Raw genomic sequence first — 57671 nt, 5'->3', positions numbered from 1 at the left:
GAGGAATTAAGAAAAGTGCAATGACCAATGATGCCGATAATGCCATTGTTTTGGTAAATGCCAGAGGACGGAATAATTTACCCTCGGCACCCACCATTGTGAATACAGGGATAAAACTGATGATTGTTGTTAATACTGCAGTGAGAATGGCACCTGATACCTCGGCAGTTGCGTTGTAAATAATTTCATTAGTGGTGTATTCAATACCACTTTCTCGAAAACGTAATTTTTCATCCTCTAAATGCCGAATCATATTTTCAGCAAGTATGACGCCGACATCGACCATGGTACCGATTGCAATTGCTATACCTGATAGTGCTACAATATTTGCATCAACATTAAAGAGTTTCATTGTAATGAAAACCATAAGGATAGCAACAGGTAACAAGCCTGAAATAAGAATGGAGGCACGCAGGTTGAATACCATTACAATTATGACCAATATGGTAATAAGAATTTCAAGTGTAAGTGCTTCTTTTAATGTATATAATGTTTCTTGAATTAGTTCGGTTCGGTCGTAAAAAGGAACGATTGTCACTTGTGATGTACGACCATCTGATAAAACTTTTGAAGGAAGACCAGATGAAATTTCTGCAATTTGATTTTTGACATTATTGATAACTTCTAATGGGTTAGCACCATATCGAGCAACCACAACACCGCCGACAACTTCAGCACCTTCCTTATCTAAAATGCCACGTCTAGTTTGAGGGCCTAAATGAACATTAGCGATGTCTTTAATTCGTATCGAAGTGAAGTTTTCTGAAGTAACTACGGCATCTTCAAGGTCTGCAATTGACTTTACGTAACCCAAACCACGAACTAAATATTCAGCCTGGTTCATCTCTAAGGTTTGCACACCTATGTCTTGATTACTTTCTTTAACTGCTTTCACAATGGCGCTCAAGCCAATATTATATTGACGCATTTTTTCTGGGTCAACATCTATCTGATATTCTTGAACATAACCACCTATAGAAGCCACTTCTGCAACACCGCCTGCTGAAGCCAATCCATATTTTACATGGTAATCTTGAATACTTCTGAGTTCTTGTAGGTCCCAACCACCAGTGACATTACCATCTTTGTCACGCCCTTCTAAGGTGTACCAATAAATTTGTCCTAATCCTGTAGCATCGGGTCCTAAGGCCGGGTTCACATCTTCAGGTAAAAGGCCGCTAGGTAACGAGTTTAATTTTTCAAGAATACGACTACGAGTCCAATAAAATTCGAGATCTTCTTCAAAAATGATATAGATACTCGAGAATCCAAACATTGAAGAACTGCGAATAGTCTTCACGCCAGGTATGCCTAAGAGTGATGTGGTTAGAGGATAGGTGATTTGGTCTTCAATGTCTTGTGGAGACCGACCTTGCCATTTTGTAAAAACGATTTGTTGGTTTTCTCCAATATCAGGAATGGCATCTACAGCTACAGGATCAGAAGGAAGAATACCAGTATCCCAATTAAAAGGGGCATTTACAATTCCCCAACCCACAAATAGTGCAAGTAAAAGAACCGCAACCAATTTATTATCTATAAAGAACTTGATGCTTTTATTTAGCATATGAATGATTATTAGATAGTTATGTAAATGGTGTTTTGATGGTTCTGCTAAAAAAGAAAACAACAAAACGTGCCCAAAACGGAAGTACGTAGGGCTTTAATGTCCGATGCTCGTCGGAGAGGTCTAATAAATCAAATTAAGAATGTCTGGTGCAGCACTTGCACATTCTGTTTGAGAAAGGGTGGCGCGTAATCTATAAAAGGAACTTCATTAGATTCGGTTCCTTCAAAAAGATTGATAAATGAAAATGTAAATGAAGCGATAAAGACTTGCTGCTCTAATGTAAAATGGTCAAAGGGCGCTTTTAAAACTTCATTTCCTTCTTTAATCAATTGCTTATCTGTACAACACGATTTTCCAGAAACTGTTGAAGTCTCACAACTGGCAATTACTTGTGTTTTTTCCATGCCACAAGATTTTGCTTGATGAACAAAAGAAAAATCAACCAATGTATCTCCACAATAATGCATATCTACCGCGAACGACATCGTAGTCATAAGAACTACGGCCGCCATAAAAACTGCCATTGATTTGTGGATGAATTGTTTCATACAATGCAAAATTAGCAATTAATTTTACAAACTACTGCTTTTTTGATTTAACAAATACCTCATTAGGATTAATAATCGTAGCCAAATCAACTTATTTATAATGTTAGTTAATAAAATGGTGTTACAAAAGGAACTAATTAGGAGTCACTATTTTACAAGACTGATAATATATTTTATTTTAACTCGAATTTTAAAAATCTTTATAGTTATTCTTTCTCTGCTTTATTAAAGCTCAATTTCTAAAGATATTAGGCTTTATAACTTTTAGGAAACATAGTTTTTTGGAATAGAGGTAACCTAAAAATTTCTGAATGAAATTGTTTAAATGTGATTTGTTTTTCGCTTACTGGTTGTGGGCTTGCAATGGAAAATCAATTTATTTCATAATAAACTACACTTCTAAAAGTCTGATTTAGCTTTTCAACGAGATTTACCTTGTGTCTATTGGGAGAAGCAAATCGATGAATTCTATATTTTCTGATTCGTTATTTCTACTCTTATTAACTTATATTTATAATACAAAGGATAATGGTCGACTTATATTTGTTCTCTTTTTTTAGTGATTATTTATAATGACCTACCGCGACATTGACTATGATAAAAGCCAAGATTCATGATAAGGAAAAAGAAAGACTTGCTCTTCTTAAATCATATTCCATTTTAGACACATTAGCTGAAAAGGATTATGATAACCTTACTAAACTTGCTTCTGAAATTTGTCAAACACCTATCTCGTTAATCACACTTCTTGATGATAAAAGGCAATGGTTTAAATCGCGCCATGGCTTAGATATTTATGAAACGCCTATAGAACATTCATTTTGTGCACATGCGATAACTGGTGATGAAGAAATTTTCACCATGAATGATGCTCGTGATGATACTCGTTTTAATTACAATCCTTTAGTAACGGGTGACCCCAATATTGTTTTTTATGCAGGTATACCCTTAAAAGATTCTAGTGGACTACCACTAGGTACCTTGTGCGTAATTGATAATAAACCTCGTACGTTAACAGATAGTCAAAAAGAATCTTTGAATATTTTATCTGAACAGGTAATAAACTTATTGGAGCTTAGAAAAAATAAGTTAGAATTAGAACGTGCGCATAGAAAACTAAAGAAATTTTCTAAAAAACTTGAAAAAAAGGTATTACAACGAACCAACCAACTTGAAATTAAAACTATAAAGTTAGAGTTAATCAATAATGACCTTGCCTCATTTAATCATATTTGTAGTCATGACCTGCAAGAGCCTTTACGAAAAATACAAATGTTTATTTCTCAGGTTAGCGATAGTGAGTTCAAAAATTTATCAGCAGATGGTAAGCACAAATTAGAACGAATAGACTTGTCGGCCTCGCGTATGCGAAATTTAATACAAGATCTGTTGACATACGGGTCTACAGAAAATGTGGAGAACAGATTGATGAATGTCTCTTTAAGAAAGCTGGTAGATGATGTGAAAGTTGTGTTGAGCGAAGAGCTAAAAGAAAATAATACGGTGCTGAAAGTTCTAAGTGATTGCGAGATTACGGTAAGGCCGATTCAGTTTAAACAGTTATTATTTAACTTATTTACCAATGCTATTAAATTCACCAAGAAGAAAGATTTCCCAACTATAGAAGTAAGCGCAGAAATTATTGAAGGTGTAGCATACCCTAATCTTAATTTATCTGATGAGGTTAAATATGCGCGTATTTTTGTAGCTGATAATGGAATTGGTTTTGAGCAGAAATATGCCACCAAGGTTTTTGAAATTTTTCAACGTTTACATAGCGATGAAGAATATCAAGGTACAGGAATAGGGCTTGCCATTGTAAAAAGAATTATTACCACCCATAATGGAGAAATAAGAGTAAAAAGTTCTCTTGGTAACGGTGCCATTTTTGAAATTTTTATTCCTTTGGCAAATTAGGGAGGTTAATCTTTTTAATTTGTCAACGAATTAAAATAATCTCTCACTTCTGTAATTCGTTGTTGTTTAGTATTAGTATTCAACCAACTAGCTTCAAAAGCATTGATGGCCAATTGCATCAACTGTTCTTTGTTTAAGTTAAGGGCTTTTGCTGTCTCAAAATAATTTTCATTCATATAGCCACCGAAATATGCAGGGTCATCTGAATGTATAGTTGCAATAATTCCTTTTTTCAGCATTTTAGCAACAGGATGTTCTTCCATTTTTTGAATAACTTTTAGTGCTACATTGCTTGTAGGGCAAAGGGTTAATGCTATTTTCTCCTCGACTAATCTTTGAACCAATGCTTCATCATCTAAACATCGATTACCGTGGTCTATTCGTATCACTTTTAATACATCTAGAGCTTCCCATATATATTCTACTGGACCTTCTTCCCCGGCATGGGCAACTAAATTATAACCGTGTTCGGCAGATGCTTTAAATACATTTATGAACTTACTGGGCGGATTACCCATTTCTGAGGAGTCTAAACCGACGCCGTCAATTAAATGCTTGAATGGGAGGGAAGCTTCTAAGGTTTTAAATGCGGCTTCTTCGCTTAAATGCCGCAAATATGACATAATAAGTTTATAGGAAATGTTCAATTCCTTTTTGGCTTTTTCTAAGGCCTTGTGAATTCCTTTAAAGACAACTTCAAATGCAATGCCTCTATCAGTATGTGTTTGTGGGTCAAAAAATACTTCTACATGAACTACATTCTGACTATGTACTTTGGTAAGATATGCCCAAGTTAAGTCGAAAAAATCTTCTTCGTGAATCAATACTTGCGCACCTGCATAGTAGATATCTAAAAACTCTTGAAGATTATTGAATTGGTAGGCTTTCTTTAACGATTCAATAGAATCATATGCTAAAGCAATAGTATTTCTTTCCGCTATTTTGAACATGAGTTCTGGTTCAAAACTTCCTTCAATATGTAAGTGAAGTTCAGCTTTCGGAATGCCTTGAATAATTTTATGTAGTTCAGATGATTCCATTTTGTAATGTTTAGAAAAAAGGTTGCTTTTACAAATTACATTGGACACCCAAATATCCTAGTGTAATATGGGCGATTTAAAATTAATATATCAATAGAAGATTTAATCAATTCTTACAAAACATACTTATTAAATATATCTTCTAATTCTTTTTTAGGTTCAAAGCTAAGTCCAGAACGAGTGGTAGAGCTTTGTATAATTGTACTTCTACAGGCTGTTAGCCATCCGAAGCGGTCAGGTAAATCTAGTTTTCCTATTGGTCCGCCAGAAGCATTACCATCGCAAATTAATTTCCATGCCTTCAAGTAATCACTAATGATATCTTCCTCAATTTCTGGAGCAAAGGCTTTTAATTTATCCGGGTCAAGATGATACTTTATATCAAGAAATTTAATCCGTTTACAAAATAGAATGACGCCTACATTAAAGAATTCTTCACGTTCTACCTTTGGAACCAATCTAATTATGGCATACTTGAATGTGTATCTATCTTGCATCTTCAGCTTCTTTAACTAATATATCAATCATAGATAATTTAGTAGTTATAAATTGAATATAGGCTGCTCTTTTTTCATCTACATTCAAAATATCCGTTTCACTCATAAGCCAGTCTTCCGGAATTTTTGAGACAATCTCAATAATCTTTCCTGGGGTAATTAAATTTTGAATTTCTTTTGCTGCCTCGGGTAAAGCAGTCGCTTGTTGCAAAAGCACATGGTCTTTTATAAATGGGAATGTTCTTGAAAGGTGATTCTCCCAAGTTTCCCAGTTATGGTGAAAATAGAAACTAGCTCCGTTATCAATCACCCACAGTTCATTATGCCAATACAGTAAATTAGCATTCTTGGCTGTCCGGTCAATATTACTGATAAGACTATCTAATATTACTATTTTTGATGCTATTAGTGCATCTATTTTTGAAATTAAAGGGTCGAATGTAATAGCGCCAGATAAAAAGTGTAATCCTAAATTTAAACCGACACTAAACTTAAGCAAGTCTTGAATTTCTTCATCGGGTTCTGTATTACGAAACGAATCATCTAGATTCATAAAAACCAATTCAGGAACTTTTAAACCAATGGTACGAGCCAATTCTCCACCAATAAATTCAGCGATGAGCGATTTTTTTCCTTGGCCAGATCCTCTAAATTTTAATACATATAAAAAGTCATCGTCAGCTTTTACTATGGCAGGCATAGAACCTCCTTCTCGTAAGGGTTGTAAATATTGAACAACATCTACTGTTCTAATATCAATTGTATTCATATATGCTAAAATAGAGTTTGTAAAGCTAAAGGTATTTTGCCAAATTTAAAGTGACCTAAGTTCTCAGCTATTTATAAGTATATGAAGACAAGAAAAAATAGACAGTTATTTTTTCGTAGTAGTCAATTTTCAACCTTCACTTTTATCCTATCCTTTATCTTTTGGTAAAGGTGAAAGCATAATATGTGCTCTGTGTGTACCTGCATTCATAAGCCAAGGATGATTTGGTGCCGTAGGGGCTTCGGGTATACCAATAGTTTCTGATGTGGCCCAAGGAATATATGTTACATAACGCAATTGTGCGCCATCAACAGCTGCAGTTTCTGGGTCGTACATGGTATTAGGGCCGTAATAGATATGTAATGTAGAACCGGGAGTTATTTTAAGTTTTCCAGATTTCATTTCTTCTTCACGAATGGCAAAGATTTCTTCAGCGGATTTCCCCTCTGCTCTTAATGCTCTTCCTCTTGCCATAAAAGGTTCAAGGTTTTTGTGATAGCATGCAGCATTAAAGCCATCTTTGGTTGGATCATCTGCAAGCACAATAAATTCATTATCCCCTTCTTTCAACGTCACAAATACACCTGCCATATTATAGCCAATTACTTTAGATGTAAGCCTACTTTTTTCGGGAGCAGCCATTAAAGCGGTGGCAACTAAATCTTCATCGGTTTCAATCGGTTTCAAATTTTTATTGATGTCTTTTGACGTACTTTCTGTAGTTGCCTCTGTTGATGAAGCTTCTTGTGTTGTAGTTTTTGTTTTGTCTGATGAATTACAAGAAATCAGAAAAGCGGTAAAAATGAATACTGTAAGAATATGTTTCATGGTTTGTAAATTTTTAGGTGTCTCTGTTAAGATAAGAAATATAGGAGTGTAAAATGTTTTTTTATTCCTCCTGGTATTAAGCAAAATCTATTTTCTTTAGGACATCTGGTAAAATCTAAACCCAAAAACTACTTTAATTGTGTATTCATGTTAATATAGAAAATAACTTTTTATGTTCATCTACCCTTCGACTTTTCCATAATATTTTTTCTTCAACCAAAAGGAAACTCGAACCAACAGTATTAATGCTGGTACTTCAACTAACGGACCAATAACTCCTGCAAAGGCCTGTCCTGAATTTAATCCGAAAACTGCAATGGCAACTGCAATGGCTAATTCGAAATTATTACCTGCGGCTGTAAAAGCTACTGATGCGGTTTTGTCGTATGCTGCTCCAGTTGCTTTTGTTAAGAAAAAGCCAATGACGAACATTAACGTAAAGTAGATAAGTAAAGGCACCGCAATTAGTAGTACGTCCATAGGTATTTGAACTATTAATTCCCCTTTTAGCGAAAACATTATTACAATAGTAAATAAAAGCGCAATCAATGTTATTGGTGAAATCGTAGGTATAAATTTATTGCTATACCAATCTTCTCCTTTTAGTTTAACTAAAACTAGTCTACTCAATATTCCCATCAAGAACGGAATACCTAAATAGATGGCGACACTTTCTGCGATAGTGCCAATAGAGATATCTACAATAGCACCTTCAAATCCAAAATAAGGTGGAAGCACGGTTATAAAAAGCCATGCGTAAAAACTATAGGCAAAGACTTGAAATATACTGTTTAAGGCTACCAAGCCTGCTCCATATTCACTATTGCCTTCGGCGAGGTCGTTCCATACCAAGACCATTGCAATACATCGTGCTAGGCCAATTAAAATTAGACCAACCATATATTCAGGATAATCACGTAAAAATGTAATTGCCAAAATGAACATTAAAACGGGACCGATTATCCAATTTAGAATCAGGGAAATAGAAAGGGTTTTTGTGTTTCTGAAAACTTTTGGTAGAAGTGAATAATTGACTTTTGCCAAAGGTGGATACATCATTAAAATTAAGCCAATGGCAATAGGTATGTTCGTAGTGCCGCTACTGAATGTATTAATGATGTCGGGGAATGTTGGTATGAAATAGCCAAGCGCAACACCGAATGCCATGGCTACAAATATCCATAATGTTAGATTCTTATCAAGAAAACTTAATTTTTTTGATGTCATTTTTATGAGTTTATTTGAGAGAAAACGTAAAATAATTCAGTTGCGATTTGTAGACTTCTTTCTTTATATTTTTCGGCTTGTTGCGGTGTGTTGTCAAAAGCTTTAGGGTCTTTAAAAGTTATCGGAATCCTTATTTCTGCACCTGGTACAAATGGGCACGCATCATTTGCCGAATCGCAAGTCATAATCGCTGCAAACTCAGATCTTGGATTAAAGTCATCATCTAATTTTTTTGAAAACCCTATTACTGGATGCTCGTTATCAGCATATTTAATACTGTATACAGGATTCTCATTTTTTGAAATAGTTTTTATCTGAAAGCCTGAATTCCTTAGCGTTTCTGCTGCCATGGGAAAAAGTGAGGTAGCTTCGGTACCTCCAGAATAGCAAAAGACATTTTTAATATCGAAATAATGAGCCATAGTTTGAGACCAAACTTGCGATAAATGACTTCTTCGTGAATTATGAGTACAGATAAAATTGATGCGTATTTCTTGATTTGTTGCAGCCTTTGATTGTATGAAATCAATTAACGGTTTTAAAATTTTTCTTCGTTCATTAGTGACATTATCAATGTTCAACGAGCCGATTATATTTTCAATTTCTGTAAATAATGTCATTTTGGTTGTGGCCATATTAAGTATTGTATTAGTGTGATTTATAGGATGAATTTTTAACAACAATTTTCATTCGTAGCTATATCTTGGTTAAGAAATGCTAACATAGTTTCTTTCATTTTTGTCCAATTTTCGGTGTGTATACAGTAGCAAACACTCGTACCTTCTACGTTGCCTTTAATTAAACCTAAATGTCTTAATTCTTTTAAATGTTGTGATATGGTGGGTTGTGCTAATCCGATTTCGTTGACTAAATCTCCGCAAACACATGCATTTATCTTAAATAAATACTGCAAAATCGATACTCTAGCTGGGTGCCCAAATACTTTTGCAAAAAGTGCAATTTCGTTTTGTTGGTCGGTAAACATTTCAGTTTTGGCTAATCCCATTTTGTGTTATATTTATTAATCGCAATGTTACGATTAATAGATTGATAATTCAAATTAAAATTGAGGTTTGTTTATTTAATATTGGAAGTGACTAATGCAATTTGGTAAGGTAAATTTTAGTGTGTGGGTAATCTTATAATTATTTACTTCTTTCGTCAGTTTCAAGAATTGAATATTGAAAATTGTCTGACCAACCAGATTTTAAAGGTAGTATTTGCCTAAGGCGACCTTCTCGTAGCATTCCTGATTTCTCTAAAACCTTAATTGAGCCAATATTCTCTACAGCACACCCAGCTTCAATACGATGTAGTTTGAGTGCATCAAAACCAAAATCTATTATAGCTTTTAGGGCTTCAGTAGCATACCCTTTTTTACAATAATCTGAATGTATTTTATACCAAACTTCAGCTCTTTTATATTTCTGATGACCGATTTTTAGTCCGAAGAGACCCATGAATTTTCCATTCGATTTGTTGTCAATTGCAAACGTGTAATTTTTAATCTCTTCAGATCGATTCTCTTTAATCCATGGTTCAATAATAGCTTTGGTTTCTTCAATACTATTCGGAATACCCAATGCATTGAATTTGTCGGTTTCGGGTAAAGAATGCAGCGTATGAATTGAATCTAAGTCTGATCTATCAATCAGTCTTAGTCGTATCCTTTCAGTTTCTATTTCGGTTTCGTTCATTATAAATTACCCTATCTATTAACTAGTGCAGTTATCAATACGCCAAGGTGGGTTTAATCTATTATCACCTCCATAGTAGAGTATTAGTTGATTACCATCAAGATCTTTTAATCTCGCTTCGCGCCATAGCCATCTTTGGTCTGTTGGTAGTTGCTCAAATTGTATCCCTTTTTCAATAAGCTCGTTTACAAGTACATCAAGATTGTTACTTTCAAAATAGATGTATATACCATCTCCTTTTGGTAAGGTATCGGTTTGGTGTATCGAAAAGGTGGAGGCTCCATCTGGGCATTCAAATCTTGCGTAATTTGGTAATGATGCTACAATTAATCTTAATCCAAGTTTTTCATAAAAAGGGATTGATTTTGTCAAATCTAATGATGGAATGGTTACTTGATTTAAGTTCATAGTTTAATTTTAAAACCCATTATTCATTAAATCGATCTATGAAAGCTGTAAATGATTGAATAAAGTGCTTTCTAGGAGTTTCCATAAAAGCAGCATGGTCACCACCAGAAATTACCACCCAACTTTTATCGGCTGTTTTTAATCGAGTGAATAACTTTGCTTGGTTAACTGTTGGTGCTAATGGGTCAAATTCACCCTGAATAAGTAATACTGGTGTGGTAATTAATGATGGGTCAATAATATTATACTCACTCTCATGCCTCCAATCAACTCGTATGGGGTCATACGCCAAGGCCTTCTTTACATAGGTGTCTATTGCTTTTTGACTGATGCTACCTGGTATGATAAAATCGCTCGCTGCATTTTTTGCTGTATTTATGCTTTTCATTAATTGCTTATCATTTGTGTCTTCAGGTATTTTGGAATCTAAATCTTGCCAATATCCAAAAATCGTTAGGCTGGCAATATTTTTTGATTCTTTTTGCGTGGCAAGTAGTGATAATGTTGACCCCATTGACCAACCGAATAAATGAACTTTCGAATTATTATTTTCTTCTGAAATCCAATTTAAAATATTCAGAATATCGTTTGAAGCTATTTCTGGTGATGACCATTCTGTAGCATCTCTAGGTGTTTTTCCGTATCCTCGTAAATCAATAGCATAGGCAGAATACCCTTGTTCTACTAAACCATCCATTAAAGACAACTCTTCACCTTCTACCTGTAAATCAAAATCAGGAACACCGCTCCAAGTTCTACCATGAACAAAAAGAATAATTCCTTTAGCATTTTCAGCTTTTTTCTCCCAAACCGCCATGGGGTGTCCGTTCGATAAAACGGTATGTCGTAGTAAAGAATCATTGACCAAAACAGCCGTAGCATTACCTTTTGTAATGGGTAGATGCTCGGCTTTACAAGCTATAGTCGTTACTAATAAAAGAACTAGTACCCATTGTTGTTTTAAAAGAGTTGTCATGAGATTTCTATTTTAGGTAAATGATATTGGTGTTAAAATTTTTCGTTTCCTTTTGAGAACGAAGCTAAATCCATTCCCGATAGCTATCGTGATTAGCGACTTTATAAATATATACAGACCTTTCGATTTAGTACTAAAGTGAACATTACGTTTAGGATTTAGGTAGGCTTCTCAGGAAGTTATTTCAATTCCTCTTGTCCGTCAGATATTTTAATTTTGTTGTTCAATTCTAATATTTTACTGATGAACAATTCATTAGTTTTCGGGCTAATATATAGTTCGTTGTATTTGTCATATTTTATGATAAGCCCTTTTCTAGCGGTAGCAGGTCTAAATCCAACCCAAAGAGTTTTTCCTTTTATAATCTCAGTTATTCTGTCCGTATTTATTTTTCCATTAAAAGGGCCACTTCTATAAATCAAACCGTCTTTTTTGGACAATTCATAATTAGTTCCGAAATACAGCCAAAAGAGAAGTCCGACAATAGCTAAAATCAGAATTAGAGTCCAATATTCATCTTTTTCCATTTCTCCATTAATAATTCCCACAATTGTGATTCCAATCAGAAATGAGTTTATTCCAAGAATTATTGCACTAAATAATATGTCTTTTTTACTGTCGAATATCATTTTTCATCTTTCCTTAAATAATCAGCTAAACGCAATATGGTCTCAAGCCAATTTACATCAGTAAGTTACTCATTCTATTTATATGATGATTATGTGACTGTAAATAGGGGCAGAGGGTATTCAAGAAAAAGCCACCTAGTATAGATTGGCTTTTTCTTTCTTTTGAAAAAGACAGTGATGTTTTAAAAGTGTTTACTTTATTTTAAGTAATCCAGGGAATTTACCATTTCATATTTCGGACTTCGATTCATAAACTCCCGTAACATTGCCGTATGTGCAGAACCCATTAGAATAAGAACCCTATCGTTCTTATTCATTTTAATTCGGTTTAGGTTAGAATATATTTTCATGTTGCGATGGTAAAATAAGGCCGCTTGGTCAGCTCCTACAAAATTGTCATCGATACCCACGTAAAAAAGTTTATCGGCGTTTGCGTTTAAAGAATAATCTAACATTATCGGATTATTAATTAATGCCAACTTTTCTAAAAGTGATAAATTATCAAAATTGCTGCTTCGCTTTTCAAGTTCTGGATATGCCTTTAATGGATTGTTTGTTATTTCTAAATAGGTTGCTGGGTCAATAGCATTTGTTAATTCTGGGCTATTTTCTATAAAATCTCCTACACTATAATTATAATTCATATGATTATCGATACCATAGACTTTAACAAGTCCGCTCATTCGAGCCACATCAAAACCTACCATACTCAATTCGCCATATTGCATACTAAGCTCACTAGGGTTTTTTAAAAAATCTTGATAGGCTTTATTTATATCATTATCAATTTCAGGTAGGTATTCTAGACATATAATGGTGGGTTTAAATTTCGCCAATTGAATTGACAGTTTTCGAATTTCTTCTTGTTCCTTAGCATTGTTTTCATCAAACTCAACCTTGGTAGCATCGCTAGTAGAACCAAAATGAAAAAAACCAACATTTAATACTTGAATTTTATCTAATTTTTTCGAATCGACAACCGGGACTTTTTCAATTGAATTTTCAGGAACACTATTTGTACAACCAAGCAAAGTAAAAGAAAGGATATAGATTAATTTCTTCATGTACAGTTGTTCTTTCGATTTTGGTATCTTACTTTTTAATCTTAAAATAATCGAATAAATGTAGTAATTTCTTTTATTTTGAAGAACAAAATATTTAACTGCGCTTTTTAATCAAACTTAGCTTTCAACTAGATTTCTAAAAGGTGTCTTTTTCATTATCCGTCATTTTATCTGTTGATTCAATATCAATATTATGTTTAATCTTTTATAAATATTAATGCTTTTGACTTTTTCCTATAATGGTTTCAATGGCACTTTTTATTTTGTCAATGGCACCTGCTACGGCAAGATCAATTGTGTTTGCCTGGTTACTGATTGCAATGGGTTGTCTGCCTTCAAGTCTAGCCTCTAGTAGACACGAGATATCATTAAATCCATCCTTTTTTCCATTCTCATCTTTTAAGTGAACCTCTATTCTGGTTATATGAGATTCGAACCTTTCTAATGCTTCGGTAATTTGAGAACTAAAAAAATCGCTACTTCTTTCTTCTCCGGTAATTGTTTTGTCAGTATTTATTTGAATTGTCATAGTCTATTATGCTTTTTTTAAAGGTTTCTAAAAGGCTATTTAAGTTATTTGAATAGCCTTTTAGTCCTTTGTTATACTCCATTTTCGATTCTCATTATGCGGTTTTTAGTTCTTTTGGTCATCTCCTGGTCTCGGTGACTTGAATACGTCCAATCCCTCTTTTCTATGTTCCACTACTTGTTCTTTGATAAATTCACGAAACTCCCTGTTGCTCTGACCATCTTGTTTGGAGAATTCAGCTACTGTTTTGGTTATTCCTCTTGACTTGGTGTTCAAATATGTTGTACTCATATGTATTTGTTTTAATTAATTACTCTTTATTTTTTTCCTTCTGCTCTTATGTAATTTTCAATTCTCTTAATTTTTGTTTTGTTGTTTTTTTACAGTGGTCTCATCATAATCAAAATGATTGGTAAGTTGGTCGGTGTTACCGGTCGGATTTGTTGGATTGGTCTGTTCTTTTGCTCTTTTGAATTTCTTTCTATCTTTTATCATTCCCATGTACATCGTTTTAAATGTTCATGGGTAGTATAAGGGTTAAATACCCGAACTCTTACAATGTTGTCTTAAAATCGGGAGTTTAATGTTAAATCAATTCAACCATTGGTATACTTTTTAACGGTTAATTGTAGCTAGTACTTTTAGTTTGAAGGATACATCACACTGTACCAATTAATAACCTTATTGTTTTGAAATATAGCTTTTAGTCAGGCTAACTATTTTACAGTAAATGGTTGTTTAAAAATGAGCATGTAAAAAGACGCCGACGTTTAGTCTAAATTGTTATCGGGATAACACAGAGACGAATTTTTACATTTTGTTTTTTTCCTTTTAAAAGCAAAATCCAATCCCGATAGCTATCGTGATGGCAGACTAGACAAATAAGCTCAAGCTATTGAATTTGGCGTTTTTTGCACTATTTGCTATAGGTGTCCTAAGTTAGCAAACGTATTTTAGTACATCATTGACTTAATTAATATTCTCTTGATAAAATAGTCCGAAGGGTCAACTTTATAATAATCAACTACGTCGGGAATTTTGAAATATGGAATATGGCCAAAAAGCTCAATTTGTTCGTTATATTTTTTGATAAATTCGTTATCCTTTTCTAATGCTCTAAGAGCCTTACAAAATTTACCATTTACATTCATAATGGGGATAGTCATCTGATATGAAATCAAGGAATTGATAGTTTTAAATTCTGATAAATCTATACCCATAATTGTATAAAAACCTGATTCGAAGGTTTCGTCGGTTTTTAAAGTCTTGTAGGCGTTTTTTATTTAATCCCTTCGATTACTGACTGAGGAACGGTTATGATATGTAGTTCGTTAGCCATGTAGTATAATGTTTAAAGTATTTTGAAGCAATTGCTTCAAGCAAATGGAATTATTACTTTTAATGAATTTGAGAAAAACGGACAATTAAAAATAGATCGCTATTGATTTCATCGAGTTTGCTTTAATCCCAATTCATTCTTTGTAACCGAACGGCATTTAAAATTGCTAATAATGCTACACCAACATCAGCAAAAACAGCTTCCCACATAGTAGCTAAACCACCTGCTCCTAAAGCCAGAACAATTACTTTAACCCCGAAAGCCAATGCTATATTCTGCCATACAATGCTTCGTGTAGATTTACCAATTTTTATTGCCTTTGCAATTTTAGACGGTTGATCAGTCTGTATAATTACGTCTGCGGTCTCAATGGCTACATCGCTGCCTAGACCACCCATGGCAATACCAATGTCACTAACTGCCAGAACAGGTGCATCATTAATTCCATCGCCAATAAAGGCTACTTTTGTGCTAGGCAATTTTTTCAACTTTTCAACTTCTTCGAGCTTATCTTCAGGTAACAATCCACCTTTTGCCCAGTCAATGCCCAATTGTTTTGCTACTTTTTGTGTAATGGAATCTTTGTCACCAGAAAGCATTATAATTTTTGTGATTCCAGCAGCCCGTATTTCTTTAATCGCTTGGTGTGCGTCATCTTTTAGTTCATCTGCAACCGTCACGTAACCAGCAAATTTTCCGTCTATAGCAACCAAAACAATAGATTCTACAATATTGTCAATTTCAGTTGAAACGTTAATCTGGTTCGATATTAGTAAGGCTTTGTTTCCTGCCAAAATAGTTTTACCGTTAACGATTCCCTTTAAACCTTTACCTGCAATTTCTGAAACATCGGTCGCCTTAAAACCCTCTCCTTCCGTCTTATATTCTAATATTGCTTTAGCAATTGGGTGAGTAGATTGTTCTTCAATAGCGATCAAGTACTTCATGAATTCAACTTCGGTAAAGATCTGATCTGTAACAAGATCCTGAATTTTAAAAACACCTTTGGTTACGGTGCCTGTCTTGTCCATAACCACCGTGTTTATTTTGGTCATGCTATCTAAAAACGAAGCTCCTTTTAACAAAATTCCGTTTCGTGAGGCAGCTCCTAGTCCGCCAAAATACCCTAATGGAATAGAAATGACCAAGGCGCATGGGCAAGAGATAACTAGAAATATCAATGCTCTATACAACCAATCTCTAAACACATAGTCATCAACAAAAAAGTAAGGGAGTAGTGTCAGTCCAATTGCAAGATAAACGACTATAGGTGTATAAATACGAGCAAACTTGCGAATGAAAAGCTCAGTTTTTGATTTTCTAGCTGTAGCATTTTGTACCAAATTTAAAATACGGGCAATTGAACTATCTTTAAATTCCTTTGTGGCTTCTATATCAATAACACCTGCTAAATTTATGCTTCCGGCAAATACCGATTCTCCTTTTTTAAGTGTATCTGGCTTGCTTTCTCCAGTTAATGCCGCAGTATTAAAAGAAGCTTTATCAGATAATAAAATACCATCTAGCGGTACTTTTTCACCAACGCGAATTTGAATTTTCTCGCCTATTTCAACCGATTCTGGATTAATAGAGATATATGTATTATTACGAAAGACCAATGCTTCATTTGGCCGTACATCAAGTAAAGCTTTAATATTGCCTTTGGCGCGTTTTACGGCAGCTCCTTGAAAAAGTTCACCTACGGCATAAAATAACATTACGGCAACACCTTCGGGGTATTCACCTATTGAAAAGGCACCTATGGTTGCAATACTCATTAAGAAAAACTCGGTAAAGAAATCTCCTTTTATAATGCTTTTCCATCCTTCTTTTATTACCGGAAAGCCTACGGGAATGTAAGCCACTATATACCAGATAATGCGTATCCATCCATCAAAAAATGAATACGTTTCAAAATAATTTAACACAATACCAATCATCAGCATTATAAAACTGAATATGGCAGGGAGGTAGGTTTTTATAATTGACGTGTTACCTGCGTAATCATGGTTATGACCATTAGAATGTTCTGTTGTTTTGAGGTCTCTAAGGTTTACTTTTCTCTTCTTCATAATTCTTGCAAGTTCGAAAAATTATGAATGCAACTGTAGTGCATTTAATGTTGGCTACAGGTGTCGCAGATGCCTTTAATTACCAAATTTGCATCTTCGGCTATATACCCGGTAGGTAAATTAATATGTGGTATTTTGTGTTCGGTTAAGCAAACCGTTTTGTCACAATTACTGCAATGAAAATGTAGGTGCAAATCTTGGTCTAATTCACAGTTACAACCAGGTTCGCACAGGGCAAATTTTGAGATATTGGTACCGTCGTCTATTTGGTGTACAATTCCTTTTTCCTCGAATGTCTTAAGGGTACGGTATAGCGTAGTGCGCTCGGCTTTTTCAAAAGCATTCTCAATATCGGTTAAAGCGACTGCAATTTCCTTTTCGGCCATATACTTGTATATCAAAATACGCATAGCCGTAGGACGTACACTTTTGTTCTCTAAAGTTTTTTCAATATCTGTCATCCTCTTTTAAACTAAAACTTTCTACGCTTAATTTTATATATCAGTAGTAAAGATGAATAAAACCCTTTTCACTAATTAGCTTTATAAAAATAAGTTTTAGATGATTTGCTCAATATCATGTGCTATATGAAAAATAGCATCACCTTGATTTACAATGGGAGACTCATTAATGCATATAATATAACCAGAATCACCAGCCTTCATTTTACGCTCGAAATACCCAAATGGTCCTGAAATATTACCTAATTCAGTACCTTTTTCCACTTTTTGACCCACTTTTACAATAGGATGAAACATGCCAGAGTGTTTTGCTCGTAACCACTTAGATGCATTTACCAATTTTGGGGTAATGGGCTTAGAATTCATTTGTTTTAGTTCTTTATCGAAATTACGCATGCCCAAATGATGCATTAAACGCAAGGCACCAGCAATACCGGTATCTGTAATATCACGATGAATTTGAAGTGATTTTCCACCTTCATATAACAAAACTTTCTTGTCTAATTGATGTAAGGTCTCTCTAAACGATTTTTCTCTTCCGGCAGATTTTACAATAAACTCTGCACCAAAAACTTTCGCTAGAGCAAGCCCTTCTGCATCATTCTTATCTATTCTAATTTGAGGCGCATTAAAACGACTGTCACCACCCGTATGATAATCAATACAATAATCGATAACCGGTGCAATATCTTTCACTAAGTGATAGGCAAACCTACTTGCCAAAGAACCGCGCAAGCTTCCTGGAAAAACCCTATTTAAATCTCTACCATCGGGAAACTGTCTTGTTTGATTCAAAAAACCAAAGATGTTTACTACAGGAATACAGATAACCATACCGCACTCCGGTTTGTTGTACTTATTAGATACCAACTGGCGTACTATTTCTACACCGTTGATTTCATTACCATGTATGCCCCCTGTTATTAAAAGGGTGGGGCCATCTTTTTTACCTCGTTGTACAATTACAGGTACTTCTATTTTAGTTCTTGTATGAAGTTTGGCAATATCTAAATTGAGTTGTGCTCCTTTGCCTTTTTCAATGGTTTCGCCTAAAACTGTATATTTTTTATTTGACATTCCGTTATGCGTAAATTTTGATTTTTCTATTGTAAAACCTAAAAGGTTACAAATTGTTATATTTCAAAGGATGAAATTACTATTTAAATAAATATTACTTGAACAAAATATTTGGCTAGTCAATTCTAAAATATTTCTAGACTTAAATATTAGAAGTTAAATTATGATATATCAAAATAGAAAACATGATTAAATGATTCCATTTGGTTTCATTTAATCATGTTGAAAAAGATGTTTTTAGCTGTCTGAAATTACGAACTATAGGGAGTCAATGTTTTTATATGACCATCTTCTTGGTGCTCAATTTCAGCCATTTTTACAGAGCGTAAATGTGTGATGCCTTTAGAAAGACTACTGTCATGATAAAACAAATACCATTTGTTATCTACTTGACAAATAGAATGATGAGAGGTCCATCCTACTACCGGTTCTAAAATTCTACCACCGTATGTAAATGGTCCGTAGGGATTATCACCGATAGCATAGCAAATAAAATGGGTGTCGCCTGTGCTATAAGAAAAATAGTATTTACCGTTGTGCTTGTGCAACCATGAGGCTTCAAAAAATCTACGGTCATTATCACCTTCTAATATTAAGTTTCCGTGTTCATCTACTATTTTAATTTCTTTGGGCTCTTCCGCAAATTCTAGTAAATCATCTGTCAACTTTGCTACAATAGGTAGTAAGGCATTTTCCTCAGGTTTTGGTAATTCATTTTCAGAGCTATAAACGTTGTCTCTGTATTTTTGTAGTTGGCCACCCCAAATACCACCAAAATAGATATAGTAGCTGCCATCTTCATCTTCATAAACAGCTGGATCTATACTATAGCTGCCTTTTATAGCCTCTGGTTGCGGCTTAAATGGACCTATAGGATTATCAGAAACAGCAACCCCAATTTGAAAAATACCGTCAGCTTTCTTTGCAGGAAAATATAAATAGTATTTTCCATTTTTATGGGCTGCATCTGGCGCCCACATTTGCTTTTCTGCCCAAGCAACATCATTTACATGTAATGCAACTCCGTGATCAATGGCTTCACTATTTACATTATCTAATGAAAGCACATGATAATCTTCCATGGCGAAGTGACTTCCTAAATCATCAAAAGGGATGTCAGATTCTATATCATGAGAAGGATATATATAAATTCTTCCATTGAAATAATGTGCAGATGGATCTGCGGTATATATATGGGATACTAAGGGTTTTGAAATAGCTTTATCGTTTAAATTTTCAAAATCAATATGTTCAATACTATCTTCTGGCATCGTTTAGGCTTTTCTTCTTGTTATTAAATCTTCTTCTATCTGAGTCTCCATTTTCTTATTAATCTCATAAAAAAACAACAATGCAATCGCTAAGAAAAATGCTATTGCAGGGTAGATGCTTACGAGTAACTTGGTACCTTCTATGGCACTCTCTGGTTGTGTAACCATTTCTGTGGTAGCAAATTTCTTTGGAATATAATTGTAGAGTCCTAAAATCCATGTAACCAAAGAACTACCAATGGTAAGGCCTAATTTTAAGCCAATCATCATGGCAGAAAAAATAATGGCGGTAGCACGTCTATTGTTTTTCCATTCAGAATAATCTGCTACATCAGCAATCATAGCCCATAATAATGGTATGGTTATTCCATAGAAAAATCCGTGCAAAATTTGTGATAAGAACATTAATTCAACTGAGGTTGGGGTAAAGAAATAAAATACGGCAATAAACAAAGTTGATACAAAAAGAGCCCAACCGAATACATCGCGCTTGCCAAACTTATCGGCCAATCCTTTTGATAAAGAAATACCCACTATCATAAAAATAATTCCGCCTGCATTAAACAATCCGAACCCAGCAGAAATAGGGTTATCACCAAAAAAATCAATACCAATCGTATTTAAACCATGTAGTAACGGACCGATGAATTCGCCTAGACTAGCGGCATCAACATAATTTTCAAAGTAATACACATATGAACCACCTTTCATGGCTAACGTAATGAAAACCAAGGTTGTTAATACCAGCATAATGATCCAAGGCTTGTTCTTTACTAAATCTCCCAAATCTTCTTTAAGGCTAGATTTTTGTTCGACAGTAGGTATAACTCTTTCTTTGGTAGTGAAAAATGTAATCAATAGCATTACGGTGCCGATTATTGCTAAATAGGTCATTACAATTTCTATACCCACAGCCTTATCGCCATCGCCTGCATATTCTATAATTGGTAACATAAAAACTTGAACAAAGAATTGCGCGAACATAACGGCTACGAATCTATATGAAGATATACTATTACGTTCTTTCATGCTACCTGTAATAACACCGCTTAACGCCGCATATGGTAGGTTATTTGCAGCATATAATAACAGAAGTAACGTATATGTAATTGCAGCATATGCCACTTTACCGGTATAATCAAAATTCGGTGTGCTGAATGCAAGTAGGGCAACAATGCCCAATGGTACCGAGGTAAATAAAATCCAAGGTCTAAATTTGCCCCATTTACTTCTGGTTCTATCCGCTAATGCCCCAATAATTGGGTTGAAAGCAAAAGCTGCAATCATACCTACAATAAAGATTATAACCGAAGCATCTTTTGTTTCTAGGCCGTATATGTCGGTGTAGAAATATGCCAAATAGGTTACTAAGGTTTGAAAAACTAGGTTTGCAGATAAATCTCCTAAAGAATATCCGATTTTTTCTTTAAGAGAAATTTTATGATTGTTGTTCATTTGAAATTAGTTGGTTTAATTAAGGCTGTCATTAGCAACTTGTAAGACACTGTAATATGCTGCTTTTGGTTTGTATTGTTTATCGAATAAAAGTGGGTAATTAGTTCTGTTTCTTATAGGCCAATTGTTTAACCAAGATTGACCATCGTTTACACCCCAAAAAGTGACTCTACCAATTTTGTCTTTATGTTTTTTGAAAATTTGGAAGATATCGTGATAGCGCTTTGCAAGTTTTTTGGAAATAGAATCTGGTAATTGAGTAGGGTACGGATTCATAAACTCGCTACCTTCAAAATTTTGATTTACCTCGGCTCTTTGTAAATCCCACGGGTTGGGTAAAGCGGTAATATCCAATTCGGTTATCATCACTTGAATCCCCAGTTTAGAATAGTCTATGATACTTTCTTCAATTTCTTCTAATGATGGTTCTTCTAAGCTCCAATGGCCTTGCATACCTATACCATCTATTTTCGCCCCATTTTCTTGAAGCATTTGAACTAGTTTAATTGCCCCGGCTCTTTTTTCAGGATTAGTCATGTTATAATCATTGTAATAAAGCTCAACATTAGGATCAGATTCTTGTGCCCATTTAAATGAATTCATTATATAATTTGGACCGAGTTTTTCTAGAAACAGAGAATTACGCAAGGTTCCATCTTCGTTCAAGGCTTCGTTAACAACATCCCAACCGTGTATTTTACCCCGGTATCTAGATGCAATAGTTTGTATATGATTTTTTAAACTTTCAGACAGTTCTTTCTTGTTATCAATTTCAGATACCCAATCTGCCAATTGGCTATGCCATACTAAATTGTGGCCTATGAACACCAAATTGTTTTTGGAACTAAAATCAACATACTGATCAGCCATTTCAAAGTTAAAGGTTCCTTTTTTAGGTTCCATATATATCCACTTCATTGAGTTTTCTGGTGTGATGGAATTGTATTCTCGCTTTACAAGTTGCGCGCCTAAACTATCTTTCTCTAAAATTAGATTATCATTTACAGCTGAACCAATTAGGAACTCTTTTTTAAATCCATTTTTTAGGGAAGGTTCTATATTTATATCTGCAACTTTATTTTGCTCTTTACAACCTATGATAATTAAAATTAGGGTTGTTGAGAAGAAAAATGACTTTAACAATCTTGTTTTAAAAAAAAGTTCCATCGTTTAAATAGATTTTGAAAGTTGATTAATCCCATTGTGGTCGAATACCTGGAGCAAATGGAAATTTAAGTGACTTATAATATTCTAAACTTTGTGTTGGTTTTTCAACTCCTTCTGGTAATTCTTTTTTCGAAAATGTTTGAAAATATAATAAACATGCATCTCGCCACCACTTGGCTTCTTTTAATTGAATTTGTAATAACATTTTCACTTCGTTATACTCACTATCGTTTAAATAAGGTTTCGCGTTATCCCAAGTTTGAATCATATGAGTTACGTCATTTACACCTTCTTGATATTTTAGAGCAATACCATCCCATAAAGTGTTTCCGTTCTGTAATTTGTAGTCCCATGGAACATGATGAAACCAAAGGAGATATTCTTCGGGTATAGTGTTTATATCATTAAATGTTTTCTCTAAATATGAAGCGTATTGCTCAGTAGCATTACTGCCCGATGGTGTACGGTCAAAGCCAATACCATTTGCATCTGCTTGATGATAGTAAACAGGATTCCAATCTGGTCTACCTAAATTATCGACCCATGGGCCTGGACCGTAATGATGGCCAGTATCAAAAATATGATGTAAGCCTAACGGATTCATGTAATTAACAACGGCCTCTCTAGAAGTAAGCATTAGGTTTTTTACGGGCTCAATAAAATCTTGGTTATTACTATAGGTGGCTCTCAACCATTCATCAGCAATTTTCTCGGAACTTAAATCAGGATCCCATGCCAAACGACCAAAGCCGTACCAATTTGCTTGAGCAAAAGGATGTCCTGTCCAATTTAAATCAGTGCCAATATTGGCAACACCTGCAATTCCTGATAAGGTATTACCATACAAACTTCCGTCAATAACCTTTGCCACAGTGGAGCCTTTGCCTTTCTGATACGTATCTGAATCTAAGACTTCTTCAAAAAGTTTCGGCAAGAAAACCAAATGGCTGCTAAAGCCTAAATACTCTTGCGTAATTTGAAATTCAATTACTAATGGAGTTTTTTTCATAGCCCCGAACATAGGGTGAAATGGTTCTCGAGGTTGAAAATCTATTGCTCCGTTTTTCACCTGAACTAAAACATTGTCTTTAAACTTACCATCATAAGGTAAGAATTCATCATAGGCTTGTTTAGCCCTATCTGTATCGTCGTGTTCGGAATAAACGAAAGCTCTCCAAATTACATTACCACCAAATGGTTTTAATGCAGTAGCCATCATATTAGCCCCATCTACATGGTTGCGACCATAGTTTTGTGGCCCTGGTTGGCCTTCTGAATTTGCTTTAACTAAGAATCCACCAAAATCAGGAATTCGCTTATATATTTCAGCTACTTTATTAGACCACCATTTTTCCACTTCTGGATTAAGTGGGTCGGAGGTTTCTAGATTGCCAATTTCAATAGGTGCAGAAAAGCGAGCAGTCAAATAGACCTTTATTCCATATCCTCTAAAAACATTGGCTAGGGCTTCTACTTTTTCTAAATACATAGGTGTGAGCACTAAGGCATTGGCGTTTACATTAGTAAGAACCGTTGAATTAATACCAATAGATGCATTTGCTCTTGCATAATCTATATAGCGTTGATCTATGTATTCTGGTAATTTTTGCCAATTCCATAATGAGAAACCTGCATACCCACGTTCTACACTGCGATCAAGATTGTCCCAATGATTCAACATTCTTAAATCTACTTTAGGACTATCTACTAAGTCAATAGATTTTAATTTTTTATGTGTTTGCATTAAATGTAAAAACCGAAACGTAGCATAGAGAATTCCGATATTCTTTTTTGCGCTTATAATAGTAATTGATTTCTTTTTATAGGTCAATGATTTGATTATAAATCCTTCGTCTGTTAATACCTCAATATCATTACCAACCAAATCCTTTAAATCATTTGGTAAGTTTTCATAAACGTCAACAATTAGGGAGTTATCTGAACTTATGTTGCTTGAATATTTTACCTGCTTATTTAGCATTTGAGGTAGTGCAAGGGAAAACTCTTTCTTTGCATTTTTTAAGATATCGTTATCATCCTTAAAATATATAGAACTTACTATTTCAGCATACTCGTTAAGTAATTCAGAATTTTCGATTTTATCATATTTTAACCAAAGTTTATAGCCATCAGCCTGCTGACTATGTAGCATAGTAAACATTGGTAGAAAAAGGATTATGTATACGTTTATATGTTTCATTTTAGAGGTTTTTGCAAGCACATTACCTTTAAAAATAGGGTAATTCTATTGATAAGTGTGCATTTAAATAAACCTGCTTGCTAATAATAATTGAAAAGAAAAGCGAAATAAATTTATGAATTATAAGATTCCTTTTGCCTATAGCACTTTTTTGTTAAAAGTAGAATAGTGAAATTAGCTACTAAAACCCTTTCGTTAATTCTATTTTAGTAATATCAAATAAAGCTATGAATGCGATAGGTTTAAAATAAAATTATCTTTGACGAATCTATTTGTAATTATTTCCTTTTATCATATGAACATCTCTAAGCTATCTTTACTCATTGTATTTTCAATTCTATTAGGTTCTTGTAAAAACGGAGGCACTGAAAAGAATGAAAAATTAGGACAAGAAAAGCTTGAGACTACTGATTATGAGTTTACTAATGAACTTATCCATGAAACCAGTCCTTACCTACTACAACACGCACACAACCCTGTTGATTGGAAACCATGGTCAGAAAGCGCTTTCGAGTTAGCGAAAAAAGAAAATCGATTGGTTGTTTTAAGTGTTGGGTATTCTACTTGTCATTGGTGCCATGTAATGGAAGAGGAGTCTTTTGAGGATATAGAGGTGGCCAAATTGATGAATGAAAAGTTTATCAGCATAAAGGTGGATAGGGAAGAGCGACCAGATTTAGATATGGTATACCAAACGGCATTGCAATTGGTGAATGGTACTGGTGGTTGGCCTATGAACGCTATAATACTTCCCGATGGAAGTCCTATTTATTTAGGTACGTATCATGAAAAAGATGAATGGAAATCAATTCTTCACAAATTCAGCGAAGAATTTGTGAAGAACCCAGAAAAAATAAGAGAATACGCTTCAATGCTGGCTAATGGAGTGCAAGAGGTATACGAACAACCTGCAAAACAAATGGCCAATGCAGTTACAGCCGATAAAGTTATAAGTGGTGTTGAAGAATGGTCTTTATTATGGGATATAGAATGGGGAGGTAATAAAGGGCAGCAAAAATTTATTTTACCAACGAATTTGAATATGTTGTTAGACTATGCCGTTTTGCAACAAGATGTCGATGCCGAAAATCATGTTTTAAACACGTTAGATAAAGTTTCACATGGAGGGATTTACGATCATGTAGACGGCGGATTCTTTAGATACAGCACTGATGATAAATGGAAAGTACCTCATTTTGAAAAAATGCTGTATGATAATGCCCAAATGATTAATTTATTGTCAAAGGCATTTAAGCTGACTGGTAATGAAGAGTATGCTGATGTGGTTAACGAAACTTTTAAGTTTTTGAAAACTGAAATGAGAAATGAAACTGGAGGATATTTTAGTGCAATGGATGCGGATACTAATGGTGAAGAGGGAGTTTATTATGTTTGGAAACAGGAGGAAATACAAGAGCTGTTAGGTGACGATTTCGAACTATTTTCAAAATTTTATGGTATTCAAGATAATGAGGTATGGGAAAATGGAAATTTTGTATTGAATAATACTACTTCTAAGGCCAATTTTTCAAAGGAGTCTAACATAGCGTTAAATGAATTACAGAATAAAATAAAACAATGGAAAAGCATTCTATATAAGGCCCGGCAAAAAAGGACTAAACCTACTAAAGATTACAAGATTATTACTTCTTGGAATGCACTTTTAATTGATGGTTTGTTGGAGGCGTATAAGGCCTTTGGTGATGAAAAATACTTAACTGAGGCAAAATCAATCTTTGAATATATAAAAGCCAATAACCATAATAATGATGTATTGGTTCATTCATTTACTACCGATAGTAAGCAGAAAGAAGTTTTTTTAGAAGATTATGCTTTTCTGGGTAAAAGCGCATTTGCATTGTATGAGGTAACCTTAGACGTTTCGTATCTAGAAATTTCAATAAAATTAATGAACACGGCTATTGATAAATATAAAAGTGAGTCAGCATTGTTTTATTACAATAAATCGAGTGAATTGGTGCCGAAAATAATAAACACATCTGATGGAGTAGTGCCATCCGCTAATGCAATTATGGCGCAGAATCTTTTCAGAATTGGTCATTTGGAATATAATACAGAATATTTAAAGAAAGCCGAAAAGATGGGTTCGTTACTGGTGAGTGATTTTGAAAATTACGCTGTAAGCTATGGTACATGGGGCTCATTGTTTTTGCAACAAGTATACCCTTTTTATGAAATAGCTGTAGTTGGTAGTAATGCGAAAGATCATATCAATCAAATAAATGCCACTTATTTAGCGAACACGTTGCTTGTAGGTAGTACAGTTTCTAGTGATATATCGCTTTTTAAAGATCGCTATGATATCGCTGACACATTCATTTATGTATGCCAAAATAACACCTGTAAGTTACCTGTGAAAACAGTTGAAGAGGCTTTTAAGCAAATAAAATCTTTTGGATATCAAGGGCTTAAGTAGAATTATTAAAAGTTGATCTTTAATTAGTAATCTACGGATCTTTACTAATCTTAATTTTGTAATATTTCAATAATGAAATTCGGTTTACCTTTGTTCTATGGAAGAATGGTATGCCTATCCTTTATTAATTGTCGTCGGTTTTATCGTTGGTTTTATTAATACAGTTGCAGGTGGCGGTTCTCTACTTTCACTACCTATTCTAATTTTTCTTGGATTACCATCAACCTTGGCAAATGGTACAAATAGGGTAGCTGTCATATTTCAAACTGCAATAGCAACTGCCGGTTTTAAAAGTAAAGGAGTTTCAACCTTTCCATTTAATTTATACTTGGGTTGCTCTGCTTTTATTGGCTCTATAATTGGTGCCAATTTAGCAGTTGATATTAATGGCCCTCTATTTAATCGAATATTAGCAGTTGTCATGATTTGTGTGGTGCTTATTGTAGCATTTGGCCCAAAAATTAGTATCAACGAGGTTCAAGAGCGACTTACAGGTAAATATTTGTGGTTAGGTATTATTGCATTTTTCTTTTTTGGAATTTATGGAGGTTTTATAAATGCGGGTATAGGGTTTATTATAATTCTATTTCTTCATTATATAAATAAGATGACGTTAGTACGTTCTAATGCGACCAAAGTAGCCGTCGTTTTTATGTATATGGTATCTGCTTTGGTTGTTTTTGCCTGGAATAACCAAGTGAATTGGAAAATCGGATTAATTTTAGCCATAGGTAATGGAAGTGGTGCTTGGTTTGCTAGTCGAGTTTCAGTAAAAAGGGGAGATGGTTTTGTGAAAAAATTTCTCATTGTTATGGTGTCGATACTAGCCATAAAACTTTGGTTTTACCGATAATTTAAACAAGATTTGTATAACTATTAAAACAAGAAAGAATGCCAGGATTTGAATTATTTGGTGAAAGTGAAAAAAATCAAGTACAAGATGTATTAGATTCTGGAGTGCTTATGCGTTATGGTTTTGATGGTATGCGAAATAACCATTGGAAGGCTTTAGAGCTTGAAAAGGCGTTAGCAAAGAGAATGGAGGCTAAACATGCACAAGTGGTAAGTAGCGGTACTGCTGCGCTAACAGTGGCGTTGGCAAGTGCAGGAGTAGGGGCGGGTGATGAAGTTATTATGCCAACATTTACGTTCGTAGCAAGTTTTGAATCTATTTTAGCAATTGGTGCTGTGCCAATTTTAGTTGACATAGATGATACATTAACACTAGACCCTTCTGCAGTTGAACATGCAATTACTAGTAAAACAAAAGTTGTTATGCCTGTTCATATGTGTGGCTCTATGGCAGACCTTAAAGCGTTGAAACATATATGCGATAAACATAACTTGCTCTTGTTAGAAGATGCATGCCAAGCAATTGGAGGTAGTTTTGACGGAAAGCCTTTAGGTAGTTATGGTGATTTAGGATGTTTTTCTTTTGATTATGTAAAAACCATTACCTGTGGTGAAGGTGGAGCCATTATTACAAACAATGAGAAGTTTAAGATAAACGCAGATCATTATTCTGATCATGGTCACGATCATGTTGGTAACAATAGGGGAACAGAAACTCATCCGTTTTTGGGATATAATTTTAGAATTTCTGAATTGAACGCAGCGGTCGGTTGTGCTCAAATTGAACGTTTAGATGATTTTGTAGCTATCCAAAAAAAACATTACTCCACATTAAGAGATACAATTGATTCACTTTCTAATGTTACTTTTAGAAGAGTGCCTACTGGTGGAGTTGAAAATTACTCATTCCTATCATTCTTTTTGCCAACAGAAGAATTAGCTAAGAAAGCCCACACTGCTTTGGGTGATGCTGGTATAGATGCTTGTTTTTATTGGTTTGATAATAATTGGCACTACTATAAAAAATGGGAACATTTAACCCATAAAAAATCTTTGGGGAAACTTCCACAAGAGGTTATCAATCAATTGCCAGATTATTCTAAATCAGACTTCTCAAAATCTGATGCATGGGTAGGTAGAACTATTTCATGCCTAATAAAACTTAGTTGGACGGATGAACAGGTTGCTGAACGTGCTATTAAAATGAAAGAGGTTTTAGCAAAATTAGCCTAGAATTTTAATAGGCGACATTCTCTACAATTTCTAATCCATAACCTACAATTCCCACACGTTTTGCTTGGGTGCTATTGGTCATTAGTTTCATTTTGTGAATACCTAAATCATGCAATATTTGGGCTCCTATACCGAAGTCACGGCTATCCATTTCTATTTTAGGAGCTTTAGTGATGCCTTGTTTTTGTAGCTCTTTAAGTTCTTTTAATCTCGAAAGCAGATTAAGTGATTCAGAATCTTGATTTATAAAAACAATGGCACCTTTACCTTCTTGATTTATTTTTTTAAACATATCCTCTAATTTTTCATCAGGGTTATGTGTTAAGGTTCCTAAGATATCATTATTGATTAGCGTAGAGTTAATACGCGTTAAAATTTTATCTTCAGAAGACCATGTACCTTTGGTAAGAGCAAGATGCACATGATTATTAGTAGTTTGTTTGTATGCTCGTAACCTAAAGTCTCCGAATCTTGTAACAATGTCAAAATCAGTTTCTTTCTTGATTAAACTATCATGCTCCATTCTATAGGCGACAAGATCTTCAATTGAAACAATTTTTAAATCAAATTTTTTAGCCACTTTTACTAATTCAGGAAGTCTCGCCATACTTCCATCCTCGTTCATTATTTCTACAATAAACCCTGCAGGTTTTAAACCAGCTAGTCTTGCAAAATCAATTGCAGCTTCCGTATGTCCTGTTCTACGTAATACACCACCTTCTTTGGCAACCAATGGAAATACATGCCCTGGTCTCACTAAATCATGAGGTTTAGTATTTGCATCTGTTAAGGCAAAAACTGTTTTAGACCTATCGGATGCTGATATACCTGTTGTTACACCGTTACCTCTTAAATCTACAGAAACTGTAAAAGCTGTTTCAAAAGGGTCAGTGTTGGTATTTACCATCATGTGTAATCCTAAATCTTTACAACGACCTTCCGTTAAAGGAGCGCAAATAAGGCCTTTACCGTGAGTGGCCATGAAGTTAATAGTCTCAGGCGTTGCTAATTCAGCAGCGGCTAAAAAATCACCTTCGTTCTCACGATTTTCATCGTCAACAACAATGATTACTTTACCTAAACGAATGTCTTCAATCGCTTCTTCTATAGTGTTCAATTGTATTTTTTTAAGATCAGTCATGTTTAAACAATCAGCTTTTATCTTTTTTCTTAAATATTTTTTGGAAGAAATCTGAAATAAATCCAAAATTCACCATTCCCTTGTCTTCGGTTGCTCTTTTAGTTAGAAAAACACCTAACGGTAGCATAATCAATGTGGAAAGCCAAGCACCTAACATTGGGTGAATATTGCCTTCTTTAGCATAATTACTCGCAAATACTCCTATGAAATAATAGATTAGGAAAAGTACTATCGCAATGACCATCGGTAAACCCAATCCACCTTTTCTAATGATAGCACCAAGCGGGGCACCAACGAAAAATAGAATAATACACGAAAAAGCCAAAGCATATTTATTATGAAGCGATAGAATATGCATGTTGTAGATTTTATATCTTTTTTGCATTTCCTCTTTTTTACCGCTTACAGTGCCAAGAATACTACTAATACCATTTTTAGCGGTAGTTAATATTTGTATCTGCTGCCACTCGGGGAAAAGAATAAGAAAATTCTCCTTTATGGAATCTTGTAAAGCAATATTCGCCTTTGCTATAATTGCTTTTTTGGTTGAGATTGAATCCTTTTTTGTTACCATGTCAGCTTTGGTAGAATCAGTATTCTTTGTAATTAATGGAACAAATATGCCGCTTCTGCTTTCAATGTTTTTTGAAAATGCACGAACAATTTTATAATTATCTCCGCGTAAAGAATCAATATCTTTAGTTAGACGTGAGATATTTTTCATCTTGTCTGTACTGATATCTCGCTCTTCTTCTAACTCATCATTATTAATATCTGGAATTTCGATATTCATGGTATAGGTTTCGAAATCAGCTTGTGCAAAAGGAAATTTCATTTTGCTGTCATTGCTTTTTGTTTCCACATCATTATAATAATGACCATCTCGTAATACAAGTTGAATGAAATCAGATTCTTCACTACTAATCAATTCACCAGTCTTCGCTTTTATTACAGTAATGTTAAGGTTTGACTTAGATTTTTCATGTATGATAACGTTCTTTAAGAAACGATCATTATCACCATACTTCTCATCAACTTTAATATTCATTCCCTCAAAATCGCTAAATACACCTTCTGATACTACAGCTGCGGGTTTTACTTTAGCAATATTTCTACGAAGGTTATAGATTTTACGTTGCGACAATGGAATTACATTATTGGCAAAAAAGAAGGTTACAGCACCTAATATGGTTACAAAAACAATTAGGCTTAACATAGAACGCTGTAATGATATACCTGAGGCTTTCATGGCAGCAAACTCATAGTTCTCTGCAATTGAACCAAAAGTTAAAATAGAGGATAATAGTACAGTTAAAGGAAGTACTTTTTCGGTAAGATCAGGTAATAGGTAAAATAGGAACTTGCCTATAATTACAATGTCTAGACCTTTACCCGCTAGGTCATCAATAAAAAGCCAAATCGTTTGGAATATGAAGATGAACATCAATATTACAAACGAACTGACAAAATTAAAGACGAACCTTGATAGGATATATCGGTCTAGTATTCTCAATAGTTCTAATTTCTTAGAATGAAATAGCCTTCATCCTTATATTTAGCTTCATCAAAAGTAAATAAGGTTTTGGATAAAACTTCGTCTGTTTTAAAAGAATTAACAGTGATTGTAGTCTTTGTTCCGTTCTTTCCTGTTTCAATTAATTTATAAATATGCATTGTGCCCATATCTATTCCCAGTAATCTCGATTTTATTTCGGTGTCAGAATCTATAGGTGTCAATTTCACATATTGAATTTTCCTTCCTTGTATATCTTGTAAGATATCCCAGGCATAATTATGACCTTCTTTGTAAAAAGTCAACATTTTTGAAGGTGTCATTGCGTTTTCATCGTCAGACTTATCTTCGATGGTGACTTCTTCGTTTTCTGGTACAATAGTATACACCTTCTTACCGTCGTACAATTGTTGAGAGCCTAGGTAATTGAAAATGTATTTGTTGCCTTCAAGTGTAACATCGCCTCTAGTCTCTTGGTTAATACCTGCTTCAACGTTCTTTAAATCGAACTTGAAATCAACATAGATGTTATTGTAACTCTGAACTTTAGTATAGACTTGATCTAATAAAGCTTTAGCCTTATCTGCACCTTGAGCATTAGCAAAGTTTGCGGTAAGCATAATCGTTAATACAATAATAATTTTCTTCATCTCTTTTTTAATATTATTCATTATCCAATAATTGTTGAAGGGCTACCATGTCTGATATATAAACTTGCCTTGCTTTACTGCCTTCAAAAGGGCCTACAATTCCTGCAGCTTCCAATTGATCGATTATTCTACCAGCGCGATTGTACCCTAATTTTAGTTTTCTTTGAATTAAAGATGCTGAACCTTGTTGTGCAATTACAATTACTTCAGCAGCTTCACGGAACTTTTGGTCCCTATCTGAAACATTATAATCAACACTCGTGCCAGAATCTTCTCCGCTATATTCAGGAAGTTCATAGGCATCTGGGTATGCACGCTGACTACCAATATATTCAACAATTTTTGCAACTTCAGGTGTGTCAACAAATGCGCATTGAATTCTGGTAACATCATTACCTTGGGTGAACAACATATCTCCACGACCAATTAATTGGTCGGCGCCAGAAGTGTCTAATATTGTTCTAGAATCTATTTTAGAGGTGACTCGAAAAGCTAATCTCGCTGGGAAGTTGGCTTTAATTATACCCGTAATAACGTTAACAGATGGTCGTTGTGTTGCAATTATTAAGTGAATACCAATGGCTCTAGCCAATTGTGCAAGTCTTGCTACTGGTGTTTCCACTTCTTTACCGGCAGTCATAATTAAATCGGCAAACTCATCAATTACCAGTACAATGTATGGTAAAAACTTATGCCCGTCATTCGGATTCAATTTACGAGCCTTGAATTTTGTATTGTATTCCTTTAAATTACGAACCATCGCTAATTTCAAAAGTTCATATCGGTTATCCATTTCAATACAAAGTGAATTAAGGGTATGAATCACCTTTGTATTATCAGTTATGATAGCTTCTGCGGAATCAGGAAGTTTAGCCAAGAAATGGCGTTCAATCTTATTATAAAGCGTTAATTCAACTTTCTTTGGATCTACCAATATAAATTTAACTTCTGCAGGATGCTTTTTATATAATAAGGAAGTTAATACGGCATTTAAACCAACAGATTTACCTTGGCCTGTTGCGCCTGCCATTAAAAGGTGAGGCATTTTGGCTAAATCGACAACAAAGGTTTCATTGCTAATTGTTTTACCAAAAGCTATTGGTAATTCCATTTCTGCCTTCTGAAATTTACTCGATGCAATTACCGAACGCATAGAAACAATAGTTGCGTTTTTGTTAGGTACTTCTATGCCTATAGTACCTTTACCAGGAATTGGCGCGATAATACGAATACCTAATGCCGCTAATGACAAAGCAATATCATCTTCTAGGTTTTTAATTTTAGATATTCTTACGCCCGCCTCAGGTACAATCTCATACAAGGTAACGGTAGGTCCAATAGTAGCTTTTATTTGGGCGATTCCTATTTTATAATTTTTTAGGGTCTCAACAATTTTATTCTTGTTTTCCTCTAACTCTTCTTGATTTATAGTAATACCACCGGTAACTCCATGTTGGTCTAATAGCTCTATAGTAGGAAATTTATAGCTACCCAATTCTAAAGTAGGGTCGAACTCTCCGAAATCATCTACCAATTTATTAGCTAGGATGTCAATTTCTTCAGGTTCCTCAATTACTTGCTCAACTTCCATAGCAATAGTTTCCTCTGGTTCTGGAGTAGTTATTTCAAAACTTTTCAGGTCGTCTTCTTTTTCTAAATGCGGAATCTCTGTTTTGTGGGTGTATGTGTCTAAGATTACCGGTAGGTCTTCGTCTAAAGAGGTGCTAAATGTCTCGTCAGCCTTGGCTGCCTTTCTTTCTTTACTGGCTTTAAATTCTGTTGAAATTGCCTCTTTTCTTGATTTAAAAAAGGAAGAAATTTCTTCAGGAGTAATTTCAAACAATCGTACAAAAATGAAAATAAGACCGAAAACCAATAACAAGAGTACACCTATTTTGCCGGCATAATCTTGTAAAAAATCATTCATTTCAAAACCTACTAATCCGCCTAATAACGGACTACTTGTTGCAAAGAAACCTAAGGCAACAGAAATCCATACAACGAAAAGTAAGCCCCAAAACCATTTTTTAAATAAAGCTTTTAAGGGAAGTCCTAAAAACAAATATATTCCTGTGATGCAAATTAAAAAAGGGAGTATAAGTGAAGCTATACCAAAGCCCTTGTACATGAAAAAGTGGCTTATGCTTGCACCGAATTTGTTCAATAAATTTTTGGCTAGCTCATTACGATCCTTGAATTCAGAAAGAAGACTTTGATCATCTTGCCAATTAAAATAAAACGATATAAATGAAAAGAACAATGCGATACTAAAAAGCATCAGCAAACTACCCAAAATAATTTTATTCTGTTTGGATAATATAAACGTTGATCCTTTTTTAGTAGGTTTTGGCTTTGATTTAGTTGCCTTCTTTGCCATTAAAAATTAATTCTGGTGCTAAATTACAAATTTACGATGAGCTATAGGAAACAATGATGCTACCTATAAAATTTTGGGCAAGTATATGATTAAACCAATAATAGCTGCTGCTATTGAAACCAGCATAACCGCCCCAGCAGAAATATCCTTAATGAAACCAATTTTTACATCGAATTCAGGTTGTACGAAATCAGATATTTTTTCAACAGCCGTATTCATCCCTTCAATACCGAGTACCAATGCTATGGCGAATATTTGAGATATCCATTCTGTATTGGATATCTCAAAATAAAAACCTGCAGCAGTCATAACTATCGCAATAAAAACTTGAATTTTTATGCTTGCTTCGGTACGTATCAGCAAGAAGGCACCTTTTAAGGCGAAACCAACACTTTTAATACGATTGACCAAAAAAGATTCTTTGGGCATGAGTGTCGTTTGTTATTAGTTCATTAACGCTTCTAGAGCAGCTTTGTAATTTGGCTCTTCAGTAATTTCAGCTACTTGTTCGGTGTATAATACGTTTCCTTTTTCATCAACAACCACTACAGCTCTTGAATGTAAAGGAGCTAAGGGTCCATCAGAAAAATCAACATGGTACGATTTTCCAAAATTACCATCTCTAAAATCAGAAAGCATTTCAACGTTTTCGATACCTTCTGCTCCACAAAATCTAGCTTGCGCAAAAGGAAGGTCTTTAGATACACAAAGTACGATGGTGTTATTTAATTCAGCAGCCTCTTTATTAAATTGTCTAACTGATTGTGCACATGTACCGGTAGCGACACTGGGAAATATATTTAAAACCACTCTTGAGCCTTCATAATCTGAAAGTTTTACAGTAGATAAGTCATTTTTAGTTAGTTGAAATTCAGGTGCTTTTCCGCCAGTTGCTGGTAAAGAACCTAAAGTATGTATTGCATTTCCTTTTAATGTAACCGAAGCCATAACCTTAGTGTTTATATGATTGAAAGCGTGAAATTATAAAATATTAAGATGAAACGTGGGCTTAAATGAATAAAAAAGTCCTTTCATATGGAAAGGACTTTTTTTGTTGTACAGAATAATTTACTTGTCTATAGAGCCCATCACGCGTAGCATGAACTGGTTTAGAGCTTCTTTTTTAGGTGTGCCTTGTTGTATGCTACTTGCTACATCTAATGCTCCGTACATATTTGAAATCAGTTCTCCGATTACGTTGAGTTCTTCATCTTTTAAAGAAGGTAACTCGGTCAACGTTTCTAAAGTCACAATGGTCTCTAAAATGTAATCGCTGTCTTTTTCTTCTATGAACTCGGTTAGTAGCTTAATTATGGGGTAATCTCATTAATTTGCTCTTTTAAAAGGTCATATGCATGAGTCTACACCTGGTTTTTAAACCTATTAAAGACCAAGTAATTTGACTACATAATTGTAAGATTAATAGAATATAATAAGTAGAGTTTTAATTAAAAAAATCAATAATTACCCATCTTTGCTAACCAATTGCCTTATTTTAATATTGAAGGCTGCAAATAGTAATGTCATAATAGGACTCAGCCAATTGAATATGGCGTATGCGAAATATTCTGAGACACTTACGCCTAGTACTCCAGATTGATATGCTCCACAAGTGTTCCAAGGTATTAGTACAGAAGTAACAGTACCAGAATCTTCCAAAGTTCTACTTAAGTTTTCAGGAGCTAACCCTCTATCTTGATATGCTTTTTTAAACATTTTTCCAGGAATTACTATTGCCAAGTATTGATCACTGGCTATTACATTTAAACCGATACAACTAAGAACTGTGCTTGTAAAAAGTCCGAATACACTTTTTGCAACGGCTAGTAATGATTGTGTAATTCTTGCGAGTGCGCCAATGCCATCCATTATGCCTCCAAAAACCATGGCGCAGCAGATAAGATAAATGGTCCAAAGCATTCCATTCATTCCTCCTGAACTAAAAAGCTCATTCAATTTTTCGTTTTCAGTTACTATAGCGGTGTCAGTCAGCATAGAATTTATAAGGGCGCTAAATTTAGAATCTGAAAGACTTGATAAAATTTCAGGTTGAAAAATAAAAGAAAAAACGGCTGCCAAAAGAACTCCTGTGCCCAGTGCTATTAGGGGCTTGGTTTTCAATAAGATTAGCACTATAACAGCTACTGGTACTATAAATAAATATGGTGTTATATTAAATGTATGCGCAATTGTTTTTAGTAATCCTGTTACATCTGCATTACCCGTAGTGTCAATATTTAAACTGATTATAGAAAAGGCAATAATAGTTATTAATATGGTAGGGCCTGTTGTATAGAACATATACTTAATATGTGTGAACAAGTCTGTTCCTGCCATAGCGGGTGCTAAATTCGTGGTGTCACTTAATGGAGACATTTTATCTCCGAAATATGCTCCTGAAATTACCGCACCTGCAATCATGCCTGTAGGTATGCCCAATGCTGTTCCTATACCTACCAGAGCGATACCTACGGTCGCCGAAGTTGTCCATGAGCTACCAGTAGCAATAGAAATGATAGCGGCAATTACAATTGATGCAGGAAGAAATATTGATGGACTCAACACTTTTAGTCCGTAATAAACCATAGCTGGAATAATTCCGCTTACTAACCAAGTGCCCGCTAATGCGCCAACCAAAAACAATATCATAATAGGAACAAAAACACTTTTTAGGTTCTCATAAATTTCCCTAACCATGGTTTCGAATGTCGTCTTGTTGAAAAAACCAACGATAGCAGCAAAAACACCCCCAATAAGTAATATAATCTGATTTGAGTATTCACCAAACCATTCTCCATCCGCAAAGAATATGTTATAAGCTAACATTATCATCAAAAGCACAACGGGAATGAGGGCTTCTAGCAGATTAAGTTCTTTGTTGGCTACGATATGTTCGTTTTCCCTATGCTCATTAGAATTTTGGTTTGACATTTAAAATGCGTTTGGTTAATACGTAATATTACGATTTATGCTACGGATGTGCAAGCCGTATCTAAATTTGAATATTATGAATTTACGCCAATGATATTCAGTATTTTAAGGTCTAATAGGCATTGTTTCATTAGAGAGTAAGTTCTTTTAATATCATCATCTAACCCAATTGAAAAACGAATTAGTCCGTTTCCTAGGCCCATTTCTTTTTGCTCTTCTAAAGGGATTTCAGAGGAAGTAGAGCTTCCTGGTGCGCTGAAAAGAGTTTTATAGAAACCAAGGCTAACTGCCAAGTATCCCAACTTTCTTTCCTGCATTAATTCCATTAGTGCATTAGCATTCTCTAATGTCCCAACATCCATGGTAACCAATCCACCATATCCATATTCAGGATTCATTTGATCTTCCATAATCAAATGACCAGGATGGGAGGGAAGTCCTGGGTAAACTACTCGTAAACCATCCTTTTCAAAATTCTCCGCTAAGAACATTGCATTTTCACTATGTTTTTTCATGCGTATGTGAAGAGTTCGCATATTTTTCAAAATAGAAGCTGCACGCAAACTATCTAAAGTACTACCCAACAACATACCTGCACCATTATTAACATCTTTAAGGCTAAGGCAAAATTCTGATGTACCGCAAACTACACCTGCAACACAATCGCTAGTTCCGTTTATAAATTTGGTAAGACTATGAATAACAATATCAGCTCCTAATTTAGTAGGGGTTACTGAAAGAGGTGAAAATGTATTGTCAACTACCAAAGGAAGTTCATTGTTCTTTGCAATGCGTGAGAGTGCAGAAATATCTGCTACCTCTAATAACGGGTTGCTAACACTTTCACAATAAATCATTTTCGTCTTTGAAGTAATGGCTTTCGCTACTGCATCAAGATCTGTGATATCTAAGAAGGTTGTCTTTATTCCGAATTTGATTAAGAAATTCTTCATAAAGGCATAGGTGCCTCCATAAATAGTTCTACTGCTAATAATATGGTCACCTGCGTTACAAAGTTGAAGTATAACGGCAGTAATAGCACCCATGCCACTAGCAGTGACGTTTGCGCTTTCAGTACCTTCTAATGCAGCTAGAGCTTCGCCTAAATATAAATTGGAAGGTGAAGAATGTCTACTGTATAAATAACAACCTTCTGTATTCCCCTCAAAAGTATCGAACATGGTTTTTGCCGATATAAATGTATAGGTAGAGGAATCTGATATGGATGGATTAACACCGCCATATTCCCCGAAATATTGTAAGTCTTGTAAATCGTTGCTAGTCTTTTGGCTCATGGGTTGTAATTTTAAGTAAATCTAGCCTTTGATAGAGAGATTGTCAATGTAAACTTCATTATTCAGTTTTTTAAACTAATATTTTAAATTAAATAGAATTATTTTCTATTAATGATTAAATTTGATGAACTATTTAGAATCATAATCACTATGAAACTTGACGAAACAGATATCAATTTACTTGAACTTTTACAGGCAGATAGTAAAAAAACCACAAAGGAATATGCCTTAAAGCTTGGCTTGTCTACCACGGCTATTTATGAGCGTATAAAAAGGTTAGAAAGAACAGGAGCTATTAGAGACTATGTAGCCTTAGTAGATAAGGCAATAGTTGATAGGAACTTTACCGTATTTTGCCATGTGAAACTTGTGCAGCATGTAAAAGATAATATTGAACAGTTCGAAGCTCAAGTATTACGATTGCAAGAGGTTGTAGAATGTCATCATCTTAGTGGAGATTATGATTACCTATTAAAAATTCATGTTCAAGATATGGATGCCTATAGAAATTTTATGGTCAACAAACTAACTGCCATGAATCATATTGGTAGTACACAAAGTTCTTTTACGATAAAAGAGGTCAAGCATTCTACCGCTATACCGCTTTAAAACTAAAAATAGTATTAATTTTGTATCACATTAGAAAACAAATATTTTATGGATCAATATGATGTAGCCATTATAGGCTCAGGACCTGGAGGATACGTAGCAGCAATACGTTGTGCACAACTAGGAATGAAAACAGCAATAATTGAAAAATATTCTACTTTAGGTGGAACCTGTTTAAATGTAGGGTGTATACCTTCTAAGGCAATGTTAGATTCTTCTCATCATTATGAAGATGCCATTAATCATTTTGAAGAACACGGAATTGAAATTCCTGGAGAGATAAAGGTGAATTTGGAAAAGATGATTGGTCGTAAGCAAAGCGTAGTTGATCAAACTACCAAGGGCATTCAATTCTTAATGGATAAAAATAAGATTACTGTTTTTGAAGGACTTGGAAGCTTTAAAGACGCTACGCATGTTAGTATTAAAAAGAACGACGGTAAAACAGAAGAAATAGAGGCAAAAAATATAATAATTGCTACAGGGTCTAAACCATCTACCTTACCATTTATTAAGATTGATAAGGAGCGTATAATTACATCTACTGAAGCTTTAGAGCTTAAAGAAGTGCCAAAACATATGATTGTTATTGGTGGAGGTGTTATTGGTTTAGAATTAGGCCAAGTTTACAAAAGACTTGGTGCGGATGTAACTGTGGTTGAATTCATGGATCGTATTATTCCTGGTATGGATGCTGCCCTTTCAAAAGAATTGACCAAGGTGATGAAAAAGCAAAAAGTAAAATTTGCTTTATCTCACAAAGTGAAATCAGTAGAACGAAAAGGCGATAAAGTCATTGTAAAGGCTGATGATAAAAAAGGACAAGAAGTTATCTTTGAAGGTGACTATTGTTTGGTTGCGGTAGGTAGAAAACCTTATACAGAAGGATTGAATGCTGATGCAGCTGGTGTAAAATTAGACGATAGAGGAAAAGTGATAGTTGATGAACACTTAAAAACTAACGTTGATAATATCTATGCAGTAGGTGATGTTATAAAAGGAGCTATGTTAGCTCATAAGGCAGAAGAAGAAGGTACTTTGGTGGCCGAGCTAATTGCGGGTCAAAAACCACATATCGATTACAACTTAATACCTGGTGTTGTGTATACTTGGCCAGAAGTTGCTGCTGTTGGTAAAACAGAAGAGGAGCTTAAAGAGGCCGGTGTTGATTACAAAGTAGGGCAGTTTCCTATGCGTGCATTAGGGCGTGCAAGAGCAAGTATGGATACTGATGGTTTCGTTAAGATATTAGCAGATAAGAAGACTGATGAAGTATTAGGGGTGCATATGATTGGCGCTCGCTGTGCAGATTTAATTACTGAGGCTGTAACTGCAATGGAATTTAGAGCATCAGCTGAAGATATTTCTCGAATGAGCCATGCTCACCCAACATATGCCGAAGCAGTTAAAGAAGCAGCATTAGCAGCAACTGGTGATCGTGCTTTGCATATCTAAAAGTGTAGATAATATATATTTAAAAAGCAGCCTTTTGGCTGCTTTTTTGTTTTATTAACTCTTCTTAGGTGTTCACTAGATAGAGCCTTAATTAATTTTTTATTAAGCCTAAAGCGCGAAGTATTTTTTCGGTTAGCGTTCTTACGATTTCAAAAGCGATAAGTGCAGCTTGTTCTAAATATATTCTCGTAGTAGATAAAAATGAAAACAAACCAGATTTAACTTCAGCTTTATGATTTTCATATTTTAAAGCTATGAAGGTGCTTGCGATCATAAATAGTATTGCTCCAAATACCGCTACCCAAGGATTTAAAGAATGGTGGAAAAAGCGATATAGCCCAATACCAGTAAAACTTCCGTAAAGAATAATAAAATGAATAATGTATATCGATAAAGTGCTTTGTCCTATTTTCAACCAAGTGCTATTCATTAAATATTTACGTAGAATAATAAATATTGAAAAAACGATAAGAACATCACCTAAACGAATGAATAAATAGTTGTTATTGAAAATTGATTGGAATAATTGTATTCCTGTTGCTTCATAAATGGAATAGAAAAAGTCTGAAGAAAAAAGGATTAAAACCAATCCGGTTAGTATATAAATAGGAACGATGTAGGTGTATAAATTTTTATTGTCTTGATATTTAGAGAATATAACAGACATGAAGCTACCCATAGTAGCATAGCCCAACCATGGTATTATCGTAAATACAGACCCGTTAGACTTTGAGAGGTAATTCGCGATAAACTGAGGTAAATATTCAAAACTAGATGCCTTATAAGTAGGTTCGAATAAGAATAATAAAAACGTTGTGGATATCAATATAATAGGGAAAATCCATTTTTGTTTGGTGAAGGTGAGTAGGTAAAAACCGGTGATAAACAATAATGAAAGTCCTATACAGTGTAATACGTCTATAAGGTAGAAAGAGTCGTAAACCTCCCCTTTGAAAATACCGAAGAGGTTCATTCTTAAAAGGTATCCTATGGCTAAAAGTTCAAATCCTCTTTTAAGACCCTTTTTTACACGAGGGTTGTCCCAACCAGTTTGTGGAGATTTAATCAATAGAAAAGTAAAGATGAACCCAGATACTGTAAAGAATACAGGAGCTGTAATTCCTCTAAAATATTTCCATGTGTTAAACAGAAAATTAGAATTATCTCGAAAGGCATTATCTAGTAATCCATCAATAAAATGACCTTGTAACATCATTAAGATGGCCCAAGCTCTTATGGCATCTAAAAAAAACAATCTTGACTTAGAGTTGCTCATTATAGTAATTATATCCTATATACTTATGAAACAGTATGTTTGGATGTTTACGGCTGCAAAATTAGATAAAATAAGTTAAGGTTTATTCTAATTGAATTAAATTCGCAAACATTCAAAAATCAGGTTCATGGGGTATGTTTTAGCATTTGCAGGTAGTAATTCTTCAGTTTCTATCAATTATGAATTGGTGAAGTTTACTTCATCTTTAATAAATGGTCATGAAGTACGGTTGCGTGATATGGCAAATTGCCCATTTCCTATGTATAGTCAAGATGTTGAGAAGGAAAACGGATTCTCAAATTCACTTGTTGAATTTAAAAATGAAATTAGCAATGCTAAAGCTTTAATAATTTCTGTAAATGAACATAATAGCTATCCTTCTGCTTATTTTAAAAATGTAATAGATTGGCTTTCTAGGTTAGATGCTCAGTTTTTAGTTGATAAGAAGATTTTGTTAATGGCAACTTCAAATGGAGGTCGTGGTGCTATTGGTGCTTTAGAGGTTGCAGAAAAAATGTTGACTCGGTTTAAGGGTGATGTTGTAGAAAGCTTTTCGCTGCCTAGGTATGGTGAAAATTTCGATAAAGAAAAAGGAATTACTAACTCGGATTTAGCCAAAATTCATGCTGAGAAAGTGGCTTCTTTCGTTAAATTAATTTCTTAATTCTTAGGAGATGATTTAAGGGATAAAACTCGAGGATATTCGTAATGATCATAGATACTTAGTTACCTTTATGCCGTGTTAAAAGCGTTTAAAAAACATATTGAAGATTCTTTTCCAGAGTTGCTAGATAATCACTTCATTATTGCTTGTAGTGGAGGTTTGGATAGTATGGTACTTACTGATTTGTGCCAACAGGCTCAACTTCAATTTTCTTTAGCGCATTGCAACTTTAGATTGCGAGGTGAAGATAGTATCGGAGATGAAAATTTTGTTCGCGAATATGGAGAGAAGTTAGGTATAGTAGTCTACGTGACCCATTTTGATACTATTGACTATGTAAATGAGCACAAAGGTTCAGTTCAAATGGCAGCACGTGAACTTCGCTATACTTGGTTTGAACAGTTATTAGTACAGCATAATATTCCATATATTTTAACTGCCCACCATGCCAATGATAATGTAGAGACTTTTTTAATAAACCTCTCTAGGGGAACTGGTATAGACGGATTAATAGGAATACCAGCTAAAACAGCTATTTTAAGAAGACCTCTTTTGCCTTATACTAGGCAGGAGTTAGAGTTATATGCTGAAGAGCACGAACTAAATTGGCGAGAAGACGCAAGTAATACTGATACCAAGTATTTAAGGAACAAAATACGGTTAGAGATTATACCAAAATTGAGCGAGTTGCACCCTACTTTTTTTGATAATTTCAATAATACGATTCATTATTTAAGTCAGACCGAAACCATTGCCTCCGCTTGTCTTGGAAAGTTGAAAGAAGAGCTTTTTATTGAAATAGATAATAAGTTTGAAATTTCAATTTCGAAGCTTAAAAAATTAAATCCGCTTTCAACGTATCTATACGGACTTTTTAATGAGTACGGATTTAAGGAATTAGAGAATCTTGAGGCTTTATTAGACGGGTTGAGCGGAAAACAGTTGGTGTCTTCAACGCATGTTTTGGTGAAGAATCGTGACGTATTGTTGTTGTCGCCTATTGATAAGAAAGAAGATGAAGAACAGGAGTTTTTAATAAAGGAAAATTTAGTAGAAATAAATCATCCTTTATCGCTGAAATTTTCGGTAGTACCTGAACGTTATAATAATTCACTAAAGGAGATATTCGTTCAAAAAAATACGTTAAAGTATCCTTTGGTGATAAGGAAATGGAAAAAGGGCGACTACTTTTATCCATTGGGCTTAAATCATAAAAAGAAACTTTCAAAGTTTTTTAAAGATGAGAAGGTTGATGTTCTTTCGAAAGAAGAGATATGGTTATTATGCTCTAATGAGCAAATTGTATGGGTTATAGGTATGCGGGCAGACCATCGATTTAGAGTTGAAAATAGCGCCGAAGAGATTTTAAAAATAGAAATGACATGATGAGAATAATTGCTTTACTACTTTTTATGGTTGTGTTGCCTTTTGGTGCATATGCCCAATCGGATGATAACCCGGTAGTTTGGGAGCAGGAAATAAATAAAATTTCTGAAACCGAGTATGAATTGGTGATGCAGGCAAAAATTCTTGAGGGTTGGCATATGTACTCTCAATTCACATCAGAATTTGGATCATTGCCTAGCGAGTTTACTTATAACGGTAATGGTAGTATTTATGAATTAATTGATGGCACGCTTGAGAGTGAAACAATTAAGGAGTACAGTGATATTTTTGAAGTAGAGGAAACCTATTTTAAAGATGATGCAATTTTCACACAGCGTATTAAAATTTTGGATCCTTCTATAAACCAAATCGATATTGATTTGTTTTTTCAAGTCTGTAAGGAAGTCTGTATCCCTATGGATAAAAAGTTTATTTTCACTTTAGATGGTTCTAAAGCGAAGGAACTTATTACTACTGTAGATGATAGGAGCTTAGTATTAGGTGAAAAATTAAGATTAGATCTTAAAAATAAAGAACTCCTTACTCAAGGTCAAGATAATATTTCCGAAAGCACAAATATTTGGGTCATTTTCGGATTAGGTTTCCTTGGCGGTCTGATAGCTTTATTGACACCTTGTGTGTTTCCTATGATACCTTTAACCGTGTCATTTTTTACAAAGCACTCACAGAAGAAATCAAAAGGGATTATAAATGCATTGTTGTATGGTTTCTTTATTGTACTTATTTACTTTTTATTAAGTCTGCCATTTCATTTATTTGATTCGGTCGATTCGCAGATACTGAATTCAATAGCAACTAATGTATGGTTGAATCTTTTATTCTTTTTCATATTTCTATTTTTTGCTTTTTCCTTTTTTGGATACTATGAGCTAACCTTGCCAAATTCATGGGCAAATAAAATGGATGCTGCTTCATCTAAGGTTGGCGGAGTTATCGGTATCTTTTTTATGGCGGTAACCTTAGCTATAGTGTCATTTTCATGCACAGGGCCTATTTTAGGAGGGTTATTAGGTGGTACTACATTGGCGGAAGGTGAAGTAGCGACTAATCTTACTGCAGGTATGACCGGTTTCGGAGTTGCTCTAGCTTTACCATTTGCTCTTTTTGCATTATTCCCGGCATGGTTGAATTCACTTCCAAAATCTGGTGGATGGATGACTACAGTAAAAGTAGTACTCGGATTTTTAGAAATAGGCTTGGCATTAAAATTCTTATCAAACGCAGATATGGTCGGGCATTGGGGGATATTAAAGCGAGAAATATTTTTAGGAATATGGATTGTTTTAGGAATAGCGATGACACTTTATTTATTTGGTCTATATAAGTTTCCGCATGACGGGCCTATTAAGAAATTAGCTGTCGGTCGCAAATTAACAGCTTTCTTAAGTTTAGCATTTACAGTTTACTTGATACTGGGTGTTACCAAAATAACCCACTTAAAATTATTGAGTGGTTTTCCACCACCAGAGTTTTACAGCGTATTTGAACAAGAGAGCGAGTGTCCGCTAGGAATTAACTGCTTTCAAGATTTTGAGGAAGGTTTGGCATATGCTAAGGAAGTAAATAAGCCAATTCTGTTAGATTTTACGGGTTGGGCATGTGTCAACTGTAGAAAGATGGAGGAGAATGTTTGGAGTGATCCTGACGTGTTTCCTATAATTAAGAACAATTACGTGCTCATTTCATTATATACAGATGATAGAGAAGAACTTCCTGAATCTGAACAGTTTAATTTTCAATTTGATAGTGGTCGTGTAAAAGAGATTAGCAACATTGCTCAAAAATGGGGTACGTTTCAAGATGTAAACTTTAATTCTATCTCTCAACCTTTTTATGTGTTGTTATCTCCAGACTTAAAAGTGCTCAATACAACCATTCAAAATTCTGATATTCCTACTTATAAAAACTGGCTGTTAGAGGGTCTTAAAAATAATAATTAATGTTCATGTCCTGTAAGATGTTGACTTCTCGTCAATAAAAAGCAGTACTACGAAGTGTTAGGTGTTAAAATTAATCATAACTTAGGATTTAATTCTCCCGTTAAATTATGAGAACATTAAAAAGAATCGGAAAAATCCTATTGGCAATTCTCGTCCTATTAGTAATAGGAATTGGAATTTTTATTTACACATTAAAACCAGATTATACTGGTGAGCAAGAACTTGTTCATCTTGAGAAAGAGGTTAGTGTGTACTATGATAATTATGGTATACCGCATATATATGGAGCGAACGAAAAAGATGCTTTTAGGGTATTAGGTTACGTTCACGCACAAGACCGTTTATGGCAAATGGAGCTACTTCGAAGAATTGCAAGTGGCGGTTTATCTGAAGTTTTTGGTAAAGATTTAGTAGGAACCGATAAGTTCTTTCTCTCATTAGGTATTGCAGATGCCTCTAAAATTACTGTTGCCAATGTTGATGAGGAAAATGAAGGTGTTGTTTTGGCTAAAGCATATTTAGATGGTATTAACCAATTTATTGCTGAAGGACCAACACCAATTGAATTTTACCTAACTGGTATTGAAAAAGAAGAATTCGTTTTAGAAGATGTGTATAACACTATAGGTTATATGGCATTCAGTTTCGCCATGGCACATAAAACAGACCCGCTTTTAACAACTATAAATTCTAAATTAGGTCCCGATTATTTGAAAGATTTACATATTGAGTCTGATGTTACTACAGAATGGATTAAAAATTATAACCCTACTCAGAACGATTCTATTCAGAACAATCTTACAACGGCGGTTAACAAGGCATTAGGTGTATTGAATGTTCCATTATTTGAGGGTAGTAATAGTTGGGTTATCGCTCCTGAAAAGACAAAGAACGGAAAAGTCATTTTAGCTAATGACCCGCATATTGGTTTTGCTCAGCCTTCTGTTTGGTTCGAGGCTCATATAGAAACCCCCAACTATTCTAAATATGGCTATCATATAGCAGGTATACCCTTTCCTATGTTGGGGCATAATAGAAAGTTGGCTTATGGTGTTACTATGTTCGAGAATGATGATGTTGATTTTTATTACGAACAGAACAATCCAGATAATGCTGATCAATACCTTTCTTCGAATGGGTATGTAGATTATGAGATTATAAATAAAACCATTAAAGTAAAAGATTCAAAAGATATAGAATTTACCTATAAGAAATCTGTACACGGACCTATTTTGAACGGTATTGCAGACCAAATACAAGGAGATAGGCCAATAGCCATGTCATGGATTTACACCCAAATGGATAATAAGGTAATAGATGCATTATTCGGATTGAGCCACGCTAATAATCTCAATGAATTTAAGACGGCATTACCGAATATTCATGCACCAGGATTAAATATAATGTATGGAGATGCTGAGGGCAATGTAGCTTGGTTTGCAACTGCGCAACTATACAATATTCCAGATTCTATAAACACTAAATTGATTTATGAAGTAGGAGAGGGACTTCCATTACAAAAAGAGCTGCTTAGCTTTAGTGAAAATCCTCAGGCGATAAATCCGTCAAATCATTACGTGTATTCAGCGAATAACCAACCTGATTCTATTGCAGGTATGCTTTACCCAGGGTATTACTTACCAGAGAATAGGGCAAAGAGAATTGTAAATCTGTTAGCGCCTAAAAATGACTGGGATAAAGAATCTGCAAGTGAAATGATTACCGATGTTACATCATCTGTAGAACCAACAATAATAGCAGATTTAGCCAAATTCATTGATATTAATTTGTTGACTGAAACAGGGCTGAAAGTTATAGATAGTTTAAAAATGTGGAATGGCAATTACAATCTTCAATCGGTAGAGGCGACAGTCTATAATCGTTGGATTTACTATTATTTAAAAAATACATTTAAAGATGAATTAGGAGAAGAATTGTTTACTCAGTTTTTAAGTACCCATTTTATGAAACGTCTTATCGCGCCATTATCGAGAAATGAAAGTTCGGTCTGGTGGGATGACGTGTCTACTACTGATGTTAAAGAAAACATGCAGGATATTGTAAATAAATCCTTTACCGAAGCAATAAAATCATTGGAAAATGACTTTGGAAAAAATAGGGAAAGTTGGGAGTGGAAGAATGTTCATACTATAGAGCATAGTCACCCAATTGGGCAAATTGCTGCACTACGATCATTTTTTAACGTAGGCCCTTATCCTATAGAGGGTTCAAGGGAAGTTATCAATAACCTTGGGTTTTCTTATGATGAAACTGGCTTATATAAAACCAGTTCAGGACCATCAACAAGAAGAATTGTTGATTTTTCAGATATTGAAAATAGTATTAGTATTTTACCTACCGGTCAATCTGGTAATCCTTTTAGTAGTCATTATAAAGATCAGGCAGAAATGTTTGTTAACGGTGAATTTCGTAAAATGATGATGAATAAAGATGAGGTTATGGAAAGTTCAGAATCTGTTTTGTTATTTAAGCCGTTTGAAAATTAGGATGAATGTTACATCTGTAAAATGAAAGCCTAAAATTGGGATTATTTATATTATTGACCATGTTTATTAAGCAATTGATTTTAAAACAGATATACTTTTAAAACTTGTTATAATTGCATATTTTCGGTTTGATATATCATTTTAAAGAATATGTCTTAATTTTTATGTGCTAGATGAATAAATCTTTTCTTGGGTCATCGATAGTGAATCAATTTGTGTGTAAACTGCTTTTTGTATGTTTTATTTTATCTAATTTTCACTGTTACAGTCAAAATAATCCAACCAAATTATCCATTTCTTTTTCGGAATCTAAACTTAAATCTGCTTTAGATTCAATAGAATCAAAAACTAATTTTCGATTTTATTACTTAGAGAATTGGTTTGGTGATAAAACTATAACTAAGGATTTTAACAATGAATCGATAGAAGAAATTTTAAAAGAATTGTGTAAAAACACTCAAGTTAATTTTTATTTTTTTGATGATAAGAAGATAATTTTCACACAGAATGGTATTATTTATAATGAACTGCCAACCGGTTTCTTTATAGAAGTTGATAATAAAGACACCATAAGCATTACCAGCACCAAACGTATTTCCCCTCCTGTTTTTTATGCCGAAAATAAAATACAAAATAAAACAATTCTTGAGACGGTAAGAATTGGAAAATCAGATACTAATACTGCAGCACAATTTTTTGTACTACAAGGTCAAGTAAGAATTAAAAAGACCGGTGAACCAATTCCAGATCTGTCTATTGTTTCAAAAGATAGAGGAATTGGAACAGTAACAAATGTCGAAGGTAATTACAGTATTAGATTGCCTGTTGGGCAAAATATATTGAAGACCAGTTCAATGGGTATTAAAGGTACTGAAAGACAGGTTTTGATTTTTAATAATGGCACCTTAGATTTTGAGTTGGAAGAAAGCTTGGAGATGCTTGAAGAAGTGGTTGTAGAAGCTGATGCGGCAAAAAATGTTGAAGAAGCTATTACGGGTACTACTCAAATTGTCTCTGAAGAATCAAAAAATATTCCTCTTGTTTTGGGGGAGCGAGATATTTTGCAAGTAGCCAAGGCCTTACCAGGAATTTCTTCTGCAGGAGAGGGTGCCACTGGTTTTAATGTGCGAGGAGGAAAGACAGACCAAAATTTAATTCTTCTTGATGATGCGGTTATTTATAATCCATCACATTTTTTCGGAATATTTCAAGCTTTAAACCCTTTTACTACAAAAGGAGTTGAAATATTTAAAGGCAATATTCCTGCGGAATATGGGGGAAGATTATCCTCTGTTTTTGATATCGAAACAAAGGATGGAAATCTAGAGAAATTTTCTGGTGAAGCTTCTGTTGGACCTGTTACTGCGAATTTAGCATTGGAAATTCCACTAACTAAAGAAAAATCTTCCTTGGTGTTTGGGGCACGTGGTGCATATTCAGATTGGATTTTGAAATCATTAGATGAAGAGTCTTTAAATAATAGTACAGCATCCTTTTATGATGGTATTATTAAATACAATAACAAGGTAAATGAAAGCAACGATGTTCGTGCAACTGGTTATTTTAGTAGAGATGCCTTTAGTATCACTTCTGATTCTATTTACAACTATAGTAATCGCGGTTTTTCGGTAAGATGGGATCATAAGTTTAATGATAAAAATACAGGTAGTCTTATTCTTGCTAATAGTCAGTATAAATTTAATATTGATTATGATGGGGAGTCTAATAATGACTTTCGGTTGGGCTATAGTATTGATGAGACAGAAATTAAGCTAAAATTTAATTATTTTTTAAATAATAAGCATACGCTTAGTTACGGAATTGCTAGTAAATTATATGGAGTAAATCCGGGTTTTATTTATCCTGAAGGAAATGAATCTGCAATTCAATCTTTATCAATTGCAAAAGAGAAAGCATTGGAATCTGCCCTATTTGTTTCAGACGAATTTAAGATTACGGACAAGCTTATGTTTGATGTTGGCCTTCGATATTCCTTCTTCGCGGCGCTTGGTAAATCTGAACAACGAATTTATGAAGATGGAGTTCCGCGTAATGAAGGCAGTATCATCGATACGGTGCAATATGGGAACAACGAAATTATTAAAACGTATGGTGGTCCAGAATTACGAGCATCAGCACGGTATTTTTTGAAACCGGATCTTTCGCTAAAGGCTAGTTTTAACAACGGTTATCAGTTTATACATACGCTATCCAATAATACTACAGTATCACCGATAGACACATGGAAATTATCAGACACCAATATTAAACCCCAGCGAGGCAATCAATATTCATTGGGTTTATATCAAAACTTAAAAGACAATGTGTATGAATTAAGTTTGGAAGGGTATTATAAAACTTCCAAAGATGTGTTAGATTTTAAAACAGGTGCACAAATATTATTAAACGAAACTATTGAAACCGAGGTGTTGCAAGGGGAAGGTAAATCATATGGAGTAGAATTATTATTGCGTAAAAATAAAGGACGGTTAAATGGATGGCTGGCCTATACCTATTCTCGATCTTTAATAAAATTCAATAGTGAATTTAGTGAGGAGCGTATTAATAACGGAGAGTTTTTCCCTTCAAATTATGACAAACCTCATGATATAAGCCTTATTACCAACTATAAATTTACAAGACGCTACAGTATTTCGGCCAATTTTGTTTACCAAACAGGTCGTCCAATTACGTATCCAATTGGTACATATCAATTCAACAATGCAGAATATGTCTATTACAGTGACCGGAATGAATTTAGAATTCCAGATTATTACAGGTTGGATTTAGGTGTTAATATTGAAGGTAATCACAAAATCAAAAAATTTGCACATAGTTTTTGGACCATTTCGGTCTATAATGTTTTAGGGAGAAACAATCCTTATTCCGTATTTTTTGTAACAGAGGACGGTGGAGTAAAAGCTTTACAAAGCTCTATTTTTTCTATTCCAATACCATCTATTACCTACAATTTTAAATTTTAACTATTAACAATGCTAAAAAAATATTTAAATTTTAAAAGGCCATTGACCGAATTAAGTGGAAAGACATTAATTGGGGTTGTACAGACTAAAACGACCTTGATTCTTCTGTTTTCTATATTCTCTTTAACCAACTGCGTAGAAACATTTGACATACCCCCTGAAGTTGATGAAACTGTTTTGAGCGCTACCCTTATTATAGAAGCTACCATCACCAATGAATTAAAGCGCCAAAAGATTTTATTAAGTAGGCCTTCTAATTTTGATGTGGTTAATGATTTAGATAGTATTTACGACCCAAGGTTTCCTGAAATACCTAAAGAACCAAATTTTAATTATGAAGAAAATGCACAAGTAAGTGTTGTAGATAATAGAGGTAACGAATACGAGTTTGTTGAAACATCTCCAGGAACTTATCTTTCCAATGATAATTTTGCAGCAGAAAAAGATGTGCCGTATACCTTAAATGTATTAACTGATAAGGGTACAAGCTATGTTTCGAGTGCAGAAAGTTTTAGTTCATTTGGGCAAATAGAGGAATTGTATGCTGAACGAGATTTCAATGTTGATGGTGAGGAAGGGGTATTTATTTATTTGGATGGTGGTAGTACAAATACATCTGACAAGTATTATAGGTATACCTATGAGGAATCTTATAAAATCATTGCACCAGAATGGAGTGAAGAGGATTTTGTTCTTACAAATTATGACCCGTGTGCTTTGCCTACGGTAACTTATGATCTAGAAATTGTTAAAAGGGAAAATGAAGAAGGAAAAGTATGCTACAAAACTGATTATTCAAATACGATACTCCAAAATAGTACCGTCGGTTTGCAGGAAAATAGAGCTGTTGGTTTTCCCGTTCGGTTTTTAAATCGAAACAATTATATTATTTCCCACCGGTACAGCATTCTTGTTAAGCAATATTTGCAATCAGTAGATGCTTATAATTATTACCGAACATTGGAAAGTTTTGGCTCTTCTGAAAATATTTTCTCCACTGTTCAACCAGGTCTTTTAATAGGTAATATTAAATCTGAAAATGAAGGTAATGCCCAAGTTGTGGGATATTTTGAGGTAGCATCTGTGACAGAAAAAAGGGTTTATTTTAATTATGAAGACTTATTTCCAGAGGAAGCCTTGCCAGCTTATGCCGTTAACTGTTTTCCTTTTTCGCCGCCTTTAGAACATCCATCGTATTGCTATACAGGTGAGATTAACTGGCCTTGTCCTATTTCAATTTTAGAAGGCGTAAATGTAAATCTATTCGCGTATTATGGTGAAAATACAGAGGGAATTGGGGCTTGTCCTGGGCCGTACTTAGTCACCTTTAGAGCATGTAGCGACTGTACAGTGCTTGGAGATTCAGCAATACCTGATTTTTGGGAGGATTAATTTAAAGTTTATATGAGAAATAGTATAATTGTTCTTTGTTTGTTTCTAACCCAGTTTGGGGGTATTTACGCACAATATGTTATTGAAGATAGTGCAGAGCTCGAAACGCTTAAAAAACTGCCACTAGAAAAGATATACTTACATTCTAATACTTCTTTATTTTTCCCCGGTGAGTACTTGTATTACAGTATGAATTGTATAAATACAATGACCAATAGGTTGAGTACAATTAGTAGGGTTGGTTATGTAGAATTAATTGATGAAAATCATAGGAGTTTATTTAAGCAAAAAGTGCTAATAGTCGGAGGCAAGGGCCAGGGTGATTTTTTTATCCCAGTTACATTTCCTTCAGGTAATTATAAATTGATTGCCTATACCCATTGGATGAGGAATGTGGGCTTATCTCAATTCTATCAAGATGATATTGTGATAATAAATCCATACCAAATAGATCAAGAAAATTTACGTAATAAAAAAGAGGAAACTATTAATTTGGATGTCGTTCAAGTAAATAATACTGAATTTCAGTTAGAAGACAAATCAATTCAGTTACAGACAGAAAAAAATGTTTTTGGAAAGCGTGAAAAGGTTTCTCTAGTTCCAAGAAATTATAAAGGTCCATTAGGCCATGGAAATTATTCTATAAGCGTGCGCCTTAAAAATAATTTGGATGTAAAGCCTGCAATGAATGCTACATTCTTTGGTGATAAGTATCTGAATAGTACCAAAATATTGCCTAAAAATATTAACGATTCTATCTATTTGCCAGAACAACGGGGAGAATTATTTTATGGGCGTGTTTTAGATAAGGAAGATAATCCTGTTGTAAATGAAACTGTAATAATTTCGATTCCAGGTGAAGATTTTCAGTTAAAATCTGCTATTACTGATAAATCAGGTAGTTTTTACACTTATGTCAACAAGCCTTATACTGCAGCGACTATTATAGCTCAGGCCATTGATAAGGATGCTAATAATATGGTTTCGCTAATAGATAAACCAGAGATGGAATTTGAAACTCTTCAATTTAACGACTTTACGCTTAACAGTAAAATGGAAAAAGCAATATTAGAGCGAAGTGTTTACAACCAAGTTGAAAATGGATTTTATAGCGCTAAGCCCGATTCTATTTTGACTAACGCAACAATAGATCCTTTTGATGGAGGCAGTCCAGAAATCATTAAACTAGATGAGTTTACAAGGTTTCCTACAATACGAGAGACATTGGTTGAGTTAGTGCCTAATGTTTGGGTGAAAAGACTTGACAACGGGAACTACACTTTTTGGGTTAGGGAAAAGTTGGAAAAATATGAAATAGAATTTGAATCAGATCCTCCCTTGGTTTTGGTAGATGGGGTATTTGTGCCAGACCATACTTCTATATTGGATTTTAATGCTCGACTAGTAGATAGAATTAGTATTCTTAGAGATCCTTTGGTACTTGGTGATAAAAAGTATTTGGGTATGGTGGTGATAGAAACTATAGAAGGTGATTACTTAAATAGAATAGTAGATCATAATATGGCCATTAACGATTTAGAAATGCCAACTAGTTTAAAGAATTATTTTAATCAGTCTTATGCAGCAGATAATGTGGATAAATTTAAAAACATACCAGATTTTCGTAGTCAATTATATTGGAACCCTACCATTCTTATTGATCAAAATAGTAATGAGAAAAATTATGAATTTTATACATCCGATATTTCTGGTGAATATGAAATAGTGTTAGAAGGTTTTACAACATACGGTAAACCCATAACTGTAAAAAAAACAATTACAATAGAATAGTTTGATACTTTTTCACATCAATTACTTCCTAAAATTAAAAAGTATTATTTTTAGTGTTAAACACTAATAATGCTTACAAAAGTTTATGGTAGTGCTGTTTTTGGCGTAGAGGCTACCACCATAGTTGTTGAAGTAAATATCGATAAAGGAATTGGATATCATTTGGTAGGTCTACCAGATAATGCAATTAAAGAAAGTAATTACAGAATTGCTGCCGCACTACAAAACAACGGTTATAAAATTCCGGGTAAAAAAATCACTATTAATATGGCTCCTGCAGATCTTCGTAAAGAAGGATCTGCCTATGATCTTACATTGGCTATAGGTATTCTTGCAGCTTCTAATCAGATTAAATCTGAGAATATTGAGAAGTACATTATCATGGGAGAACTTTCCTTAGATGGTGGACTACAGCCAATAAAAGGCGCATTACCTATTGCAATTAAAGCTCAAGAGGAAGGTTTTACAGGTTTTATGCTACCTACTGCAAATGCAAAAGAAGCAGCTATTGTTGGTGATTTGAAAGTATACGGAATTGATAATATTAAGCAAGTAATAGATTTCTTTGATAAAGGAACTCCCCTTGAACAAACTATTATAGATACACGTGAAGAGTTTTATAAAAACCTTGATTTCCCTGAGTTTGATTTTTCAGATGTAAAGGGACAAGAAAGTATAAAGCGCTGTATGGAGATTGCAGCGGCTGGTGGGCATAATGTTATTTTAATTGGTCCACCAGGTGCAGGTAAAACTATGCTAGCAAAAAGGCTTCCATCTATTTTGCCACCCATGACATTACATGAAGCTTTAGAGACGACTAAAATTCATAGTGTTGTCGGTAAGATTAAGAATATGGGTTTAATGAGTCAACGGCCATTTAGGAGCCCTCACCATACCATATCAGATGTTGCTTTAGTCGGCGGTGGTTCGTATCCACAGCCTGGTGAAATTTCCCTTTCCCATAATGGTGTTTTATTCTTAGATGAATTACCAGAGTTTAAACGAGGCGTTTTAGAGGTGCTGAGACAACCTTTAGAAGATAGGGAAGTAACGATATCACGAGCACGATTTACGGTAACCTACCCCAGTAGTTTTATGCTAGTGGCTAGTATGAACCCAAGTCCGGGTGGGTATTTTAATGATCCTGATGCCCCAGTAACATCCTCGCCGGCAGAAATGCAACGGTATTTAAGTAAAATTTCTGGTCCGTTATTGGATCGTATCGATATTCATATCGAGGTTACGCCGGTTCCTTTCGAGAAATTATCAGAAGAACGAAAAGGAGAAGGGAGCGTAGAAATAAGAAAACGAGTTACATCAGCACGTGAAATACAAACATTACGATTTTCTGAATTAGAGAATGTGCATTACAATGCGCAAATGAATACCAAACAGATCCGTTTGTACTGCAAACTAGACGAAAAATCGAAGTCCCTCTTGAAAAATGCTATGGAGCGGTTAAACTTATCTGCACGAGCCTATGACAGAATTCTTAAAGTAGCAAGAACAATTGCAGACCTTGGTGGTGATACAAATTTGAACGGGGATCATATTTCAGAAGCCATTCAATATCGGAGTCTGGACAGAGAGGGGTGGTTGGGGTGAACATTGAACATTAAGCTATTAATAGTCAATCGCTTTTTTCAAGTTCATTTTTTACTAGTTTGGCAAGGTTTGAATAATACGCTAGGAGATCTCTTCCTTCGTGTGCTCTCACACGGTACCTATATCTTCCATAACCCAATAGGTTATTGAAATAAAGATCTGACAGAAGACTGGAAATCTGTTCATTGGAGATAAGAAAGTTACCCTTTCTAGAATCTTTATAAGTCATGTCCACATCCGTTTGATCATAAAGCGGAATTTTTTGTCGTAAATATGGGTTTAGTTGATCTTCTAAAAAGTTCTCGATTGTTATATCTTCTTCACCATAATCGTCTAGCCTGCCTTTAAGGCCGGCCAATTGTATTTTCAAAGCCTCATTTCTAATTAAATCCAACTCACCAGAACTAAGGAGCGCCTCAACCGTTCCACTTTGTGGATTAAAAGATGTACGAACACCTATCCTATATAATAGATCACTAAAATCTACCGTAGGTATCGAATTAAAATTCATAGATCCTGAAAGTACCATAAGGGAATCGTTAGCCAAATAAGTAATTGTGTCTCCCTTTATTTGCTTACCTAATTGTTGTTTTTGGGATATGAGTTCTGTTAAAAGTGAGGTAAGAATTTGATTTTCTTTACTCTTATTTTTCTGCTTTTCATTCCAATTATTAATTGACAGAGCAATCAAAATACCAATTACCACAAGCACAATCTCTCCAATAGCATATTTTAAATACTTTCCAGTCTTATTTTTCTCCATAAGGTCGTAGCGTATTTTTCTAAAGAATTTTATCATTGGTTAGTGGTTAGCCTTTCGTTTTTAATTGTTCAAGCATTCTCTTAGAATTGACACTTTCTGGATTTAATT

At 34.4% G+C, this 57671-nt stretch carries 49 protein-coding genes (1 of these 49 running past the window's edge); 14 read left to right on the top strand and 35 right to left on the bottom strand.

Features of this window, described 5'->3' with window-relative positions; genetic code table 11:
* On the bottom strand, positions 1–1567 hold the beginning of the coding sequence (locus B5X55_RS07455; protein WP_079511995.1) for an efflux RND transporter permease subunit. Its footprint begins 2186 nt before the window's first position; only the first 1567 of its 3753 coding nucleotides appear in the window; it begins with the start codon at positions 1565–1567; the stop codon falls past the left edge of the window.
* Positions 1568–1698: 131 nt separating this feature from the next.
* On the bottom strand, positions 1699–2118 hold the full coding sequence (locus B5X55_RS07450) for an HYC_CC_PP family protein (protein ID WP_079511994.1): 420 nt from the start codon (positions 2116–2118) through the stop codon (positions 1699–1701).
* Positions 2119–2712: 594 nt separating this feature from the next.
* Here B5X55_RS07450 and B5X55_RS07445 point away from each other — a divergent pair.
* On the top strand, positions 2713–4035 hold the full coding sequence (locus B5X55_RS07445) for a GAF domain-containing sensor histidine kinase (protein WP_079511993.1): 1323 nt from the start codon (positions 2713–2715) through the stop codon (positions 4033–4035).
* Between the two features lie 14 nt (positions 4036–4049).
* Here B5X55_RS07445 and B5X55_RS07440 read toward each other — a convergent pair whose 3' ends face one another.
* From B5X55_RS07440 to B5X55_RS07335, 22 genes are all read right to left on the bottom strand, one after another.
* On the bottom strand, positions 4050–5075 hold the full coding sequence (locus B5X55_RS07440) for an adenosine deaminase (protein ID WP_079511992.1): 1026 nt from the start codon (positions 5073–5075) through the stop codon (positions 4050–4052).
* A 113-nt stretch (positions 5076–5188) separates the two neighbouring features.
* The gene (locus B5X55_RS07435; RefSeq protein WP_079511991.1) at positions 5189–5572 is read right to left on the bottom strand and encodes a DUF3037 domain-containing protein; all 384 of its coding nucleotides are present in this window, start codon (positions 5570–5572) and stop codon (positions 5189–5191) included.
* Positions 5562–6341: a HipA family kinase gene (locus B5X55_RS07430; RefSeq protein ID WP_079511990.1), complete on the bottom strand. Its 780-nt coding sequence runs from the start codon at positions 6339–6341 to the stop codon at positions 5562–5564. Before B5X55_RS07430 ends, B5X55_RS07435 begins: the two co-directional genes overlap by 11 nt.
* Before the next feature lie 147 nt (positions 6342–6488).
* Positions 6489–7169 carry a hypothetical protein gene (locus B5X55_RS07425; RefSeq protein WP_079511989.1) on the bottom strand — a complete coding sequence of 227 codons (681 nt, stop codon included), beginning with the start codon at positions 7167–7169 and terminating at the stop codon, positions 6489–6491.
* A 180-nt stretch (positions 7170–7349) separates the two neighbouring features.
* Positions 7350–8396 carry an ACR3 family arsenite efflux transporter gene (gene arsB / locus B5X55_RS07420; protein WP_079511988.1) on the bottom strand — a complete coding sequence of 349 codons (1047 nt, stop codon included), beginning with the start codon at positions 8394–8396 and terminating at the stop codon, positions 7350–7352.
* A gap of 2 nt (positions 8397–8398) precedes the next feature.
* A complete protein-coding gene (locus tag B5X55_RS07415; RefSeq protein ID WP_079511987.1) occupies positions 8399–9031 on the bottom strand; it encodes an arsenate-mycothiol transferase ArsC in 633 nt (210 codons plus the stop codon).
* A gap of 38 nt (positions 9032–9069) precedes the next feature.
* The gene (locus tag B5X55_RS07410; protein WP_079511986.1) at positions 9070–9402 is read right to left on the bottom strand and encodes an ArsR/SmtB family transcription factor; all 333 of its coding nucleotides are present in this window, start codon (positions 9400–9402) and stop codon (positions 9070–9072) included.
* Positions 9403–9541: 139 nt separating this feature from the next.
* A complete protein-coding gene (locus B5X55_RS07405) occupies positions 9542–10093 on the bottom strand; it encodes a GNAT family N-acetyltransferase (protein ID WP_079511985.1) in 552 nt (183 codons plus the stop codon).
* A gap of 18 nt (positions 10094–10111) precedes the next feature.
* Positions 10112–10501: a VOC family protein gene (locus B5X55_RS07400; protein WP_079511984.1), complete on the bottom strand. Its 390-nt coding sequence runs from the start codon at positions 10499–10501 to the stop codon at positions 10112–10114.
* Between the two features lie 19 nt (positions 10502–10520).
* Entirely contained in the window at positions 10521–11477 is a 957-nt protein-coding gene (locus tag B5X55_RS07395; protein ID WP_079511983.1) for an alpha/beta hydrolase, read from the bottom strand.
* A 179-nt stretch (positions 11478–11656) separates the two neighbouring features.
* Positions 11657–12106, bottom strand: a complete 450-nt coding sequence (locus B5X55_RS07390; protein ID WP_079511982.1) for a PH domain-containing protein — start codon at positions 12104–12106, stop codon at positions 11657–11659.
* Positions 12107–12303: 197 nt separating this feature from the next.
* Positions 12304–13170: a DUF5694 domain-containing protein gene (locus tag B5X55_RS07385; RefSeq protein ID WP_079511981.1), complete on the bottom strand. Its 867-nt coding sequence runs from the start codon at positions 13168–13170 to the stop codon at positions 12304–12306.
* 214 nt (positions 13171–13384) lie between these two features.
* Entirely contained in the window at positions 13385–13699 is a 315-nt protein-coding gene (locus tag B5X55_RS07380; protein WP_079511980.1) for an HPF/RaiA family ribosome-associated protein, read from the bottom strand.
* Between the two features lie 105 nt (positions 13700–13804).
* A complete protein-coding gene (locus tag B5X55_RS07375) occupies positions 13805–13990 on the bottom strand; it encodes a hypothetical protein (protein ID WP_079511979.1) in 186 nt (61 codons plus the stop codon).
* A 66-nt stretch (positions 13991–14056) separates the two neighbouring features.
* Positions 14057–14200, bottom strand: coding sequence for a hypothetical protein (locus tag B5X55_RS18850; protein ID WP_200811596.1), 144 nt, complete (start codon positions 14198–14200; stop codon positions 14057–14059).
* 960 nt (positions 14201–15160) lie between these two features.
* Entirely contained in the window at positions 15161–17110 is a 1950-nt protein-coding gene (locus B5X55_RS07365) for a heavy metal translocating P-type ATPase (protein ID WP_079511977.1), read from the bottom strand.
* A gap of 44 nt (positions 17111–17154) precedes the next feature.
* Positions 17155–17571 (bottom strand): Fur family transcriptional regulator, encoded by a 417-nt coding sequence (locus B5X55_RS07360; protein ID WP_079511976.1) that lies wholly within the window; start codon positions 17569–17571, stop codon positions 17155–17157.
* Between the two features lie 96 nt (positions 17572–17667).
* Entirely contained in the window at positions 17668–18648 is a 981-nt protein-coding gene (locus B5X55_RS07355) for a succinylglutamate desuccinylase/aspartoacylase family protein (protein ID WP_079511975.1), read from the bottom strand.
* 251 nt (positions 18649–18899) lie between these two features.
* A complete protein-coding gene (locus B5X55_RS07350; RefSeq protein WP_079511974.1) occupies positions 18900–19919 on the bottom strand; it encodes a glycoside hydrolase family 43 protein in 1020 nt (339 codons plus the stop codon).
* Between the two features lie 3 nt (positions 19920–19922).
* Complete coding sequence (locus B5X55_RS07345) at positions 19923–21374, bottom strand: MFS transporter (RefSeq protein WP_079511973.1); 1452 nt, start codon at positions 21372–21374, stop codon at positions 19923–19925.
* Between the two features lie 15 nt (positions 21375–21389).
* On the bottom strand, positions 21390–22541 hold the full coding sequence (locus B5X55_RS07340; protein ID WP_079511972.1) for an endo-1,4-beta-xylanase: 1152 nt from the start codon (positions 22539–22541) through the stop codon (positions 21390–21392).
* Between the two features lie 25 nt (positions 22542–22566).
* Entirely contained in the window at positions 22567–24741 is a 2175-nt protein-coding gene (locus tag B5X55_RS07335) for an alpha-glucuronidase family glycosyl hydrolase (RefSeq protein WP_079511971.1), read from the bottom strand.
* Between the two features lie 295 nt (positions 24742–25036).
* Here B5X55_RS07335 and B5X55_RS07330 point away from each other — a divergent pair, with 295 nt between their 5' ends.
* From B5X55_RS07330 to B5X55_RS07320, 3 genes are all read left to right on the top strand, one after another.
* On the top strand, positions 25037–27178 hold the full coding sequence (locus tag B5X55_RS07330) for a thioredoxin domain-containing protein (RefSeq protein WP_079511970.1): 2142 nt from the start codon (positions 25037–25039) through the stop codon (positions 27176–27178).
* Positions 27179–27275: 97 nt separating this feature from the next.
* Positions 27276–28031, top strand: a complete 756-nt coding sequence (locus B5X55_RS07325) for a sulfite exporter TauE/SafE family protein (protein WP_079511969.1) — start codon at positions 27276–27278, stop codon at positions 28029–28031.
* Positions 28032–28069: 38 nt separating this feature from the next.
* A complete protein-coding gene (locus tag B5X55_RS07320) occupies positions 28070–29263 on the top strand; it encodes a DegT/DnrJ/EryC1/StrS family aminotransferase (protein ID WP_079511968.1) in 1194 nt (397 codons plus the stop codon).
* Positions 29264–29267: 4 nt separating this feature from the next.
* On the opposite strand, the gene ribB is transcribed toward B5X55_RS07320, so the two are convergent.
* From ribB to B5X55_RS07275, 9 genes are all read right to left on the bottom strand, one after another.
* Positions 29268–30404 (bottom strand): 3,4-dihydroxy-2-butanone-4-phosphate synthase, encoded by a 1137-nt coding sequence (gene ribB, locus B5X55_RS07315; RefSeq protein WP_079511967.1) that lies wholly within the window; start codon positions 30402–30404, stop codon positions 29268–29270.
* A 10-nt stretch (positions 30405–30414) separates the two neighbouring features.
* A complete protein-coding gene (locus B5X55_RS07310) occupies positions 30415–31896 on the bottom strand; it encodes an LptF/LptG family permease (protein ID WP_262494154.1) in 1482 nt (493 codons plus the stop codon).
* A 26-nt stretch (positions 31897–31922) separates the two neighbouring features.
* On the bottom strand, positions 31923–32567 hold the full coding sequence (locus tag B5X55_RS07305; RefSeq protein ID WP_079512250.1) for an outer membrane lipoprotein periplasmic chaperone LolA1: 645 nt from the start codon (positions 32565–32567) through the stop codon (positions 31923–31925).
* Between the two features lie 13 nt (positions 32568–32580).
* Positions 32581–34944 carry an FtsK/SpoIIIE family DNA translocase gene (locus B5X55_RS07300; RefSeq protein WP_079511965.1) on the bottom strand — a complete coding sequence of 788 codons (2364 nt, stop codon included), beginning with the start codon at positions 34942–34944 and terminating at the stop codon, positions 32581–32583.
* A 63-nt stretch (positions 34945–35007) separates the two neighbouring features.
* Positions 35008–35373, bottom strand: a complete 366-nt coding sequence (locus B5X55_RS07295) for a diacylglycerol kinase family protein (RefSeq protein ID WP_079511964.1) — start codon at positions 35371–35373, stop codon at positions 35008–35010.
* Between the two features lie 15 nt (positions 35374–35388).
* On the bottom strand, positions 35389–35892 hold the full coding sequence (gene tpx, locus B5X55_RS07290; protein ID WP_079511963.1) for a thiol peroxidase: 504 nt from the start codon (positions 35890–35892) through the stop codon (positions 35389–35391).
* 120 nt (positions 35893–36012) lie between these two features.
* Complete coding sequence (locus B5X55_RS07285; protein WP_079511962.1) at positions 36013–36258, bottom strand: DUF6952 family protein; 246 nt, start codon at positions 36256–36258, stop codon at positions 36013–36015.
* 150 nt (positions 36259–36408) lie between these two features.
* On the bottom strand, positions 36409–37875 hold the full coding sequence (gene nhaC, locus B5X55_RS07280; RefSeq protein WP_079511961.1) for a Na+/H+ antiporter NhaC: 1467 nt from the start codon (positions 37873–37875) through the stop codon (positions 36409–36411).
* Between the two features lie 74 nt (positions 37876–37949).
* A complete protein-coding gene (locus tag B5X55_RS07275) occupies positions 37950–39170 on the bottom strand; it encodes an aminotransferase class I/II-fold pyridoxal phosphate-dependent enzyme (RefSeq protein WP_079511960.1) in 1221 nt (406 codons plus the stop codon).
* Between the two features lie 150 nt (positions 39171–39320).
* On the opposite strand from B5X55_RS07275, the gene B5X55_RS07270 reads away from it, so the two are divergent.
* Both B5X55_RS07270 and lpdA read left to right on the top strand, forming a co-directional pair.
* On the top strand, positions 39321–39779 hold the full coding sequence (locus B5X55_RS07270) for an Lrp/AsnC family transcriptional regulator (protein WP_079512249.1): 459 nt from the start codon (positions 39321–39323) through the stop codon (positions 39777–39779).
* A gap of 48 nt (positions 39780–39827) precedes the next feature.
* Positions 39828–41234, top strand: a complete 1407-nt coding sequence (lpdA, locus tag B5X55_RS07265; RefSeq protein WP_079511959.1) for a dihydrolipoyl dehydrogenase — start codon at positions 39828–39830, stop codon at positions 41232–41234.
* Between the two features lie 91 nt (positions 41235–41325).
* Here the strand turns inward: lpdA and B5X55_RS07260 are convergent, their stop codons facing one another.
* Positions 41326–42510, bottom strand: coding sequence for a heparan-alpha-glucosaminide N-acetyltransferase domain-containing protein (locus tag B5X55_RS07260; RefSeq protein ID WP_079511958.1), 1185 nt, complete (start codon positions 42508–42510; stop codon positions 41326–41328).
* Positions 42511–42637: 127 nt separating this feature from the next.
* Between B5X55_RS07260 and B5X55_RS07255 the strand changes: the two genes are divergently transcribed.
* The 8 genes from B5X55_RS07255 (at position 42638) to B5X55_RS07220 (ending at position 56800) form a co-directional block, all read left to right on the top strand.
* Entirely contained in the window at positions 42638–43174 is a 537-nt protein-coding gene (locus B5X55_RS07255) for an NADPH-dependent FMN reductase (RefSeq protein WP_079511957.1), read from the top strand.
* Between the two features lie 75 nt (positions 43175–43249).
* Complete coding sequence (gene tilS, locus B5X55_RS07250; protein WP_079511956.1) at positions 43250–44560, top strand: tRNA lysidine(34) synthetase TilS; 1311 nt, start codon at positions 43250–43252, stop codon at positions 44558–44560.
* Positions 44560–46521 carry a protein-disulfide reductase DsbD family protein gene (locus B5X55_RS07245; RefSeq protein WP_143814446.1) on the top strand — a complete coding sequence of 654 codons (1962 nt, stop codon included), beginning with the start codon at positions 44560–44562 and terminating at the stop codon, positions 46519–46521. Before tilS ends, B5X55_RS07245 begins: the two co-directional genes overlap by 1 nt.
* A gap of 107 nt (positions 46522–46628) precedes the next feature.
* A complete protein-coding gene (locus tag B5X55_RS07240; RefSeq protein WP_079511954.1) occupies positions 46629–49028 on the top strand; it encodes a penicillin acylase family protein in 2400 nt (799 codons plus the stop codon).
* Positions 49029–49201: 173 nt separating this feature from the next.
* Positions 49202–52012 (top strand): TonB-dependent receptor, encoded by a 2811-nt coding sequence (locus tag B5X55_RS07235; RefSeq protein WP_079511953.1) that lies wholly within the window; start codon positions 49202–49204, stop codon positions 52010–52012.
* A 9-nt stretch (positions 52013–52021) separates the two neighbouring features.
* Entirely contained in the window at positions 52022–53404 is a 1383-nt protein-coding gene (locus B5X55_RS07230) for a DUF4249 domain-containing protein (RefSeq protein ID WP_079511952.1), read from the top strand.
* Positions 53405–53416: 12 nt separating this feature from the next.
* Positions 53417–55195: a Plug domain-containing protein gene (locus B5X55_RS07225; protein ID WP_079511951.1), complete on the top strand. Its 1779-nt coding sequence runs from the start codon at positions 53417–53419 to the stop codon at positions 55193–55195.
* A 69-nt stretch (positions 55196–55264) separates the two neighbouring features.
* On the top strand, positions 55265–56800 hold the full coding sequence (locus B5X55_RS07220; protein ID WP_079511950.1) for a YifB family Mg chelatase-like AAA ATPase: 1536 nt from the start codon (positions 55265–55267) through the stop codon (positions 56798–56800).
* Between the two features lie 25 nt (positions 56801–56825).
* Here the strand turns inward: B5X55_RS07220 and B5X55_RS07215 are convergent, their stop codons facing one another.
* Positions 56826–57599, bottom strand: coding sequence for a DUF6090 family protein (locus B5X55_RS07215; protein ID WP_143814430.1), 774 nt, complete (start codon positions 57597–57599; stop codon positions 56826–56828).
* Positions 57600–57671: the final 72 nt, after the last annotated feature.

The organism is Maribacter arcticus, assembly GCF_900167935.1.
Taxonomy (GTDB): Bacteria; Bacteroidota; Bacteroidia; order Flavobacteriales; family Flavobacteriaceae; genus Maribacter; species Maribacter arcticus.
The sequence above is the reverse complement of the archived record's forward strand: the minus strand, read 5'-3'. Positions and strand labels throughout refer to the sequence as shown.

Excerpts from the sequence above, each read along its gene's own strand:
- B5X55_RS07325 (WP_079511969.1), top strand. The coding sequence starts at position 27,276 with ATGGAAGAATGGTATGCCTATCCTTTATTAATTGTCGTCGGTTTTATC.
- B5X55_RS07220 (WP_079511950.1), top strand. The coding sequence starts at position 55,265 with ATGCTTACAAAAGTTTATGGTAGTGCTGTTTTTGGCGTAGAGGCTACC.
- B5X55_RS07350 (WP_079511974.1), bottom strand. The coding sequence starts at position 19,919 with ATGCCAGAAGATAGTATTGAACATATTGATTTTGAAAATTTAAACGAT.
- B5X55_RS07295 (WP_079511964.1), bottom strand. The coding sequence starts at position 35,373 with ATGCCCAAAGAATCTTTTTTGGTCAATCGTATTAAAAGTGTTGGTTTC.
- B5X55_RS07415 (WP_079511987.1), bottom strand. The coding sequence starts at position 9,031 with ATGGCCACAACCAAAATGACATTATTTACAGAAATTGAAAATATAATC.
- B5X55_RS07410 (WP_079511986.1), bottom strand. The coding sequence starts at position 9,402 with ATGGGATTAGCCAAAACTGAAATGTTTACCGACCAACAAAACGAAATT.
- B5X55_RS07390 (WP_079511982.1), bottom strand. The coding sequence starts at position 12,106 with ATGATATTCGACAGTAAAAAAGACATATTATTTAGTGCAATAATTCTT.
- B5X55_RS07215 (WP_143814430.1), bottom strand. The coding sequence starts at position 57,599 with ATGATAAAATTCTTTAGAAAAATACGCTACGACCTTATGGAGAAAAAT.
- B5X55_RS07245 (WP_143814446.1), top strand. The coding sequence starts at position 44,560 with ATGAGAATAATTGCTTTACTACTTTTTATGGTTGTGTTGCCTTTTGGT.
- B5X55_RS18850 (WP_200811596.1), bottom strand. The coding sequence starts at position 14,200 with ATGGGAATGATAAAAGATAGAAAGAAATTCAAAAGAGCAAAAGAACAG.
- B5X55_RS07235 (WP_079511953.1), top strand. The coding sequence starts at position 49,202 with ATGAATAAATCTTTTCTTGGGTCATCGATAGTGAATCAATTTGTGTGT.
- B5X55_RS07340 (WP_079511972.1), bottom strand. The coding sequence starts at position 22,541 with ATGGAACTTTTTTTTAAAACAAGATTGTTAAAGTCATTTTTCTTCTCA.
- B5X55_RS07335 (WP_079511971.1), bottom strand. The coding sequence starts at position 24,741 with ATGAAACATATAAACGTATACATAATCCTTTTTCTACCAATGTTTACT.
- B5X55_RS07445 (WP_079511993.1), top strand. The coding sequence starts at position 2,713 with ATGATAAAAGCCAAGATTCATGATAAGGAAAAAGAAAGACTTGCTCTT.
- B5X55_RS07320 (WP_079511968.1), top strand. The coding sequence starts at position 28,070 with ATGCCAGGATTTGAATTATTTGGTGAAAGTGAAAAAAATCAAGTACAA.
- nhaC (WP_079511961.1), bottom strand. The coding sequence starts at position 37,875 with ATGTCAAACCAAAATTCTAATGAGCATAGGGAAAACGAACATATCGTA.
- B5X55_RS07225 (WP_079511951.1), top strand. The coding sequence starts at position 53,417 with ATGAGAAATAGTATAATTGTTCTTTGTTTGTTTCTAACCCAGTTTGGG.
- arsB (WP_079511988.1), bottom strand. The coding sequence starts at position 8,396 with ATGACATCAAAAAAATTAAGTTTTCTTGATAAGAATCTAACATTATGG.
- B5X55_RS07270 (WP_079512249.1), top strand. The coding sequence starts at position 39,321 with ATGAAACTTGACGAAACAGATATCAATTTACTTGAACTTTTACAGGCA.
- B5X55_RS07400 (WP_079511984.1), bottom strand. The coding sequence starts at position 10,501 with ATGAACTTAAATCAAGTAACCATTCCATCATTAGATTTGACAAAATCA.
- tpx (WP_079511963.1), bottom strand. The coding sequence starts at position 35,892 with ATGGCTTCGGTTACATTAAAAGGAAATGCAATACATACTTTAGGTTCT.
- B5X55_RS07395 (WP_079511983.1), bottom strand. The coding sequence starts at position 11,477 with ATGACAACTCTTTTAAAACAACAATGGGTACTAGTTCTTTTATTAGTA.
- B5X55_RS07430 (WP_079511990.1), bottom strand. The coding sequence starts at position 6,341 with ATGAATACAATTGATATTAGAACAGTAGATGTTGTTCAATATTTACAA.
- B5X55_RS07260 (WP_079511958.1), bottom strand. The coding sequence starts at position 42,510 with ATGAGCAACTCTAAGTCAAGATTGTTTTTTTTAGATGCCATAAGAGCT.
- ribB (WP_079511967.1), bottom strand. The coding sequence starts at position 30,404 with ATGACTGATCTTAAAAAAATACAATTGAACACTATAGAAGAAGCGATT.
- B5X55_RS07425 (WP_079511989.1), bottom strand. The coding sequence starts at position 7,169 with ATGAAACATATTCTTACAGTATTCATTTTTACCGCTTTTCTGATTTCT.
- B5X55_RS07450 (WP_079511994.1), bottom strand. The coding sequence starts at position 2,118 with ATGAAACAATTCATCCACAAATCAATGGCAGTTTTTATGGCGGCCGTA.
- B5X55_RS07275 (WP_079511960.1), bottom strand. The coding sequence starts at position 39,170 with ATGAGCCAAAAGACTAGCAACGATTTACAAGACTTACAATATTTCGGG.
- B5X55_RS07385 (WP_079511981.1), bottom strand. The coding sequence starts at position 13,170 with ATGAAGAAATTAATCTATATCCTTTCTTTTACTTTGCTTGGTTGTACA.
- B5X55_RS07330 (WP_079511970.1), top strand. The coding sequence starts at position 25,037 with ATGAACATCTCTAAGCTATCTTTACTCATTGTATTTTCAATTCTATTA.
- B5X55_RS07405 (WP_079511985.1), bottom strand. The coding sequence starts at position 10,093 with ATGAACGAAACCGAAATAGAAACTGAAAGGATACGACTAAGACTGATT.
- B5X55_RS07305 (WP_079512250.1), bottom strand. The coding sequence starts at position 32,567 with ATGAAGAAAATTATTATTGTATTAACGATTATGCTTACCGCAAACTTT.
- B5X55_RS07300 (WP_079511965.1), bottom strand. The coding sequence starts at position 34,944 with ATGGCAAAGAAGGCAACTAAATCAAAGCCAAAACCTACTAAAAAAGGA.
- B5X55_RS07365 (WP_079511977.1), bottom strand. The coding sequence starts at position 17,110 with ATGAAGAAGAGAAAAGTAAACCTTAGAGACCTCAAAACAACAGAACAT.
- B5X55_RS07255 (WP_079511957.1), top strand. The coding sequence starts at position 42,638 with ATGGGGTATGTTTTAGCATTTGCAGGTAGTAATTCTTCAGTTTCTATC.
- B5X55_RS07440 (WP_079511992.1), bottom strand. The coding sequence starts at position 5,075 with ATGGAATCATCTGAACTACATAAAATTATTCAAGGCATTCCGAAAGCT.
- B5X55_RS07360 (WP_079511976.1), bottom strand. The coding sequence starts at position 17,571 with ATGACAGATATTGAAAAAACTTTAGAGAACAAAAGTGTACGTCCTACG.
- B5X55_RS07345 (WP_079511973.1), bottom strand. The coding sequence starts at position 21,374 with ATGAACAACAATCATAAAATTTCTCTTAAAGAAAAAATCGGATATTCT.
- B5X55_RS07435 (WP_079511991.1), bottom strand. The coding sequence starts at position 5,572 with ATGCAAGATAGATACACATTCAAGTATGCCATAATTAGATTGGTTCCA.
- lpdA (WP_079511959.1), top strand. The coding sequence starts at position 39,828 with ATGGATCAATATGATGTAGCCATTATAGGCTCAGGACCTGGAGGATAC.
- B5X55_RS07355 (WP_079511975.1), bottom strand. The coding sequence starts at position 18,648 with ATGTCAAATAAAAAATATACAGTTTTAGGCGAAACCATTGAAAAAGGC.
- B5X55_RS07380 (WP_079511980.1), bottom strand. The coding sequence starts at position 13,699 with ATGACAATTCAAATAAATACTGACAAAACAATTACCGGAGAAGAAAGA.
- B5X55_RS07375 (WP_079511979.1), bottom strand. The coding sequence starts at position 13,990 with ATGAGTACAACATATTTGAACACCAAGTCAAGAGGAATAACCAAAACA.
- B5X55_RS07240 (WP_079511954.1), top strand. The coding sequence starts at position 46,629 with ATGAGAACATTAAAAAGAATCGGAAAAATCCTATTGGCAATTCTCGTC.
- B5X55_RS07230 (WP_079511952.1), top strand. The coding sequence starts at position 52,022 with ATGCTAAAAAAATATTTAAATTTTAAAAGGCCATTGACCGAATTAAGT.